Below are 57,671 nucleotides of genomic sequence, written 5' to 3' on the forward strand. Positions count from 1 at the left end.
TATTTGGTGGAATAAAGCCAGGTAAACTTAATAAACCAATTAAGCCAAAACTAAAATTTTTAACATTATTAAAGCCGACAAAAGCACCACCAATGGCACCACCGATACATGCAGCGATAAAAGGTCTTTTTAAAGGTAACGTCATGCCATAAACGGTAGGTTCTGTGATGCCAAACAATGAAGTAATGGTTGAGGAGAGGGCAATCCCTTTTAATTTAATATTCTTAGTTAAGAAAAAGACAGCAAGAGCAGCTCCTCCCTGTGCTAAAACAGCTGGTAATAGCATAGGTGACATAGTATCATAACCTAGCGAATTCAAATTTACCATCATGATAGGTATAAGTCCCCAATGCATCCCAAACATAACAAATACCTGCCATAAACCACCCATTGCTATACCAGCAATAATTGGACTTAAGCGATAAATACTTCCATAGATACTACCTAATCCATCACCAAGTATGGTTCCAATGGGCCCAATAACAATAAAAGTAATTGGCGCCATAATCAGAAAAACAGCTAGAGGAACACAGATAATCTGTAAAAAACTAGGAATAATTTTTTTGAAAAAATTATCTACATATTGTTGTAAATAAACCGCTAAAATAATTGGAATAACAGATGAAGTATAAGCACTTGCACCTATAATCACAGGAATACCAAGGAAGCTTAGATTTTTTCCAGCTAAAGCTGTAATACTCGGATGAACAAGTGCTAGAGCCAGAGAAACAGCTAAATACTGATTTGTCTTAAATTTTTTTGCGGCTGTAAAGGCTAAAATGACGGGTAAATAGGTAAATAAACCATCCGAAATTGCAAATAGCAGTGTATAAACACCAGATTTATCAGTAAACCAATGCAGTGCGACTGCCAAGGTTAAAAATCCTTTTAAAACACCGGCACCAGCTAAGGCACCAAGAAAAGGTGTAAAGATAGAAGAGACAATATCAATCAATTGATTAAAAATATTTCCTTTGTCACTAGTATCTTTTCCATCTACATCTAAATGAACTAAATCAGTTATTTCTCGATAAATATCACCAACATGACTACAAATGACAACTTGATATTGACCGCCACTTCTGACTATTTGAATAATATAGTCATTCTTATTCAGTCTCTCAGTGTCTGCTTTGTTTTCATCTTTTAGTTTAAAACGTAAGCGTGTGGCACAGTGAACCACACTGATGATGTTTTCTCTATTACCAATAGAATCTAAAATAAATAGGGCAGTTTCTTGATTTTTGTTCATTCTTTTTCTCCTTTAATTAAATAATAAAAACCCAGATAGAAAAACGTAGTAAAAAAATTAATTTTTACCTAGGTTTTCTATCTGGGTTTTGCCTGTGAATCAGTAACAATCCCTTATTGATTCATTCTTATTTTTTATCATTAGCAATTCTTTCAATATGAATTGTTAGATAAATTTTTTCAGTCTCACCAACTGATTTTCCATAAGTCTTGATCAAATAATTCGTAATTTGCTGAACAGTTTGAAAAGATTTTGGATATTTGGATTGGATAAGCGCAAATAAAAATTCATCTCTTTCTAAAGATAACTCATCCGTCAAGTAACGTTTTACAAAATAATTTAAGTGAGTGACAATACGTTGATAATTTAAAGAATCAGGATTGAGCGTTTTTCCAAGAAATCGATGAATAATTGATAAAATATCTCGAGCGATTTCAACAGATTGCATGGTTACCTGCATAGTCTGATTTGCTTGTTCACTATTTACAATATGAAAAGCAATGAACCCAATTTCAGATTCAGGCAATTGAATATTAAAGACTTGATGAATTTTTTCAACGGCCTCCTCAGCAACAGCAAATTCCTTTGGATAGAATTTGCGTGTTTCGAATAATAGAGGATTTGGTAATTCAATTCCTTTTCTTGCTCGTAGTAATGCATAATGAATATGATCGGTCAAAGTTAAATAGATAGTTTGTAAAAGTTCTATATGTAGGTTCTTTTCTGCTAGGTCTACAATTTGTTTTATCACCTCGATTTCTTCTGTAGGAACATCAGCAAAGAGTTGTTGAAACTGTCTGGCAGTTACAGAATCTTTTAAAATAAATTCTTTTTCAATTGTCATTGGATCAATGGAATCACCAATTTTTTTCTTAAAGGCTAAACCACAACCCATATAAATGATTTCCTCATTCGCTGCATTCTTTGAAATAACTACATTATTATTTAAAATTTTATCAATAACCATTATTCACCACCTTAATTTACGATAAAATAAAAAAACCTAGAATTTGCCAAAAAATTATGGTAAATCTAGGTTTTGCCTGCCAAGCAGTAACAATCCTTGTAATTGATTTAACAATAACACAGAAAAATTTTTATTGCAACCCTTTTCAAAATAAGGACTTAATTTTTTAAATAAAAACAGATAGAAAGAAAATAAACTTGATGAAGTATGCTTCCTTCCTATCGGTTTTTGTAAAAGTGACCTAATGAAATCATTTTAATACGATTGCTATCTGTTTGTTTATACTCATTCTATGTAATTAAAAAATTTCTATGTAGTTGAATAATTTATAGCCAAATGAATCTATAAAATTAATTAGAATTAGTGACTAAAATTGTTGAAATTCCTTGGAACGCCGTTGAATAAATTGTCTTATCTTATCTGAATTTGTCGTATCTGTCAAAATAACTAAAATATCGCCTAAATGTATGATTGTATCGCCAAGTGTCAATAGTTCGCTCTCTCCTCGATAAATGGAAGTGAGGAGCATACCATCCGGCCACTGGACATCTCTAATCATATTGCCATCTAGATAGGTTTCAACTGTTACTGGAATTTCAATGGTTATCTTTTTTTTGTATACATTATTAAATGAATCATCCTGGATCATTCTTTCTAATAATAATTCATAAATTGGACTACCACCAAGCAAATCAATCGTTATATAGCTGGTTAATACCACGGTACCAACAGACATTAAATTAGAAAAATTTCCTACCATTTCTGTTATCAGCAAAATAGCTGTTAATGGTGCCTTACTTATTGCTGCGAAGTACCCTGCCATTGAAAAAATGATAAAATTTCTTAAAAATTCTGGATTTATAGCTAAATGATTAATAGCAACATTACCAATACACGCGCCAATGATTGCTCCAAGGGTTAAAACAGGCAAGAAAATACCTCCTGGTAAATTGGATCCATAAGATACCATCGAAAAAACAAATCGAACAACAAATAAAAATAAAAGATAGAGCAGTATATGATTATTTTTAGAAATTTCCAAAATAATTTGACTACCACCACCTAACATATTTGTAGACAAATAGCCAATTGGTATTACAAGCAGTAAAGGAATCATTCCATAATAACAAGTAGGAATGAATGAAATTTTTTGATATAGATCGGAAGATAATAGTAAAATCTTTTGATAAATCCAACCTAAAGTTCCTGCAACGACACCTAATAAGGGAAGCAACCAATAATAGGATAAAGGAAAACTCGCTACTTTTCCCATATATAAGACAGGTTTTAAACCAAAAAAGTAAGAAGAGATGAAATCTGCTGTTAGAGCAGATACAAAGGAAGTTGTCCAAATGAGTGGTGAAAATGAATGGTGAATCTCTTCCAAAACGAATAGAATTCCAGCAAGCGGGGCATTGAATGCTGCAGCTAATCCAGCACTTGCGCCACTCGATATTAGAATTTTTTCATCTGTCTTAGAACCCTTTAAAAATGAATTGATTCCCTGACCAACAACTGCACCTAATTGAATCGAAGGACCTTCACGACCTAAAAATAAACCAGATCCAATAGCAAGTATCCCACCTAGAAATTTTTTCCATAAAACAGAAAACCAATTTACTGAAATTTTATCAATGAGCTGACCTTCTACCTGTGGAATGCCACTTCCCTTAATATTAGGATCACTTTTATATAATTTTCCTAAAATTATACCAATAATTATTGAGAATAATAAAATTCCAACTAGATAGAGAAGATGATGATGAGAATAATGATAAAATTTAATGACCCACTGACTGAAAGATTCAACACAAATTCTAAAAAGTGTTACAACACAACCAACGAATATTCCAACCAATATACCTTTAAAAATAAAATCAATTCTAGTAAAATCTAATTTTTTAATTTTTTTAACCATTCAATTCCTCCCAATCATTAATGATAATACAAGTTTATAAAAGTACAGTATATCATAAAAATATCTTTCTTAAGAATGATCATTCTTAAGAAAGAATTAGAAATAGAATATGAATACAATGACTGTATGAATAAAAATACTTATTATTTAGATAAATTAATATCTTTTTCCTATCAAAGATAAACGTAGAATGAATAAACCTAAAAATTGAGGAAAAATAAGCATTTAAATAAATCATTTATGAAAGTAAAAAAGATATCCAGTTTTCTTATATCATTTGGACATCAAGAAGTCGATATAGTTATTAATTTGAAAAATGAGAATAAGAATAAGAATTAAATTACAAGTAAAAAAAGAAAAATATTTATTTAATCTGTATAAGAAAAATAAAAATGATGGATAGATTGACAGATTATTCATTTTCATTTATAGAGAGATAGCGTAAATTTATTTAAAAAATAACCATCCATAATAAAAATGACTATTTCTATCATGGATGGCTTCTAAGTTAACCCGTCTTTGCTACTAAATTTTTTAACATACGATATAATTGATATTTTTGTGTATTTACTACAAGAGTATAAGTACCTACTTGCTCTTCAACAATCCCTTCAAACCCTTTTTTAAAGTTAAGTACACCATCAGAGCCATCATAAATACCAGAAATTCCATAAAAGTTATAACGAGATAACCCTTTTTCAATGGTTTTCTCCATCATTGCATGCTGTAAATAATAAGAAGGAGATAAGAAATTTTTATATCTGTCATACATGCCTCCAAATAAGAAAAGCATTTCCCGTGCATTTTCGATAAAAAGTCCTGCAGCTAAAATTTCTTCTTCCTCTATATCTTCTTTCATAATGTCTTTTATTTCCTCTAAACGAACTTCTAATGCATTAAGTTCTACCTTGGCATTTTCTCTTTGATTTTCTTTAGCCGGTATATCTTTTAGTTGCTCTATTTTTTTATTTAATTTTTCTATTTTTTCGTGTATATCTTTTGCATAAGTGAAAAAATTTAACTCTGTCACCATAAAATGCGCTTTTCCATTAAATGAATCATAGAGTGTTTCATAATAAGCAAGATCTTTATCATGAAAATCTTGTCTATCCGCTGTATGATGCATAACATTTTCAAAAAATGGTAATTCATCTCTAGAAAGTTCTCTAAGTTTTATGCCACTTTTTGCTGTTTTGTTTACTTTCGTCCGTGTAGAACGATTATATGTTTTGGTTAGTTCTTTTGTTGTAATATTTGTTAAATCTTTGGTATAAACTATCCGCGGATTTTCATTAGCATAACCGGTTTTAAATCCATCATGTTGTAATCCACATGCCATTAAGGTGTTATGTATTTTATGATCAGGCTGTCCTATAGCATTTCCATCACTATCTCGATACTGATAAACTAAATTTGGTGTGAAGTTTAAATATAGACCTTTACGTTCTTTTGTGTACTTCTTTAATCCGTTTATAAAGAATTCTACTTCTTCCTGATTCTCATAGTCCATTAATGGACCACCAGCTATATTATAATAATAGCCAAATTTAATTGGTAGACCAGAAAGCATAGCCGCAGCAATGATTTGTTCATCATTCTTTAATCCAACATAATTCACTTTCCAACCGCGTATTTTAAGCAAGTGAGCCATCTCAACTGTTTGTAAATAATTTTCTTTAGGATGATGTGTAGAAAATAGATTAAATTCTGCTTCAGATAATTCTATAAATTGTTTCATCCGTTCATCTCCAACTTGTAAATAATTTGATTTTAAACTATCTAATTCAAAATTTTATAAAATGAATTTAGATTGTTTATATTATATCTATTTAATATGCATTTTACTACTAAACTAAACAGAAGGCAAAGTCTTCTATCAGTTATTGACTAGGAATAAAATAACTTTTTCTTAAACAGATAGGATGATTGAGTGAAATAGTTTAAAATGGGTATTACTAAACAAAGATTTATCAATGATTCATGACTTTTTATGGATAATTTGTTTTTATGTTTTTTATTTTGTCTGCTCTTTAGGTATTTGTGAAAGAAAATTGAAGAACTGTTTTTAATAAATGACCTTAACAATCGAAATTCTTCTTTAATCCCTTATTTTGAATATGAACCGTTTATTCAAGTAGAATTTCTATTAATTATATTCGTCTAGAATAATAGGAGCAATGATCATTTATCAGTAATTTCATTATAATTGCGAATAATATTTGAATATATACGACAAGCTTTTCTATATATTCTCACTGAATTAATCATTGAGATAAGATAATTTTCATTCATTTAAAGTTAAAAAAACAATCTAATCTTTCAAAAAATAGTAAATGGTCTAAAAGTTATTTACAAACTTTTGGACCATTTATTATTTTTAGGTCATCATTTGCTTAGGTTTAGGAAAAGATGGATCGACAGAATGATTATTCAAGTAAGTTTTTGGAAAAGAATTTCGGAATTCAGTTGGCGTAAGTTTGTTGGTTAATTTGAATACTTTCATAAAATATTTTTCACTAGAAAAACCTAATTCCATAGAAATTTCTTTAATGGTTTTGTCGGTAGTTATTAATAATTCGGCTGCTTGGGCGATTTTTTTCTGATTAATATATTGAATGGTACTTATTCCTTTATATTTTTTAAATAACTGACCTAGATAAGTAGGTGTTAATTGGAACTCTTCAGCAATTGTTTGTACAGTTAGATGTTCATGACTGTGTATTCTGATCCATTGTGTAATTAATTCAAACTTTGTTGGTACTTTGTTTTTTTGGGAGCTTAATTGTTTACTATACTGATTTGATAATTCTATTGCAATTGATGTAATGGCAAAATTAGAAGTAAGTAAAGAATTATAGAGATCATTTGCTGAATCCAGCAATTGCTTACTTAGAATGACTATTTTTTCAAATTCATTTAGCTGAAAATATTGAGGAATACAAATTTTATGATAGTTTCTTTCATTTTTTAGTGAAATTGACTCTTGCACCTGACTAAAACTTACTGGTCCGCTTGGAAAAAAATGCATCCAATAATGAGTAGAATTTTTATCTGCTCCTTTATAGCCAAAATGACGTGTATAGGGAGGAATTAGGATACATTCATGTTTTTTTACAGCATATTCTATACCATCAATTGTTAAATAAATACAACCAGAGATAACAACCATAAATTCATAGTCACCTTGATTGACTATATTTTTATGGATCCATCCACCAGTAGTTACAAATTGGCCAGCTTTAAAAAAAGTAAATGCATTTTGAACATCAAAAATATATACTTTTGTCAAGGAAAATTCTACCTCCTGTTTGTATTTGTATACCTAATTATATATTTTTGAGGTTTTACCAACAATAGAAAAGGCTTACAATTTATATTGAAAGGAGAAATCACAATGCAAAAAGTTAAAACAACAAATCAGATTGGAAGTAACAGAAAGAAAAAAAGAGAAGTAAGTATTTTGGAAGGAATTAGTTATGCACAATTGGATACTGCTGGACAATTAATCTTTACGATGATTAGTAGTTATCTACTTTATTTTTATACGGATATTGCTAAGATTCCAGTTGCAGCAGCAGGAACTATTTTGTTGGTTGCTCGTGTTTTTGATAGTTTAGATGCACCTATTTGGGGAATGATTATTGATCGGACAAATTCTAGATGGGGAAGAGCACGACCTTATTTTCTTTGGCTAGCCATCCCATTTTCTGTTTTTGGTATTTTGACATTTTGGGCACCTCAGTTAAGTATGGATGGAAAAATTTGGTATTCTGCTATCACTTATATTGTAACCGGTATCATTTTTACAGGATTAAACACACCATTAACAGCTATTTTACCTTTGATGACTGCCGATTCGTCAGAACGCTTAAAGCTCAATTCCTTTCGAATGGTTGGCTCACAACTCGGTGTATTTATTGTTAATACCTTAACTTTGCCGATGGTTGCCTACTTTGGTCCAAATAATGAAGTAGTAGGATTTCGTTGGACAATTGCTATTTTTGCCACAATTTCCACCATTTTAACATTAATTTCTTTTACGAACATTCGAGAAAGAGTAAAAATGAGTACAGAAACAGTCACAACTAGGCAAGGGTTTAAAGCGATGAATAAGAATTGGCCTTGGATTATTATTGTACTGAGCAATTTCTTTTTTTGGATTGCATTAATTGAAAGAACTTCTACCTTGGTTTATTACTTTACCTATAATATTGGCAATAAATGATTGGTATCTTTATTTAATGGGATGGCTTCTATCCAAATTATCGCCATGATTTCTGTTCCATTTTTAACAAAGCTTATGAGTAAACAAGCTGTTTGGATTGGTGCATTAATCAGTGCTATTTTAGGACAAGCAATTATGATGATGGGTGGACACCATTTGGTAATTCTTATGATTGGCTGGATTATTGCGAATATGGGTTCTAGAATTGCTTGTTCCATGCCTTTTGCTTTACTTGGTTCAGCTGTTGATTATGGTAAGTGGAAAAATGGTGTAGTAGCGGCCGGTCTATTAACTTCTATTGGGAGTTCTTTCTGTTTAAAACTAGGTAGTGGAATTGCTGGAGTAATTCCAACTAAAATTATGGCAAGTTTTGGTTATATTGCCGGCCAGGCACAAACAGAAAAAGCACTAACAGGAATTAATATCAGTTTTAACTGGGTGACAATCATTGCTTTTACGTTGGCTATTCTACCTTTATTATTTTATAAAAAATATGAACAAATGGAAGATACGGTTCAGGAAGCAATACTGAAACAGGGAGAAAGGAAGAGATAGAGAGAATGAACGAAAAAAATAATCCCAATATTCAGATGATTGAAGGGAAAAAGTCAGAAATTATTTTTATGATTACAGAAGCACAACATGTTTGTCTTCTTTATATGGGAGAATTACAAAGGATAGATGAAAATTGGGTAAAGCAGGTTCAAAAGCAGACAACTGCTTTTCTACTTACACAAGTTCAATTAACAGGTGATAATATTCACCATAAAGGAATCAAACTATCTTATAGTGGAACAACGGATCGTTTACACTATCAAGAATATTACGTTGAAGAAAAAGATTTTGGAAAGCAAGTAGTCATTGTAGAAAAAGATGAAAAAACTGGACTAATTATTCATAGCTTCTTTCAACTATTTAATGATAGTTGTGCAATACGTACATTTAAGATAGCTGAAAATACAGGAGATGAAGCTGTAGGCATTGAATGGTTATCTTCGCTAACATTGGCAGGTATCTTACAAATAAATGATTTTCCTAATAATTATGCTGAACATTTGGAATTTTCGGTGGCTCATAATGCTTGGACAGCTGAACTACAATGGGAGACAAGAACATTGAAAGAACATGGTATTAATTTTTATGTAGATGGCGAACATAAACAACCTTCTTCACAACGAATTAATATTACAAATAATTCTTCTTGGTCCTGTTCGGAATTCTCACCTAGTGGCGTATTGTTCAATCGTTTTACGAATCAAAGTGCAGGATGGCAAATTGAACATAATGGTGCGTGGCATTATGAAATTGGAGATACAGGAGTAGGCAATTTACTTTATTTAACTCTTTTTGGTCCAGAAGAATATGACAATCATTGTTGGATTCAATTAAAACCACACGCTACCTTTGAAACTGTTAAAACAGCTTACGTTCAAGTAAATGGCGATCAAGAAAAAGTTCTTGATGAATTGACTATTTATAGACGTCTGATTCGGCGAGTGTCTAAAGATAATCAACAATTACCAATTATTTTTAATGATTATATGAATTGTTTGATGGGAGAACCAACAACAGAAGTCGAATTACCTTTAATTGATGCAGCAGCTAGAGCTGGGTGTGAATATTTTGTCATAGATTGTGGTTGGTATGCAGATGGATATTGGTGGGATAGTGTTGGAGAATGGCTGCCTTCTGAGAAAAGATTTACTAACGGGATCAATGAAGTTATAAAAGCCATTCATAAAAAAGGAATGATTTCTGGATTATGGCTAGAAATTGAAGTCATGGGGATCCATTGTCCATTGGCAGATAAATTACCAGATGATTGGTTTTTTACTCGTCATGGAAAACGTGTTATTGACATCGATCGGTACCACTTAGATTTTCGTAATAAAGAAGTAATCGCTTATGCGGATCAGGTATTGGATCGTTTAATTACCGATTATGGGATTGGTTATATAAAAATGGACTATAACATTACCACAGGTATAGGCACCGATTATTTATCAGATAGCTATGGTGAAGGACTACTCGCTCATAATCGTGCGTATCTAAATTGGTTAGATCACTTGTTTCAACGATATCCAGATCTTGTAATTGAAAATTGTGGGAGCGGTGGTATGCGTCATGATTATGCCATGCTTTCTAGACATAGCCTTCAATCCTTGACCGATCAGACGGACTACCTACGCAATGGCGCTATTGCAGCTGTTGGTGCATCTGCAGTAACACCGGAACAATGTGCTGTTTGGTCCTATCCTTTAGAGGATGGCGATGAAGAAGAAGTAATCTATAATATGATAAATTCATTACTACTTAGAGTTCATCAAAGTGGGTATTTAAATAAATTGTCAGATAATCGTTTTAAGTTGGTAACTGAAGGATTAAACGTATATAAACAAATTCGTCAACAAATTTTAAAATCATTACCAATTTGGCCGACAGGATTAGAAAAATTGGATGATTCAAAATATACTTTTGGTCTAATAGGGGATCGTCAACTTTTATTAGCTGTATGGAATAATAAACAAAAGGAAAATTTGATTGAAGTAGATTTAACAAAGTATGGAAAGGTTGAAACAGTTACCCAAATCTACCCTAAGGCACCTGAATATCAAACAACGATTTTTAATGTTAATAATCAAGTCGCTTTTAAATTTGAAACTGCTCCAAGTGCTCGTTTGTATAAAATCACTTTAGAAAAATAATAGAATAAATCTATTTTTGGAAAAAATTTGTTTATCTCATTTTGATAATTGGTAGTTGGAGAAAAAATGATTGCTTTTTATGGGTAAATAGCAGGTAGATTTGTGAATAATGAATGAAAAAGGAGAATAAAGGATAGTATGATTAATTTTTTATTTATTATGTATAGTATAATTTTATTTTTACCTTTTGCAGATATTGTTTATGCAGATGAAGACAATTCCAGGGCTCATACAGATAAAGTAAGTATAAATAGTGAAGATGAGATAAAAAAGGTGACAACAAATAAAGATAAAAAAATTGAAAAAAACGTCCCAACACTAAACTTTGATGCAGCTTCAAATACAGGAAAGATGCTACATGGATCAACGGGCTTTTTATATGGAGTTAGTGAGATTGATATCCCTTCTGCCAATCTTATTGAAGCAATTCAACCAAAAATGCTTATTCAAAAGGCAGCAGATGGCAAACAGCATCCATCAGGTGATGGTTATCGGTTGAATTCCTATCTTCAAAATCAAGGTATTAAAACAAATCAAATTTATCTACAAGATTATTATCTAGAATGGCCTTATGAGTCCAATGGTATTGAAGATTATCAAGAGAAGGTAAAAACGGTTGTTAGTAAGATGCTAAAAAATCAGTCTGATCAAGAAGTTGAACAGTATAGTTTTGTTATTTTCAATGAACCGGATCAAATCTGGTACTCAGGGAACAATGAAAAAATGTGCCAAGATTGGTCAATCATTTATCAAACAATCAAGACGATTCATCCTAAAGCAAAAATTGCCGGTCCCAATTATGCTAAATACAATCAAAAGGCTTATAAGGCTTTTTTTGAGTATGCCTCTAAACATCATTGTTTGCCAGATTATATAACCTGGCATGAATTACAAAAAGATAAACTACTTTCTTATAAAACCCATTATAATGAAGCCCAAAAATTAATAAAACAATATTATACAGATAAAAACTTAAAAGAACCAATAATTTTTATTAATGAAACTGTCAATTTTGAAGATGTAGGTGCACCAGGGCCACTGGTTAATTGGTTGTCAATTTTTGAAGAAACGAAAACTTATGCTTCTCTGCCTTACTGGGGATTGGCCAACTCACTCAATGAATTGGCAGCAAATACAAATGAACCAAACAGTGCTTGGTGGATTTATAAATGGTATAACGAAATGCATGGACATACAATCAATATGACACAGGAAAATATTGAAAAGCCTGGAAATTTTGGAGCACTGTATGGCTTAACAAGTATAGATGAAGAAAATCAAACAATAAAAACATTGTTTGGTGGTCAGGCAGGAAAACAACAAATAAAAATTAATAATCTACAAGAGCTTCCTGCATTCAATACTGCCGAAAAAGTACACGTAAAGATCTATCAAACACATTATACGGGACACCATGGATTTGCGGATGAAATACCTGTAATTTTTGAAGGTAATATTGATCTGATTGGAAATCAGTTGAATTTTAGTATTGAAGATGCTCAATTGATGGATGCTTTTTTTGCTATCATAACACCAGAATCCAAGATAAAAAAAACAAAACATGCGTCATGGAGAAGAACCTATGAAGCTGAAGATGCAACGATGATTGGTCAAGCAAAACGTTTTGATAAGTTAGACGGTAGCGACCTTGCTCGCTCAAATCGGGCAGAGGTGGGAAATATTAATACAAAGAATGATGGTGTTGAATATACAGTAGATGTTCCCCAAAATGGTCATTATCGATTAGATAGTTTTTATTCTGTTCAAGCACCCCAGGTAGATCCGCTAACTCTACAGTATGTTGAAAGTGGCGGACAAAATCGTGCTATTGGTGCTGTATTAAAACATAAATTATTTATTGATGGTAAAGAGAAAGAAAGTTTGCTCTATGATTCAACCGTCAAATGGGGCTATTATAACTACAAAACAGTTTATGTAAATTTAACAAAAGGCCTTCATAAAATTAAATTGATGCATGATGGAAAAGATCAAAGTGGAAAAGAACAAGGATCTGTTTTGGCCGCTACGTTAGACAAAATGGATCTTTCATTAGTGAGTGAAAACAAGAATACGATCCATGTCTCAGCAGAAGAGTTGACGAGTGCAGACAGTGATTTCTTTTTCGATAATTCTTATGATTATACTAGTGGTTCTGGTTATGCGAAAGGAAAAGGAAAACTAGATTTTTATGTGAATGTTCCAAAAGATGGTTATTATGAATTAAAATTAGCGGCAAGTGGGGGAGCAGCAACGATTTATAAAAAAGAAATGATCTATGCCAAAGATGCAAAAGCAGAAAGTAAAGTGGAATTTGAATGGCTACCAATTTCTAAGTTTGAAGTACCAAAAGACCAACGATTGACAAAAGTAAATGCAAATTCTGTTTATCTGGCTGCTGGAGTCAATCATTTAGAACTTCGAACTAATGAAGAGCTAGCTATTGATTATTTTGACTTTCACTGGAAAGAAAAACATACAGCAAAAAAAGAAATAACTATTCAGGCAGAAGAAGTCTACCTACAAAAAAATGCTGAAAATAAAGATAGCTATCCATATTTACCAGGAAGTACAGCTACACCGCAAATTATTGAGACTCCTTATGCTTCAAATGGAAAAGCTATAGAAGGATTTCAAGGTGGAAAAAATAATTCCCTTTCTTTCAATGTTAAGGTAGAAAATGAAGGTGCCTATATTTTATCTATCTTTTATGCAAATAATGAGCCAGCACCTGTAATGAAAAATCATAACGATCAAAATTATATTCATCCGTATAATACAGACTTAGTTGAACGATATGCACAAATTTCGGTCAATAATCAGACACCCCAAACGATCTATTTTAGAAATACGCTTAGCTGGGATGTTTATAAAAATAGAATTATTAAAGTTAATTTGAAAAAAGGAAACAACAAAATCACTTTATCTAATGACAATTCATATAAATTTAGTTCAATCCAAGATGACTTTACACCAAGATTTGATAAATTTGTTCTAGCTCCATTGGTGTATAAACACTAAGAGGCAATAGCAGTTTGAATCGTTCTCTAAAAGTGGTGTAAAATTGCCAAGCTTTTAGAGAACTTTTGATTATGAAATAACAAAAATAATATAAAAAACTACAAATAAAGATGAATTTTATTGATAATAATTAAAAAATTTAGCTATTTTTCCAGTTTTTAATGATTGTTTTCTGATTTTATGTTTAAAAATTTATTTAATAAATTAAAAAAACACTATCAAATTTCCATAGTATAAAGAGAAGAAATAAACATTTTTATCTAGTTTCATTTTCTATATTTTATTATTAAGATTTTTATAATTGTTATATTTTGTATAAGCAAAATAAAAAACTATTTTTTAACTATTTGTATTGTTTTTATGATAGAATAAAAGCTATAATGATCATTAATTCTTAAATTATAGAGAACAATACTTGAACGTATGCTCTAATATTTAGAAAAGAAAAAGATTAATTTTATAATTTTAAATACGTCAGTTATTTTGTTATATAATTAAATTTGATAAAAAATAAAGAGAAATTAAAGTGATAAAATTAATCAAGAAAACTTATTGTCAATTTACTTATCGATTTATTGGAAAAACTAATTGAAATCGTTTACTTCGCATTTCTATTTTTTGTTTAACTAGGATTATTGAATAGAACGGATATATTGTCATTGTATAGATGGATTAAATCACAAATAATTTTTTGCTAAGTTCATGCTATAAAAAAGTAACTAAATCGCTTTATCAAACAAACGATCAAGTAAATAAGCTATGAAAAACTATATAAATAAAAAATAAAATATTAAGTATCATTTTAATCTTGTTTAAAGTTAAAATAATTTTTATACATTTGATGATTTAAAACCAAACTATAAAGAAAGAAATGAAGAGATTAATCGACTAGAACAACTGATAAATTTTTGAGGATGAAAGAAGATTGAATAAAGAGTTAAAAGAAAATATAACTTGGATTTGTATGCTGATTGGAACGATTATTGGTATATTGGTTGGATCGATATTTAATCTGGATGTATCAGTTACTACTGCTTTTGGTATGATAGTAGGATATCTATTCGGATTAATGATGTTTATGTATTAAAGTAATCTGTTTATGTTCTTTATATAAAGATTTCAATTTTTAAGTCACTTATTACAAAATAGTTAACAGACAAGGGAGTAGACATAGTTGGAATTATCTTATCTTATTTTCTATATCAATTTTCTGTAAAAAAATCAATAGGTTACAAACGAATTTTAGCAATTATTTTAATACGAATTATTAAGCTGGAGGCATGGAAAAATGACAGTCAAGCGCATGATATTAAATGAAACAAGTTATTTTGGAAAAGGAGCTATTGCTGAGATTACAACAGAAGTTAAGAAACGCAACTTCAAGAAAGCTCTAGTTATTACGGACAAAGAATTAATGAAAGTTAATGTCGCTACAAAAGTGATTGCTATTTTAAAAGCTGCTAACTTAAATTATGAAATCTTTGATGGCGTTGTTCCAAATCCAACCATTGAAGATGTACAAGCTGGAGTTGCGGCTTGTAAGCAGGCTAAAGCTGATTATATTGTAGCGATTGGTGGTGGTTCACCGATCGATACTGCTAAAGCAATTGGGATTATTATAGAAAATCCAGAATTTTCTGATGTAATTAGTTTAGAAGGAGAAGTAAAAACACAAAAAGCTAGCTTACCCATTTTAGCAATACCAACTACTTCAGGAACAGCGGCTGAGGTTACGATTAATTATGTAATTACCGATGTAAAAAATCATCGTAAATTTGTTTGTATTGATTCTCATGATATTCCAGTAGTAGCTTTTGTTGATAGTGATATGATGATGGGAATGCCAAAAAATTTATGTGGGGCTACCGGTATGGATGCTTTAACCCATGCCATTGAAGGCTATATCACTAAAGGTGCTTGGGAAATGAGTGATATGTTCCATATTAAAGCCATTGAAATCATTGCAAGATCTTTACGAGATTCCTATGCAGGAAAACAACCGGCTAGAGAAGAAATGGCGTTAGGGCAATATATTGCTGGTATGGGATTTTCGAATGTTGGTTTAGGCTTGGTACATGGCATGGCGCATCCACTTAGCGCCTGGTATGATATTCCTCATGGTGTAGCTTGTGCTACCTTATTGCCATTAATTATGAATTATAATAAGGCATTTACCGGAGAGAAATATCGAGAAATTGCTATTAAATTTAAAGTTAAAGACGCAGAAATCTTACCTCTAGAAGAAGTTCGTGAAAGGGCGGTTGCTGCGGTCAAACAATTAAGCATTGATGTTGGTATTCCACAAAATCTGACAGAGCTTGGTGTTAAGAAAAAAGATATTCCAGAAATTGCTAAAGATGCCTTAAATGATGTTACTACACCCGGAAATCCAAGAGAAACAAATAGAGATGAAATTATTGAGTTATATCAAAAATATTATAAAAAAATTGGCTGATTGGGAATAATCAATCAGCTAATTTTTAGTTTTTTTATATCAAATAGACAATCTTCTGATATCTTATTTTTCTAATTATCCAATTCATGAATTTTAAATTCTTTATTTAAAATAAAAAGATAAAAAGATTTTTGATAGAAGTAATTTAAGATAGGATAAAATGACAAAACAATTATAAAAACGGAAATTAAATAATTTGCTAAAACTCATTAAAAAGCTAACTTAATTAAAATACAGGTAGTTTATTTTAATCAAAATATTTTAACGTACTATTTGTTAAAACAATAATTTGAATAAATAAGATAAATAGCTCGTCCATTTATTTGAAATAACTTGTTTTCTTTTCATTAGGTTGTATGTTTAAAAGATTTAATAATTACCAAGTTCTTGATATAGATATTTTTTCTATAAGGTAAGTAGCATAAATATCAATACTATTGATGTTTTTTAATTGTAAATGGATGCTTAAATGGGTTATTTTCTTTACTTAATAAAAGAGTGAAAACTAAATATATAAGATTTTTCACTCTTTTATTATAAAGTTGTTATTTAGGATGAACGATCTACCTACCTAGTTTTATTTGAATCTTCCTTTATTGTATCAATAATACGGTTTGTCCAAGAAAAATCTGTTTTTGTAATTGTATCATCGCCATATTTTTTCCCATCACGATCTATAGCATAGATAAACATGCCACCTTTTGGACCATCAATAGGTTGCCATTTCGCATATAGATAGGCATTACTTGTTTTAAATGGTTCATAGGCATCATACCAACGATTTTGGTCCTGTTCTTCAGGAAAGGTAATACCAGGTACAAATTTAGTAGCAGAAATTGTATTACGATAGGTTTGCCAGGTTTGATCAAGACTTTTAGTGTCTCTACCGTAAGCCTGTAAAAATAGATAATCAATTTGTGAAGCTATTTCTTTAAATAAATGGTGATTATCTTGATTTGTATCATAAATTAATAATTTTGGATGTGAGGTTTCTTGTTTTAATTTTCTATTGAGCGAATAAATAACATGAATGGCTTTTTCTTCTTGAGATGAAGTCAGATGAGCTTCCATATCAATATCAAGTCCATCTAAATTATAAGGAATAAGGTGTGTTTCAATTAATTTTTGGGCATAATCATCATATTCTTTTTGGGTGGGTGTTTGTTGCTTGCTTGGAACATCGTATATTTCTTCAATACCTAATGTTTTAATGACCTTTGTGCCACGTTTATGCAGAGTAGGCACATAAACATCATGAACAGTTTGCCAGGATTTTTCTTGATTCGTGCCTGGTTTCACGTAGTGAAACAAAGAAACAATATCTAGTCCACTAGGTAGGTCAGTCATTGAAATTACATTTTCATATGGCAAATCAGAATTTGCATTTTTTGGCATAGTGATATCTCGCCATATACGATAATAAGCCATAGTAATAGGTTGATGCCTTGTTTCTGCATGTGTGGTTAAATTAAACATTTCTATAAACATTCCAATAAAAATAAAACTAATAATCAACATTACTTTTTTCATCCAAATCCCTCCCCTATATTAGATAAGTATTATTATAAACCTAGTGAAAGCATGATGAGAACTAATCTGCTACCCAGACATTGATTTTTTGAATGACTAATTATTATTTTAGAAGTAAAAAATTTTTTAAACTTTATTTACAGAACAACAAATCAAGACAAATAATAGCATTTCTGCTATAATGACTACAATTTATAAATTTTAATATTCTGTTTCATTGGAAATTAAAACAATTTAAATAATTAAATTGTTTTAATCTTTTACTTTTAGTAAATATAAGAAAAATAACTATTAATTTTAAAAGTTAGTACATTTTAGCAGTTAAGGTAATAAAATAATTCTTAAGGTGAATTTATTTACCTTGATATGAAGCATATTTAATTTTGAAGCTAATAAAATCATAATTGGCTATTATATATCGACAGATCGAATTTTCTACAAAATTTACTAGAAAATGATTAAATCAAGAAATCATGCATGAACAACAATTTTATTACTTATAATTTTCTAAATGAAATGTAGTAAAAATAATCTTATAGAAATGAGTGTGGATTCATTAAAAAAAACAACGAACAAGATTAGTAGTGTTTGGTATATTAGGATTAATTATTATAATTGTTATTGGATTTATTATAGGCACCTATAATAGTTTGGCTTCTGAAGAAAATCAGGTAGATACCACTTGGTCTCAGGTGGAAAATGTTATGCAGCGAAGAGCAGATCTGGTTCCAAACTTGGTGAATAGTGTAAAAGGCAGTATGAAACAAGAACAGAAAGTTTTCAGTGATATTACTCAAGCTCGGAAAAATTATAATAACGCAAAATCGCCCAATGAAGAAGTGAAAGCAAATAACCAGTTGGATAGTAGTTTAGGACTTATGATCAATGTCATTCATGAAAATTATCCAAAACTAGCATCAAATGATAATGTCAAAACCTTAATGGTTCAGCTAGAAGGCACAGAAAATCGAATCTCTGTTGAAAGACGCAACTATATTCAAGAAGTAAATAATTATAATCAGAATATTGTACGTTTTCCCAAAAATATTGTAGCTCGATTGTTTGGATTTGAGAAAAAATCAAACTTTAAAGCAGACGAAAAAGCAAAAAAAGTTCCTAATGTTAATTTTGATTAGAGGATTATAAGTATGAAAAGTAATCATTCAGCAAACAATCCTATAGATCCTAAGATAGAAAAAATGAATCAATGGGTCAAAGAAAGATTTGATCAATTAGGTCGAATCAATCGGTGGCAGTTTTTATTCTATATCTTTTTTCTATTAATAACCATTTTTTTCCTTGGAATCTCTCTTTTGCCAACGAGTTATAAAAATCATTATCAAAAAGATCAGTTAAATTTAGAGAGACGTATTAGAAAAGCAGAAATTGAGCGGTCTGATATTTTAGCTGGTAAAAAACAACCTACCACAGCTTCCTTTAAAAAAGTATTGGATGATAACTTAGCTAATTTAGGAGACTATCCAAAAATAGAAGAAAATTATACAGTTACAATTAAAGATACCAATGAAAAAATCGTATTAAATCAGAATAATATTTTCATATCTGATAATGCAAATATTCTTAATCAAGCAATAAAAGATAAAGTTTATTATTTAAATAAACAATTAGCAGCTAGTACAAATGGAACACAACTTGAAGTAATTACGATCAATCATTTACCAGAAGGTGAAACGATAGAAAGTTATGCCAATAAACTTTTTAATCAACTTGGCATTGGAAATAAAAAAGAGAATAATGGTATTTTATATTTGATTTCAGTTGGAGATCGTAAATTTCATTTAGAGGTAGGATATGGATTAGAAAGTTTACTACCCGATGCTAAAGTAGATGATATTATTAATAATAGACAGGTCGTTGATGATTTTAAAAATGATAAATATAGTCAGGGAGTAGATCGAGTACTGGATAAGGTGTTTCCAATTATTAATTCAAAGACGGCTTTGGTTGATGCCATGATTGCAAATTTGCATGATGAGAAGCAACAAAAATAATTTAACTACCTAAGTGCTATTTTTATATCGTTTATTCTTTGTTTACTGAGTTTACTTTTTATTTATAAAAATAGGACTGTTCATCGACAATTGATTGATATGTATGGAAATTTTCTTATAACGATCAGGCATTTGAACCATTCTTCTTCACAGGAAGAGAAAATTCATCAAGTAAAACAAACAGCATTTTATCAATTGGCAGCAAGTGGTATTTTATTTCTCTATTCTGTCAAACAATTACAAAATGCTATTAAACGTGGTAAAATTTTTATTCAATTTCCTTCAGCCAAAAAGAAAGCATTTGGCCGTATACTTGTTGGCGATAAACTTTATTCCCATAAAGGAGAGATTCTGACAACCGCCTATCTTATTTCCCTCTATAATTCTGCTAATTGGTTTAACAAAGATAATAACCGAAGAGGCGGTGGTGGTTTTGGTGGCTTTGGAGGAGGTAGCAGTGGTGGTGGCTCATGGGGGGTCATTTGGAGGTGGTTCGTCTGGTGGTGGCGGTGCTTCTGGAGGTTGGTGACAATTTACAGGTCAAAATTTATTCATCATTATAAAGTACAGCTAAAATGATTTCTCTTTAGCTGTACTTTTTTAGCAATTATTAATCAGTATTTATTAAAAATTTTTATTTTTTCATTTGTTAAAAAATAATTAAATAATTCATTTCTACCAGGATTCGCTTTAGGATTTACCTATAAAAGTCACCTGGTCGTTTTATTAAATATGCATAGTAAAAAGCAATATTTAAAATTATTATTCATTTATTATTTGTTATAGAATTATTTTAATTCATTATTTTGCTAGAAAAACAGTCTTTGATATCCTCTTAGGTTATCGTTTTGTTTCTGCTTCCTGTTCAATTTGTTCTAGAGTACGTCCACGGGTTTCTGGTACAAAGAATTGAACAAATAAAACACCTAATAAACAAATAACACCAAAAATGGCAAAAACAATTTCTTGAGACATATGAGCTGTCATAATCGGAAAAAGTAGACCGACTAAAAATGAACCAAGCCAATTAAGAGAAGAAGCTAAGCCAGAAGCTCGTCCTCGAATAGAAAGTGGAAATATTTCTCCAACAATAACCCAAGTTAGTGGTGCCCAAGTAAATGAATAAAAGGCTACATAAAGAAAAAGGAAAAAGACAATTAAAAAATGATTGGTTGCCGATTTTACTAACATACTTATAACGGCTGGCAAAATGAAAGATAGGCACATCACAATACCACCAACTTCTAATAAGGTGCGTCAATTGAATTTATCGGCAATAACTAGAAAAAGCAGTGCACCAATAAGTGAAATGATTCCTTGAATAATTGGCCAAATCAAATCATCACTTGCTGCATGTACTGTAGCTTTTTGAACAATTAGTGGAATATAATAATAAATAGCATTTGCTCCTTGAAATTGCTGAAAAGCAGCTACACCAATTCCAGCAATAACAAGTGGGCGATACTTGTTTGTAAGTAGGGTTCTCCAACTGGTTGTATGTTGTGTTTGTTGTGTTTGTTTTGTGGTTGTCAAAATTTCATTTAATTCATTTGTTACTTCATTTGGCTTGCGAATATAACTTAATACTTGTTTAGCTTCATCTATTTTATTGATTTGTACTAAAAAACGTGGAGATTCAGGCAAGGCTAGAACACCTAAAAATAAGATTAATCCAGGAATTGAAGCGGCACCTAACATAAACCGCCAAGTGAATGTTCCTGGTAAATTTTTCAATAAATAATCAACAATATAAGAAGACAACATACCGATAACAATCATCACTTGGTTGATCCCTGAAAGCCTTCCACGTAAATTGGCAGGAGCCATTTCAGACATATAGGAAGGAACTAAGGCGGAAGCGGCACCAACTGCTAAGCCAAGGCCAATTCTAACAATAATTAAGTAATATTGTCCTTGATTTGGTGCAACAGCAGATAAAAGCGAACCTGCTATAAAAACAATTGAAGAAATTAGAATCATCTTACGACGACCAAACTTATCGGATAATGTACCAGCTAAAGCGCCACCAAAAATGGCACCTAACATAACTGAGGAGGTAATCCAACCGATAATTGCTGCATTGTGCGTCAAATGCCAATCAATTTGCAAAAAAGGAAGGACACCTGTCATAACACCAATATCGTAGCCAAACAATATGCCGCCAAATGCACCAAAAAAATAAATGTAAGTGGCAGAAATTTTTTTCTCTTTTTTCATTTCTTATCACTCCTTACAAGTAATAAAATAGGCTGGTTTCACTTTTTTTGCAAATGATTGCACTTTACTAATATGTACGTACATAAAATGGCTTTTTTGATTAAATTTCTATTTATCTATTGACATGTACGTACAAAAAGTTTACATTTTAAATGTAAGCGCTAATCAAAAAGCAAGCTAAATAGATGATTGACAGAAAGAAGGGATATATTTATATAAATTAAAAAGTCAAAAAAGAGAATTTGTTAATGAATTAAAATGCTTTATTTTGTTTGTTAATAACTCTAGTATTTAGCAATGTATCAATCGAAAAAGCATGAAGAAAACTGTTGATTTGTCAATTGAAAGCAATAATGGCATGATAGATAGGAAGATTGCCTTTGAGTAGATTGGGTAATCTTGGCGACTGATTTAGCTATATTCCAATAAAATTACTTAATGGATAGGTCGATAGGTCAATCATTAAATTTTCATGGGCAGTGGACATAAACAGTATATAGATAATAAATCTAGGAAAGATTAATATGTAATTCTCATGAAATACTATTTTAACCAATAAAAAGGAGTGGGAGAAATGTTGAAAATTGATAAAAAAGAATTTTGGTTTGTTGTAGGATCACAATATCTATATGGAGAAGAAGCACTTGGCTATGTGAAAGATGATGCAGAAAAAATCGTATCAAGCTTGAATGCTTCTGGTAAGCTACCTTATCCGATTGTTTTAAAGGATTTAGCAATAACTTCAGATATGATCACTCATATCATAAAAGAAGTAAATTATCGGGACGAAGTGGCTGGTGTTATCACTTGGATGCATACATTTTCACCCGCAAAAATGTGGATTCGTGGAACAAAACTGTTACAAAAACCTTTACTACATCTAGCAACACAATTTAATGAAAGTATTCCATGGCAAACGATTGATATGGATTTTATGAATTTAAATCAATCTGCCCATGGAGATAGAGAATATGGATTTATTAATGCTCGTCTTAAAAAACAAAATAAAACTGTAGTAGGCTATTGGCAAGACAGTAATGTGCAACAACAAATTGCTGATTGGATGGATGTAGCAGTTGCCTATGATGAAAGCTTTAATATTAAGGTTGCTCGTTTTGGTGATAATATGCGAAATGTAGGTGTAACAGAAGGGGATAAAGTAGAGGCACAAATCCAATTCGGTTGGGTCGTTGATTATTATGGTATTGGAGATCTTGTCAAAGTTATTGATGCCGTTTCTGAGGAAGAAGTCAATGCCTTATTTGATGAATATAAAAAATTATATGATTTTGACTATTGGGATTATGATCACACAATATGGGAAGCACATGTTAAAGTACAGGCACGTCAAGAAATTGGGTTAAGTCGTTTCTTGGAACAAGGTGGATATAATGCATTTACCTCAAACTTTGAAGACCTATATGGGATGCAACAACTACCTGGTTTAGCCGTTCAACGTTTAATGGAAAAAGGTTATGGATTTGCTGGTGAGGGAGACTGGAAAACTGCAGCGATTGATCGTTTATTAAAAGTTATGTCTCATAATCAAAATACCGGTTTCATGGAAGATTATACGTATGAATTGACACCTGGAAAAGAAGCAATTTTAGGTTCACATATGTTGGAAGTAGATCCAACTCTAGCAGTCAATAAACCAAAAATTGTTGTTTCACCACTATCTATGGGAAATCGTGAAGATCCGGCACGTTTAGTCTTTGATGGTAAGGCGGGAAATGGTGTCGTGGTATCGATGGCCGATTTTGGAACACATTATAAGTTATTAGTGAATGAAGTTTCGGCATTTGAACCAACTGAGGCAGCACCTCATCTACCTGTTGCCCGTGTATTATGGAAAGTAAAGCCAAGTTTTCATGAAGGTGTTCAATCTTGGATTGAAACAGGTGGAGGTCACCATACAGTCATCTCATTAAATCTGACAACCGATCAAATTGAAACTTGGGCAAAACTCGTTAATTTGGAAACCGTTATTATTAAATAAATCGTAGTATAAGTTTGATATTTCTTAATATTTTATAAAAAGTTAGGAGTACATGCATGACAAAATATGACTCAAAAGAATATTTGGCAAAATTAGATGCCTTCTGGCGTGCAGCCAATTATATTTCGGTTGGACAACTCTATCTAAAAGATAATCCATTGCTGGATCGACCGATTGAAACAACAGATGTAAAAGTCCATCCAATTGGACATTGGGGAACAATTTCCGGCCAAAATTTTATCTATGCTCATTTGAATCGAGTAATAAATAAATATGATTTAAATATGTTCTATGTTGAAGGGCCCGGTCATGGTGGACAGGTCATGGTGGACAGGTCATGGTATCTAATTCTTATTTAGATGGCAGCTATACAGAAATTTATCCAGAAATCACAGAAGATAAAGAAGGTTTAAAAAAATTATTTAAACAATTTTCTTTTCCAGGCGGAATTGCTTCACATGCTGCACCAGAAACACCTGGTTCTATCCATGAAGGTGGTGAATTAGGGTACAGTATTTCTCATGCTACTGGAGCTATTTTGGATAATCCAGATGTCATTGCCGCAACGGTTGCTGGTGATGGTGAGGCTGAAACAGGTCCCTTATCAGCAGGATGGTTTGCGAATACTTTTATTAATCCAGTTAACGATGGGGCAATTTTACCTATTTTATATTTGAACGGTGGAAAAATTTCTAATCCAACAATTTTAGAACGAAAAAGTGATGAAGAATTGACGAAATATTTTGAAGGAATGGGATGGAAACCTTATTTCGTTGAAGGAACAGTACCTGATGAAGTTCACCCGCTTATGGCTAAAATTTTAGATCATATCATAGAAGAAATTAAAGATATACAAAAAGAAGCACGTAAAGATAAAGCAGAAAATGCGAAAATGCCGCATTGGCCAATGTTGATTATGCGAACACAAAAAGGATGGACTGGCCCAAAAATATGGGATGATGAGAAAATTGAAGGCACTTTCCATGCTCACCAGGTACCAATTCCAGTAGATGCAGAACATATGGAACATATTGATGCTTTGGTAGACTGGTTAAAGAGTTATCATCCAGAAGAACTATTTGATAAAAATGGCACATTAAAACCCGAATTGAAAGAACTTGCACCAAAGGGAGATCGCCGAATGGCGAAAAATCCAATTACAAATGGCGGACTAGATCCCAAGCCTTTGAAAATGAATGGTTGGGAACAACATGCTATTGATACTTCTACTCCTGGAATGGTAACTGCTCAAGATATGATCGTATTTGGCAATTATGTAGAAGATCTTATTAAAGCGAATCCAACAAATTTTCGAATTTTTGGACCAGATGAAACAAAATCAAACCGGTTAAATAAGGTATTTGATAGTACAGATCGTCAATGGATGGAGCCAATATCTAATACTGATGAATGGCAATCTTCTGTTGGACGTGTCATTGATGGTCAACTATCTGAACATCAAGCAGAAGGATTTTTAGAAGGCTATATTTAACCGGACGACACGGATTTTTTGCTAGTTATGAGTCATTTTTGCGAGTTGTTGATTCAATGTTAACACAGCATTTTAAATGGTTACGTAAAGCAAAAGAACAATCCTGGCGTAAAGAGTATCCAGCATTAAATATAATTGCTACTTCTACGGTTTTTCAGCAAGATCATAATGGCTATACCCATCAAGATCCTGGTATTCTAACACATCTAGCTGAAAAGAAAGCCGAATATATTCGTGAATATCTACCTGCTGATGCTAATTGTTTAATGGCTGTTATGGATAAGGCATTTCAAGAAAATGAAGTCATTAATTTGATTGTTTCAAGTAAACATCCACGGCCACAATTTTATTCAGTAACAGAAGCAAAAGAATTAGTTGATAAAGGAGTAAAAGTAATCGACTGGGCAAGTAATGATGAAGGTCAAACACCAGATATTGTTATTGCAGCTTCAGGAACTGAACCAAACCTAGAAGCATTAGCAGCTATAACGTTATTAAATAAAGAATTTATTGATTTAAAGATTCGTTTTGTTAATGTTGTTGATATTTTAAAATTGCGACACCCATCTATTGATCCACGTGGATTAACAGATGAGGAATTTGATGCAATTTTTACGAAAGATAAACCAATTGTTTTTGCTTTCCATGGTTTTGAAGGATTAATTCGTGATATTTTCTTCAGTCGTTCAAATCATCAATTATTTGTTCATGGCTATAGAGAAAAAGGCGATATAACAACTCCTTTTGATATGCGTGTCCTGAGTGAAATGGATCGCTTCCATCTTGCAAAAGACGTAGCCGATAAAGTTTACAACGAACAGGCTGCCGATTTTATGAACCGAATGGATGAGATATTAGCTTTCCATCATCAATATATTCGTAAGAATGGAATTGATATACCTGAAGTAGTCAATTGGAAATGGGAAGATTTAAGGAAAAAAACAATTTGCTTTAATTAAATAGAATAACGGCTTCTTCTAAAATTATTTTAGAAGAAGCCGTTATTCTATTTAATTAAAGTTTAGTATGATTATTATAAAATAAACCTTGATTAGTATAATGATTTTAAAAATTATGTTTTAATACCTAAATAAATAGATAATAGATAAAAAGAAAATAGGTGTTTTGTATTAATTTTAGCTAGAATTGGCCGAACTGCTATTAATAAACCTAGTACAACAATAATTGAAAAGAAAAGTGTTAAATTGTTCCATTCAAATTGTGCCTTTTCAGATAAATCAAAATGTACATTAACTTTCAATAGAAGTGTTGCAATAAACATACAAAATAAAAAAACTATTAAAAAGCAATAAGCTGTTTTTAAAAAAATAAATTATTTTTTTAGTCATCAATCACTTTCATTGCTCCCTTGTTTAATGTCATTTTAATGATAATAAATGACTCTAAAAATAACGAGTTTTTTATGCAATAACTTATTAAATAATGACTCTATTGTTTTGATTTTAAGATCAATATTTTTATTTTGTTTTGAAAAAGAATAAATCATATAAATTAACATAACTTTTTGAATAATAGTTAATAATTAAATATCGTATTATTAATTTAGTTATATTGAGATGATTCATTTTTTATTAATATCTAAAATTTGTTTATTACTCTATCGTAAAGAGATTATCACAATTATTTTTAATAGTATAAATTTTAAGATATTTGAATTTTGAGAATAATTTCAAGTTAAATAAAAAATTTTTACATAAGGTAATTAATTGAAGTGCAGAATTATTTTTTAATTGTAGTTAAATAATTGTTGACAAAAAATTATCTGTATTTTATGATTAAGTCAATTAGAATAATTTAGATGCTGATTGAAACGAAGTAGTGATAAAGCCACTGTCTCAGAAAACTAGTGGAAAATGTGAACTAGTACATGCTTTAAAGCGAATTACATTTCATGAGTTTTGGCAAAATGCCACGTGACAGCGTTAAATGTTTGAGAGATATGTTTTATTTAAACATATAATTTGGGTGGTACCGCGTCTTTTCGTCCCTTGACTTTGTCAAGGGACTTTTTTTATATCATCTTTTAAATGAAATAACTCTTAAACATAATATACTGTTATATAGTATTTTGCTTTCATAAAAAATAGGAGGGTTTAGTATAATGAACATTATTGATGAATTAACTTGGCGTGATGCGATCAATCAACAAACCGATGCACAAGGATTACGAGAGCAAACAGAAGAGGCGAGTATTTCGCTTTATTGTGGTGTCGATCCAACGGGAGATTCCATGCATATTGGACATTTAATTCCTTTCATGATGATGAAAAGATTCCAATTAGCTGGACATCATCCTTATATTTTAATTGGTGGAGGAACCGGAACAATTGGTGATCCAAGTGGTAGAAAGACAGAACGTGTTTTGCAAACAATGGAGCAAGTACAACATAATGTCGATTCATTAACAAAACAAATGCTTAAGCTTTTTGGTAAAGATGCAAATGTTACTTTTGTAAATAACTATGACTGGCTATCAAAAATTTCATTACTAGAATTTTTGAGAGACTATGGTAAAAATTTCAATATTAATACAATGTTGGCAAAAGATATTGTTGCTAGTCGGTTGGAAGTAGGAATTTCATTTACTGAATTTACTTACCAAATTTTACAATCAATCGATTTTTTACACTTATATAAAACTTTTAATGTTCAATTACAAATTGGTGGAGCAGATCAGTGGGGAAATATAACTGCTGGTTTAGACTTAATTCGTAAATTGGAAGGCCCAGAAACAAATGTCTTTGGGTTGACTATCCCATTAATGTTAAAAGCAGATGGAACAAAATTTGGTAAAACGGCTGGTGGTGCTGTTTGGTTGGATGCCAAGAAAACATCACCTTTTGAATTCTACCAATTTTGGTTAAATCAAGATGATCGTGACGTTGTAAAATATCTTAAATTTTTCACCTTCCTTTCACAAGCTGAAATTGAAGAATTAGCTGAAAAAATAAAAACAAACCCAGAAAAACGGGAGGCACAACGACGTTTAGCAGAAGAAGTGACTAGATTTGTGCATAGTCAAGAAGAATTGGCAGAAGCACAAAAAATAACTGCTGCTTTATTCTCAGGAAATATTAAAGAATTAAATGCTCAAGAAATTGAACAAGGATTTGAAAAGATGCCAACTGTTGAAATTTCAAGTAAACCAGAAAATATTGTAGACATGCTTATTTCTACAAAAATTGAACCATCTAAACGTCAAGCGCGTGAAGATATTTCAAATGGTGCAATTAGTATTAATGGTGATAAAGTAACAGATTTGGAAGCCACAGTTGATCCAACTAGTCATTTTGATGGCAAATTTGTTGTTATTCGAAAAGGTAAGAAAAAATATTTTTTAGCTAAAGTCGTTAATTAATATTTATTGCTTATCTTATCATTGAAATTAAAAAGTAAACCATAAATTTCAACTCCTAAAAATAATTTTTTCTTATTTGATACACATAAGTGGGAAAAATAATTTGGTCTCCTAGTGTTTTATTAAGCCATAATTCCATTCTAAAAAAGCGTCTTATTTTACAGAACTTATGGATGAGTATAACCTTGAACTTAATAAATTAAATAATTTTTAGGAGGAATTTTTATGGGAAAATCATTGCCGAAAGATTTGAATTTACATGCATTATTTATTGGAGACAAAGCAGAAAATGGTGATCTTTATAAAAAATTATTAAATGACTTGGTTGATGAACATTTAGGTTGGCGCCAAAATTATATGCCGCAAGATACTCCGGTGATTACACCAGAAGAACAAAGTTCAGAAAATTTCGAAAATACTGTCAATCATATGAAGAATGTATTAGCAGAGATTTCTTCACGCCTTCGTACAGACTCAGTTCCCTGGCATAGTGCAGGTCGTTATTGGGGACATATGAATTCGGAAACCTTGATGCCGGCAATTTTGGCTTATAACTTTGCTATATTATAGAATGGGAATAACGTAGCTTATGAATCATCACCTGCAACTAGCCAAATGGAAGAAGAAGTGGGGCTAGAATTTGCCCAACTTATGAGCTATAAAAATGGTTGGGGTCATATTGTTGCCGATGGTTCTATTGCAAATTTAGAAGGACTCTGGTATGCCCGTAATATTAAATCTTTACCTCTTGCAATGAAAGAAGTTATGCCTGAACTAGTCTCTGATAAAGATGAATGGGCATTAATGAATATGTCAACTGAAGAAATTTTGGATCGACTGGAAAAAGTGCCAGATAAAATTGAAGAAATAAAAACTCATTCGGCACGCAGCGGAAAAAATCTAGAAAAATTAGGCAAATGGCTAGTTCCACAAACAAAGCACTATTCTTGGTTAAAAGCAGCCGATATTATCGGTATTGGATTAGATCAAGTAGTATCTGTTCCGGTCGATCATAATTATCGAATGGACATTAAAGAGCTTGAAAGAATCATCCGTGAACTTGCAGACCAAAAAATTCCAATTCTTGGTGTAGTTGGTGTGGTTGGATCAACTGAGGAAGGCGCAGTTGATGAGATAGATAAAATCGCAATTCATGATATTAACCGTACTGTAAATCTGCGAGAAAAATTAGCAAAAGACAATATTTATTTTTATTTGCATGTGGATGCTGCTTATGGTGGTTATGGTCGTGCAATTTTCTTAGATGAAAATAATAATTTCATTCCTTATAACAACTTAAAAGATGTTTATTATGAAAACGGTGTCTTTACTGATAAGGGAGATCATATTTCTGAGGAAGTTTATTATGACTATAAGGCAATTGAAGAAGCTGAATCTGTAACCATTGACCCACACAAAATGGGTTATATTCCATATTCAGCTGGGGGTATTGTTATTAAAGATATTCGTATGCGTGATGTTATTTCTTATTTTGCAACCTATGTATTTGAGAAGGGAGCAGATATTCCAGCCCTATTAGGTACCTATATCTTAGAAGGATCAAAAGCTGGAGCAACTGCTGCAAGTGTTTGGGCAGCTCATAGGGTATTGCCTTTGAATATTAGTGGGTATGGTAAATTAATTGGTTCAGCTATTGAGGGAGCACAGCGCTTCTATCATTTCTTAGATGATTTATCATTTAATATCAATGGTAAAGAAATTGAAGTTCATCCATTAACATTCCCTGATTTTAACATGGTTGATTATGTGTTTAAAGAAAAAGGGAATGATGACTTAGTTGCAATGAATAAATTAAACCATGATGTTTATGATTATTCTTCTTATGTGAAAGGAAGTATTTACAGTAATGGTTTCCTAACTTCACATACCGATTTTGCTATACCAGACTATGGAAACAGTCCATTAAAATTTGTAAACAATTTAGGTTTTTCAAATGAAGAATGGCAGCGCGCTGGTAAGGTCACTATTTTAAGAGCTAGCGTTATGAGTCCTTATATGAATCAGGAAGAAACATTTAATGAATATAAAGAAAAAATTAAAGTAGCTATCCAAGAAAAATTGGAAAAAATATATTCTGAATAAAAATATGACGATAAAATATCCATCTTTTATCACTTGTTTGAATAAAATATTAGACTATACGATAAAATAAAATAGAAGTTGATGAAAAATATTGGATAGCAAGTGTCTATTGAAGTTTCACTTAATTTTTAGTTAAGTCACTTTTATTTTTAAGTCGCAGGAAAGTTAGAAAAAATTTTCCCTTTAAATTTTTTCTAGCTGGCAAAGAGCAATGCAAAGGGATTATGAACGAATCTTAGAAGATTTCTAAATAAAAATCATTTTTTAGTTACTTCTAAGATTTGTTTTTAAGCAGAGCTTATCTAATATTAAGGAGTGGTTCAAAAGTGAGTAAATCTGAAGTAAATAAAATAAGTCTGGGAACTTTTGTTGGATTGACAATGGCTTTATGTGCAACTGTTCGTAGTATTCCAACATTAGCAGCAGTAGGCTGGACTTTGATTTTTTATTCAATTTTTGCCGTTTTATTTTTTGCTGGTCCTATTTCAATGATATCAGGAGAGTTTGCAACCATGCTGCCACAGGAAGGTGGACCTCAGTTATGGGTTAAAACAGCTCTTGGAGGAAAATGGGGATTTGTTGTTGCCTGGCTGTTATGGGTTCAAATGTTTCCTGGGATGGTGATGGTAGCTTCAACACTAGGCCCATTATTGGGAAATACATTTGGAAATGTGGCTTTGGGGAACAATCACTGGTTTGTGCTTGGTTGTATTTTGATTATTTATTGGATTATCACATTTTTAAATATAAAATTTGATATGGCAAAAGTCGGCGGAAATATTGGTGTTTGGTTAGGCGTTTACATTCCAGTTATCGTAATGTTGGTTTTAGGTTTACTTTCAGCTTTTAAGGTTGGTTTATTGTCGAATGGTTATTTAGGTAATTTTAGTTTGTCGAAAACAATTCCTGATTTGCAACATATCGATTCTTTAAAATATTTAGCAGGAATTACATTTATTTTCGTGGGAATTGAAATGAGTTCTGTTTATATGCCTCGATTAAAAGATGCTACTAAAAATTATACCAAGGGTGTGTTCATTGCCTTGATTGGTTTAGTATTATTAAATGTAATTAATGCATTATTTGTAGAAAATGTAGTACCAGATGGAAAATTAGAGTTAGCAAATATTACACAATCTATTCTAATTTACTGTAATATTTTAGGATTACCAGAAATTATTGGTAATATCTTTAGTTTTATGGTTTTTATTGGAGTATTACTTCAATTGTCTGCTTGGGTAACGGGTCCTTCAAAAACAATTATTCAAGTTGCACGTGAAGGTTTCTTACCACCAAAATTTGGTTTCTATAGAGAAAATAAATTTGGTGTTTCTAGAAATGTTGTTTTAACACAATCTGTCGTTATTTCACTATTTGCATTATTGTATGGTGTCATGGATGATGTCAGTACCGTATTTTTAATTTTAACAAATGCAACAACAATTATTTATTGTATTGTCTATATCTTAATCGCTATTTCCATCATTGTTATGAGAAAAAATCAACCAGATAGGGAGCGTCCTTATCGAATAGGTAAATCAGGCAATGGGCTTGTTTGGTTAGTAAGCTGTATGCTGATTTTATCTATCGTTATAGTAATTGCTGCTACATTAATTACAGGAACGCTTGTGAATGGTTTGTTGGTTGGAATTATTACATTAGTGATGTTTGTAATTCCTTTGATTATTAATTCTTATAAGAAAGACTGGTGGAAAACAACAATAGATAAGGATTTAGATAGATAATTAATAATAGAAGTATTTTGTTGTATTTTAATGAAGAACTTCCTGTCAAAAATAATATATTATTGGCAGGATGTTCTGAATTTTATGATGAGGATGAGGGATGAAATGAATAAAAAAATCTCATTAAAAGAATGTATTAGTGTTTTGATTATTATGTTGGCTATTTTAGGAATACTTATTATTGGTTTCCATTTAACGCCACATATTCCAATCTTGGTTGTCTTTACATTGCTATTATTTTATGGACGCTTTCGGTCATTTACTTGGGATGAAATTCATGATGGGATTGTAAACGGTATAACACTAGGAATTATTCCAATTATTATATTTTTATTAATTGGTGTTTTGGTAGCTTCTTGGATCTTGTCTGGTACAATTCCAACCATTATGGTTTATGGATTCAAAATTATTTCTGTTCGATTTTTCTTACCAACAGTTTTTCTTGTATGTGCTATTGTTGGTGTGACTGTGGGTAGTTCATTTACAACTATTTCAACAGTTGGCATTGCATTTTTAGGCATTGGCTATATTTTAGGTTTTAATGATGCTATGACTGCTGGTGCGGTCGTTTCTGGGGCATTTTTAGGCAATAATATTTCACCGTTGTCTGACACAACAAATTTAGCTGCAGGTATTGGTAATATAAATTTATTTGAACATATTGAGAATATGGTATTTACTGATTTACCTGCATTTGTTATATCACTGGTTGGTTATTTCTTTTTGGGAAATAGTAATAAAACGGCTAACCTATCAAGCATTGATTCAATGGTAAAAAACATGCAGCTTAATTTTTGGGTTTCATTTTGGACATTAATTCCATTAATCATTTTGTTTGCAATGGCCATTAAACGAATTCCGGCTATCCCTACCTTATTAGTTGGTTCGCTTTCAGCGATTATCTTAGCGTTTATTCATGATCCAAAACTAACAATTCCCAAAGTAGCTGATACATTGATGAACGGTTATGTAGCCCACACTTCAGACCAAAAATTAAATGTCCTACTTTCACGTGGTGGCATTGTTAGTATGTTAAATTCTGCTAGTCTAATTATCTTGGCCTTGGCATTAGGTGGATTACTTATTAAGTTTGAAATTGTTGGAACTATCGTTCAAGAATTAAAAGAAAAAATGAATCGTTCTTCTCGTTTAATTGGTTTTACGGCATTAAGTAGTATTGGAATTAACTTAATTGTTGGTGAACAGTATTTATCTATCATTTTACCGGGTGAAACTTTCAAAAAATCTTTTGACCAAGCTTGTTTAGATAAAAAATACTTAACCAGAACACTTGCTGATTCTGGCGTCGCTGTGAATGCATTAATTCCTTGGGGAGTAAGTGGTACATTTATTATGGGAACCTTAAAGGTTGGTGCTTTATCGTATGGACCCTTTGCCTTTTTCCCAATACTTGCACCAATTTTAACCATCTTGGTTGGATTTACGTTGAATAATAAACAAACAAAAAAAGCTAAATAAAAAAGTAAAAGATGAGATAAAAATCAATCTCATACTTTTACTTTTTTTATTTACCAAGATAGTTCCATTGAATGATTAAGATGATAAAAATCTTTTTAATTATTTTTGTTAAAAGAAACAGAAGTAGCTAGAGGTAAAGATAACCTACTTAACTCTTCAGCCACCAATTTGGCAACGATGGTTGCACCATAATTATTAAGATGAGTATCATCAATGATCCCATTTGGATAGTTTTGATTTTGACCAGGTAATAGATGCATGAAAAATTTCTTTGTTTCTTCAACTGAGAATAATTGAAAAAATTCCTGTGTTCTTTTAAACATATCTAAAAGCAAAATGTTATTTTTCTTTGCAAATTTGCGTATTGCTTCTGGATAATCGCCTAAGGTATTAGGATCGAGCTGATTAGAATGATTTAAATAAGCTCTTCGGGTAATCGATGTTAATAAAATGGGTATGGCGTTTACTTTTTGAGCACTTTCAACAAAAATTGCTAAATTTTCTTGATAATCGCCATAAGGTTGTGTTCCACGATCCTCATCTTTTTTTTGATCATTATGACCAAACTGAATGAATAGATAATCATTAGCTTCAATTTCATTATCAATTTCAGCTAATAATCCTTCATTAATAAAAGATTTAGTTGATCTTCCATTTTTGGCCTTATTAACGATTTCAAAATTAGAAATATAAAGAGCCAATTTTTCTCCCCAGCCAGTTTCCGGACGTTTGTTGCTTTGTTTTATGGCTGCAGTAGAATCACCAGCAATAAAAATTTTGCTTGTTTTAGTCATTATTTTTTTCCTCTTTTCTTTTTAATAATCTATTAATCCATGATTCAGCGAGAAAAATCCATTGTTGAATAAAAGGGTCTTGATTTGTCATTGCTAATCCATGTTTTCCCTTTGGAAAGAAATGTAACTCAACCATACCTTTTTTTTCTGTTAATGCCTCTGCTAGAGCTTGACTATTTTCGATAGGAACAGATTGATCACCATAGGTATGCCAAATAAAGCAAGGTGGAGGAGAAATTGGCAGCCCATTTATCGAGGGAAAAAAATTTGCTTGTTTTTCTGAATAGGTGGTACCAAAAAAATGTTGTGCACTTCCTTGATGTGCATAAGGACCCTCTATTTGGTAGGCAAATAAGGCCGCATGTAAATGATTGCTATGTGCCCATTGCTGAATAGCTATTTCTTCTTTAAAAATAGCTAGGTGTTCATAGCCTCCGCCAGGTAAAATTAATAAACAAGAACGTGGCGTATTATCATAATAAAGCATATGAAGAGAACTTTCTGCTGGTCGTGTAAATTGTTGATAATCAGTCAACATGTGCTCAATTGTTTGCATTGATTCACTCCTAGAAGGTAATGGTATTCAATAGAATGTTATTAAATGAATTAGTCAAGTTTATCTAAAAGTAGTTGAGAAACCCACATAGGTTATAAAAATTGATCAGTCAATAAAAATAACTTCAATCTTTGTTAATTACTATAATTTTTCTTTTAGATAATCATTTAATTTATTTTATTGATGTGTAAATTTTTTAAGCTATCTTGTTTTAGAAATTTATGTTAAAATATGATAAGTATTAAAATTTAATTTATAGGAAGTATCTTATGTTATGATTATTCATCGTAAATTTTCTATTTTTAAAATAAAATGTAAGCGTTATAGTTTGTTTTATACAATTTTTATACCGATCAGTTTAATTGGGATTCTTTTGATTGGTGGTTATACGTGTTATATTTATCAAAAGACCTATCATAATATCCAAAAAAACTTGGTGAATCAACAGAGTAATTATGTGGGTCAGGTAAAAAATAATCTAGAACAAAAAATTCAAACGATTGAATATACTTTTTCAACGTATAGTATGACAAATCAATTCAAACAAATGCTTAACCAACCACTTAATCCACATAATTTTGAAGAAGTACGCAAAATCCGTTCAGAACTTGCCTATATTAGTGTGATGGGGATCGATAATACTACGAATTATCATCTTATTAGCTTAAAACAAGGTTGGGATATTTCGCATAATTCACTCAAGCAATTATCAAAAAATGAATTATTACAAAAAAAATTATTAGCTGAAAAGACGTCAGATTATATCTTTTGGAAAAAGAAAGATAATCATTTAGAAATGCGAATTTTGCTGCCGATTTTTCAGACGGAACGCTCTGCTATTGGAACTGCAACCATTCCACAAACGACTATTGATCAATTATTAGGAAAAAAATCAACCAATTTTTTTGGTATTTACGATAAAAATTATCATTCGCTTTATCAACATAACCAACCACTTACTCCTAACTTGCAAAAAAAATTGACAAATTCAACGAAAAAACAAGGAACTATGATAGACGATCAGAAAAATATTTATTTTTATTTAAAATCTGATTATAATCATTGGACATATGTTGCTTGTTTGCCAAACAAAGAAATTCATTCATCTGTATTAAGTTTGGAATTAGGACTTACCTTACTAGCCAGTTGTTTTATTATCCTTTTTCTAATTATTGCTTATTTAATTGCTAGTTTTGCTGAGCGACCTATACGTGAAATTGGTGATCTATTGGCGGTTGATTCAATAAAAGGTGGATGGAAATCTGAAACAAAGAAAATTTTATCAGGCATCGATCTGCTTCTAACCGAAAATGCAGGAATGATTAGCAAAATAAATAAACAGAAACCAGAATTAGAAAAACTATTTTTGTTAAATTTGTTCTACGATCAGCTTACCGATATAGAAATAGCCAGAAAATTTGCTCAATTTGGCTATTTAATGAATCAAGAGGAGCATTATGCTATTATATTAATCCAAATTGATGATCTTGGTGGTCGACCAGAAGAAGCTAAAGATTTATTTTTAGTTTCCCTTGAAAATATAGTTTCTGAGTTAATTCCAAAAAACATGCGTTTTCAACCAATTATTTTAAAACAAGAAATACAAGCTACTTTGTTATATATGAAACCTTGCATAGATAAGAAAAAATTGATTGATTATTGTACAGCTATTCAACAAGCTGCACAAAATTTTTTAAATATAAAAATAAATTTTGGTATTTCAAATGACTATACAGAAATAAAGGATAGTAAAACAGCAGTCATCAATGCAAAAGAAGCGTTATCCTTTCGAATAAATTTTGAACAGGATACTATGATTTTCTTTGATGACATTCATCCATATCATCAGAAATACCCAGCCGCTAAATATCCTAAAAAAGAAGAACAGGAATTATTGGATGCCATGCGTATCGGTGAAAAAGAGGCGACTCAACAGTATTTTATCCAGGTTTTTTCTTTCATTTTAAATGAAAATAAACATCCAATTATCCTAGAAAATATGATTTTACAACTCGTTAATAATCTTGTTCAATTTGGACAGCTCTTAGGCGCTGACATGGAATTGCTTGAAAATAGTCAGAATATCTACCTAGAAGTATTAAATAAAAAAAATCCATTTAAAGTTAAAGAAAAAATTTATACTCTGCTCATTCTACCGATTGTTCAAATGACTCAAGAAAAAACAGACTATGAAATGCGATCCTTATCTGAACAAATGCTTGTTTTACTACATAAACAATATGATCAAGATATCTCACTAGAAATGATTGGTGAACAATTGAATTATAATCCAAATTATTTAAGCAGTGTGTTTAAAAAAGAAATCGGTGTAAACTTTGGTGATTATCTACAAAACTATCGTTTATCTATTTCAAAACATTGGCTTATAGAGACAGACCTAACGATTAAAGATATCTCCACTCGTTTACAATATACAAATCCACAAAATTTTATTCGTTTCTTCAAAAAGAAAATTGGAACAACACCTGGTGAATATCGAAAACAAAATAAGATTTATCAATAATTGCTATTTAATAACATATGAAGAAATTCACAAAAGTATTAAATTAACTATTTGATGAAGTTCTTCATATGTTTAATATTCTGTTACATTGAAAAGAAATAATAATTTCTGATCTAAAAGTAAGAAGGGTAATTTTGATCAACAATATAAAAATTGTGCTTATTAATCACCAACCAATAATTTTTTACTTATCCTTTCACCGATCCTACTATTGCTCCTTTTACAAAGTATTTTTGAATAAATGGATAGATAATTAACATAGGTAAAGTAGCAATAATAATAACGGCCATTTTTACAGATTGTGCTGGTGGAACAATATCAACAGTAGAAGCATCCGCATTCATTCCACTAGAAACAATTACGATTTGTCTTAATAGTACTTGAATTGGCCACTTGCTTGAATCATTAATATACAATAGAGCTGGTTGGTAGGTATTCCAGTATTCTACTGCATAGAATAATGAAATGGTTGCAATTGAAGGAAGAGATAAAGGTAAAATAAATCGTAAAAAGACTCCCCAATCCGTACAACCATCCATTTTTGCTGATTCCTCTAAGCTATCTGGAATTCCTTGGAAAAAATTACGCATAATAATCATATTGTAAGCACTAACAATACTAGGTAAAATAGGTGCCCATAAGGAATCAATTAGACCTAAGCTTTTAATTAAAATAAATGAAGGAATCATTCCACCGCTAAACAACATGGTAAATACAATAATAAAATTAAAAAATTTTCGACCATGCAGATATTTTCTTGAAAGTGCATAAGCCATAAACGAAGTAGCAACCATACTAATAAATGTCCCTACAGTTGTTACAAACAATGAAATGCCAATTGCCTTAAAGATCGTTTGTGTTGATAAAATATAGCGATAGGCATCTAATGTGAACGTCTTAGGAATTAAAATAAAAGGTCGGGTAGAAAGCTCCCCAGAAGTTGCAAATGAACTAGCTAAAATATTGATAAAAGGAAGTAAACATAAGAGTGTAAACAAAAGTAAAAGTACAATGATGATGCCATGGACTATTGCTTCACTTTTCGATATATTCCGTTTTTTCTTTGCTTTGTTTTTTGTTAACTGCATCTTTTTCCTCCTCATGTAATATATTCTTTAACAAAACTTTAACATGAAGAGAGGATTACGTATACAATCAATTTTTAAGCTGATCTATTTTTTGATTCTTTCAATTAAAATCGAAAGAAAGAATGAATATTTTGTATACGCTTTCTTTAGTGTAGAAATGATTATATACGTAATGTTTTTTTCCTAGTATGATGAAAACAATTCATTAGGAAAGAGAGGAATCATTAATGGAAGCAACAATCAAAACAAAAATAAATCAAGAAAACAATGAAAATCCCAAAAAAACAAAAAAAATAATTCGTAAAAAACGTTGGGCACAAATTAAAAAAAATAGAGCACTTTATTTAATGTTAGTACCTGGATTAGCTTATTTTCTTATTTTTAAATATGTACCCATGGGGGGATTGGTAATTGCATTTCAAGATTATCAACCATTTTTAGGAATTTTAGGTAGTCCATTTGTTGGTCTAAAGCATTTTATCCGATTGTTTACAGAGGATACTTTTATATTGCTGATTAAAAATACCTTCCTTATTTTTGGATTGGAAATTGTTATTTCTTTCCTATTTCCAATTATTTTAGCTTTAATGCTTAATGAATTACATCACGTAAAACTAAAGAAATCTATACAAACGATTATTTATTTACCTCATTTTATGTCATGGGTAATTGTTGTTTCAATCTTTTATGTTTTATTAACGACTGAAGGCGGCGTAGTTAATAATATTATTACCCACCTTGGTGGACAAAAAATCTCTTTTCTAACCGATCCGTTTTGGTTGCGACCAATGTATATTCTTCAAGAAATATGGAAAGGTTCTGGATGGGGAACAATTGTCTATCTAGCGGCCATGACAAACGTCGATGAACAGCTTTATGAAGCAGCAGATATGGATGGGGCAGGAAAACTAAGTAAAATGTGGCATATTACATTACCATGTATTCGTCCAACGATTATTACGTTGTTGATTTTAAAGATAGGAAAGGTGCTTGATTTAGGTTTTGAACATATGTTTTTAGTAATGAATTCAATGAATAAAACAGTCGGACAAATTTTTGATACGTATGTTTATACAGCTGGTATACAAAATGGACAGTTAAGTTATTCAACTGCCGTTGGTTTATTCAAAGGACTAATTGGACTTGTACTTGTAATTGGTGTAAACAAACTAGCGAAGAAGATTGGTGAAGATGGTATTTATTAGTCAATGTCTTCCAGATAAATAAAAGTAAGGAGAAAGCAAATGTCATTAGAAAAAATTGAAAAGATAAATGATAGATTAATTAAGGTACTCACAATTATTTATCTAAATTTTTTATGGATCATTTTTACTCTTTGCGGATTCGTCATTTTTGGAATTGGACCTGCTACCTATGCAGTGATGAAATATTATGACCGCTGGTTGAGATTAGATGATCGACTGCCAATTACTCAAACTTTCTTTGCCTATTTTAAGGAACGTTACCGTCAATCAATGGTGATTAGTTGGATTGGTTTAGGTAGTATGGTTATTCTGATTGTTAATTTGTTTGTAGTAAAAGAGTGGTACCTGCAGGTAGCAAATCTCTTATTTTTATTCGGTATTGTTATTTCTTTCACATATGTTTATACTATTATGGCAGCAACTATTTTTGCAAGCTACCTTGAAATATTTAAGGGAGCTATCTTATTAGGATTTGGTTATCTTCATTATACTATCATTGCTTGGACACTAATTATTAGCAGTTACTTTGTAGCTTTGAAGATTCTACCAAGTATCGTCTTTTTATTTGGCATCGGATACATAGGATTAATCATCGGCTATGCAGGCAAAAAGATATTAATAGAGTTTACACCAAAAACTTCACAAAAAATAATCAATGAATGATGTAAAGGGAGAAAAATAATGACAAAATTATCAAATGAAGTGCTTCAAACAGTTATGGAACGTTATCCAATTTTAGCAAAAGAAAAAGATTATCAAAATAAATGGTCTTATGATGTTGGTGTTGTTTTGCAAGGGATTAAAGAAGCCTATCGTCAAACGGGCGAAAGTAAGTATTTTAATTACATAAAAGAAAATATTGACTATTATATTGATGAAGATAACTCTCCTAGAGGTTATCATTATGAAGATATGAATTTGGATAATATTAACAATGGCAAGCTATTATTTTTGTTGTTCCAAGAAACAAAGGAAACCAAATATAAAGTAATTATGGATAGACTATTCGATCAATTACAACAGATGCCTAGAACGCCTGAAGGTGGCTTCTGGCATAAAAAGATCTATCCTAACCAAATGTGGTTAGATGGTTTATACATGGCCGAACCATTTTATGCTGAATATCTGTTAACTTTTAAAAATGGTGAAGGATTGGAAGATGTTATCAAGCAATTTAGGCTCTGTTATGAACATACTTTAGATAAACAGACGGGTCTTTTATACCATGCTTGGGATTCAGCAAAAAAACAAAACTGGGCAGACTCCGAAACTGGGCAGTCACCTCATTTTTGGGGACGGGCAATGGGATGGTATTTAATGGCATTGGTAGATACAATGGAAATTTTTCAAGACCATGAAAACAAAACCTATGTTGAAGAATTGAAAAAGATATTCTCTAACTGTTGCCAAGCATTAGCCAATGTTCGTGATAAACAAAAGCATGTTTGGTTTCAAATACTTGATTTAGGTGATAGAACAGGTAATTATTTGGAAGCCTCAGCTTCAAGTATGATTATAGCAGCAATGGCTAAAGCTCAAAGATTGAATATTTTATCATCAGATTGGGATGCTTTCATTAAAGAAAGCTATCAAGGATTACAAGATACTTTTGTCACTTATACGCAAGAAGGTTGGGTAGATTTGAATTATACTTGTGAAGTCGCTGGACTTGGTGGAGAAAGTAGACGAGATGGAACATTTGCTTACTACATTAGTGAGCCAATTGTGACAAATGATTTTAAAGGATATGGCGCATTTTTACAAGCAACGTTAGCTATGGAACCCATTGGTGCAAAGAACATCTTAAAAGTATAAAATTTTGATTGCTAGGATGATAACAGGTGGAATGTATCGTCAATTTGAATGGATCACTCCAATACATTTCCACCCATCTTAACTTAGACAGATGGGTTGAAAAATCCCACTTTTAAAATGCGAATGGTAGATAGGGAGATAGAGAATGTCTTTAAGAGAAGAATTAAAACGTTTATTAGGAAAAACTTGGGCAAGTGACACAATTCATGCAGAATTACTAGAAAAAAAAATAAAAGAGACATATACAATAGAAACTTTGATGTTGACATTAAATACACAGGAAATGGTACCTGCCTATTTTGCTTATCCAAATAATAAAAAGAAACATCCACTTGTTTTATATAATCATTCACATGGTGGTAATTATGAAGTTGGTAAAGAAGAAATATTACAAGATAGCTCTTATTTGCAAACGCCTTCATTTTTAGATGTGTTTATTAAAAACGGTTATGCGGTTGGTTGCATTGACATGTGGGGCTTTGGTGAAAGACAAGGAAAAAAAGAAAGTGAGCTATTTAAAGAATTTTTATTATTAGGGCATACGTTATGGGGCGAAAGAATTAGTGATAATCAGCAGTTTTTAACCTATTTAGTAGATCGGCCTGAAATTGACGCGAACAAAATTGCAACGTTAGGTATGTCAATGGGTGGCATGATGAGTTGGTGGTTAGCTGCTCTTGACGAGCGTATCTCCTTAGTTGTTGATATTGCTGGTCAGGCAGAATATGAATCGTTGATCGAAACTGCCCGATTAGATTGTCATGGTTTTTATTATTATATTCCAGGACTATTAGCAAATTATAAAACAATCGATATTCAATCGTTGATTACACCTAGACCACGACTAAGTCTTGTTGGTAAAAATGATCGAATGTGTCCACTATCTGGTGTAAAAAAACTAGATACCTATTTAACAAAAAGTTATACAGAAAAAGGTGCTCCACAAAACTGGCAGTGTCAACTGTTAACAGGCGTACATCAAGAAACAAAGGAGATGCGTACGATATGGCAAAGATTTATGAAAGAACACCTATAAAAAAATTTTCAGTTGGAAAGGGCAAGTTATATGATTTTACTACAATTCAAGCCGCTATTGATGAAGCAACAAACTGGGATGAGAAAATACAGATTCTCATTTTTCCTGGCGACTATCAAGAAAATGTAAGAATCTATGGTGAAGATATTGAATTAATTGGCATTGGTGAAGTGGTTATTACTAGTAATTTAGCTGCTTATCAAATAAATTATCAAGGTGAGGAGAGAGGTACATTTCAGACAGCCACCGTTTTTATCAATGGCCAAACGATTTTATTAAAGAATTTATCGATCGTTAATACTGCTGGACCTGGTGAAATTGTTGGCCAAGCTGTAGCTCTTTATATTGAAGGAACAGATATCCATATTGATTCTTGTAAACTTGATGGCTATCAAGATACCTTATGCTTAGGACCACTTCCTAAGTTTCAGAAGGACGGAAAACAGCTAATGGTTAGTCCATGGCTAAAGATCCCTTATACTGAACAGATCGTTGATTTTCACTATTGCCAGATTAGTGGAACTGTTGATTTTATTTTTGGTGGTGGTCAAGCTAGTTCTTATCATTGTCAGCTGTATGTAAAAAGAATACGCATACAAATTATATTACAGCTGCATCTACTCCGAAAAATCAAAAAGGATTTTATTTTGTTTCATGCATGGTAACTGGTGATTCTCCCTATTATTTAGGTAGACCTTGGCGTCAATATGCAGCTGTTACTTTTGTTAATAGTTATTTTGATCAACAACTATATTCAACGGGGTGGCATGATTGGGATAAACCAAAAAATCGACAAACAGTGAACTATCAAGAAATCAATTGCCTTTATCTAGGTGAAAAATCATCGACTCGATGGGCAACGAAAGAAATGAGTGAACAAAAATGAAACGTCGCTTAGAATGTTGGCTTGGGTTTATAGGAGTCGGGCTTACCCTTCTATTCCTAGGTGGTATTGCACTCAGTGTGAAACAATTAACGATTGCGGAATATGAAAAAACGTTCAAGCCGGTTTTTGCAAGTAGTTTAGGTCACTTAGATTCAGAAAAATGAGTTGAGTTATTTCGTACGTTAGGTGCTTGGTTTGGTTTTACAATTTTATTCGTTTTAATTTTTGTTACTTTGGCAACACTATTTATTATGAAAAATTCTGCACCTGTAAAGGCTGGAATCTTTTATATGCTTGCTGGTCTGACTACATTAATTGGTAGTCAACTAATTGCCTTTTTTATAGCCTTTTTGTTTTTTATAGCTGCGTTATGTTGTTTTTTTAGAGGGGAGAAATTAAATGAAAGAAGTAGTCATCAAAAATCCAATCTTAAGAGGATTTAATCCAGATCCTGTTATTTTAAGAGTAGATAATCATTATTATTTAGCAGTATCTTCATTTGAATGGTTACCAGGAATTCGTGTATATCATTCTGATAATTTAGTAAATTGGGAACATGCAACAGATATTCTAACCAATTATAATCAGGTAGATCTTAAAAGCAATCCTAAAAATGGTAGTATTTGGGCACCAGAGCTTAGTTTTTTTAATGGAAAATTTTATTGTATTTATACAGATGTAAAAAGCACAGACCGACCTTTTAAAGATTGCCATAATTACTTAATCACAGCTAGTCAGATTGAAGGACCTTGGAGTACACCCATTTATCTAAATAGTAGTGGTTTTGATCCATCTCTATTTCATGATCAAGATGGCAGAAAGTGGCTATTAAATGAACAATGGGATTATCGAAAAACAACTGGAAATAAATCTGCCGGCATTGTCATGCAAGAATTTGATGAAAAGCAAGCTAAATTAATCGGTCCTATTTATAAAATATTTGATGGTACACCCTTAGCTAAAACTGAAGCACCTCATCTTTATCTTCATGATGATTATTATTACCTATTAACAGCTGAGGGAGGTACAGGAAAAGGACATAGTGTAACTGTTTGCCGATCAAAAAATTTGTTTGGTCCTTATGAAGTAGATCCAAATTATCCAATGTTAACAGCAAAAGATCATCCGAATTCACCGATTCAATGTGCAGGTCATGGCAGTATTGTTCAAGGAAGAACTGGCAAATGGTATATGGCTTATTTAATGACACGTCCAATAAATCAGGAAGCGGCCATTCTTGGTAGAGAAACAGCAATTCAAGAAATTGTTTGGACAAAAGATCATTGGCTTCATTTGGCTTCAGAAAATACTTTACCCGCCTCGGAAACAGTAATAGAAACAATAGATGCCACACAACAAGAAAAAAATACTAATTTTAATGATGACTTTACAAATAGCTGTTTAGCAAAAGAGTGGAATAGCCGACGAATTTTTCCTAATTCTTCTTGGTGTGATTTAAAAACAAAACCTGGATATCTGCGTCTCATTTCTGGTGAATCACTCCAATCACATTTTGAACAACATCTGCTAGCTATTCGCCAAAAAGATTTCCATTTTAATGCTTATACTCGATTTAGCTTCGATCCAAAAACATTTAACCAAATGGCAGTCCTGACACTTTATTTAAATGAAAATAATTATCTTTATCTATTTATGACTTTTGATGAAAAAAAGGGAAATGTTTACGAAAGTTACATTGCCAAAATGGAGAATCTAAATTAGAGGAAGAACGGATTACGATTGAAACTAACACTATTTCATTGAAAGTATAGGTAGATGAGTTAAGGGGGACATTTTATTATCGAGAGTCAGAATCTAGTGCATGGCAACCTTTTGGCTCCTCGTATAATCTTAAATTTTTATCTGGAGGATTTACAGGAAATTTTGTAGGAATTTGTGTTCAGGATTTAGGAAATAAAGCCGGTTGTTTTGCAGATTTTTCTTATTTTAACTATGAAGGAAAAGATGCATGAAAATAAAATTGAATTGGATGAATGTCATGAAAAGAAATCAGAAAATTAAAAGAATATTAATTAGTTCGATGATGATTTTTGGTATTTTTAGTATTTTATCTGGTTGTAGTACTGAAAAAAAGGTGGCAAGTGATCATAATGGAAAAAAAGATACCATTTCCTGGATGACAATGCTGCATACACCTACACCTCCTGCAGGAGATATTCAAAAGCAGTTAGAAAAATATACAGGAAAAAAGATTGAATTTAACTGGGTGCCAGATGCTTCAAAAAATGAACGAATTAGTGCTGCTCTATCTTCAAAGTCTTTAACGGATATTATTAGTTTAACAGATATTCGAAATACAACTGTTCGTAATGCTTTAGCTTTAGGAATGTTTTGGGATGTAGAACCTTATTTAAAAGACTATCCAAATTTAGCCAAAATATCAAAAGAAAGATTAGACGCTGCCCGAATTAAAGGAAAAATTTATGGTGTTCCATTCCAGGAGCCCGTTGCTCGTTATGGAATTTTAATCAGACAAGATTGGTTGGACAATTTAGGCTTAAAAGTTCCTCATACATTAGATGAATTAGAAAAAGTTGCACAGGCTTTTACAGAAGGTGATCCAAATAAAGATGGTAAAAAACATAAGACGGTTGGCTTTGTTGAAAATCAGGAATCCTTCAAATATGGATTTCGATCATTGACAGGTTATTTTGGTGCAGGGAATTGGTTCACCATTACTAAAGATGAAAATGTAAAACCAGCTTTTATGCAACCTGAATATAAAAAAGCAATGAAATGGTTTCATAATATTTATAAAAAAGGTTGGATGAATTCAGATTTCTCTGTTATGACAAAAAATGATCAGAAAGATTATATTGTTCAGGGAAAAGGTAGTATTGTACTCACCATATTATCAGAAGGTAGAAATTATATAAATAGCGCTAAAGGAACGGATCAAGAAGGCATGAAATGGACAATGATTAATGATATGACAGATAATCAAGGAAAACCACGTCAATTATCAGATACGAACAATGGTATGGGGGGCTGGATGGCGATCTCAAAACAAAATGTGAAAACAGAAAAAGATTTAAAAGTTGTTTTAAAATTTATTAACGATCTCATGAACGAAGAACCTTACAAATTAATGTCATTTGGTGAGAAAGACATTCATTACAAGGTAAATAAAGGCAATATTTATGAGAAAATTAAAAGTTCAAATTGGCAACAAGAGGTGCAGCCATTTGCAAGTTCAAGGCCTTCAGCTCTAGTTGGAGATTTTAAGACAACTGATGCGTATTCAAATCTTGTGAACGAAAAGGTTAAAGAAAATGAAAAGTATGCAGTATTAGATCCAACTCAATCTTTAACCTCTGAAACCTATGATAGTCAATGATCTACCTTGATTGAAGGAGTGTCTGATGCTTATTATAAATATATGATGGGTGAAATGGATATGAAAGGTTATGATGAAGCTATTAAAAACTTCTTAGATAATGGGGGAAGTATAATCATTCAAGAATTTACCGATAGCTATAAGGCATCTCAAAGTAAACAACATTAAAAACAAGAGAAGATGTTATCTTAGTTTTAAGAGATATACTGTCATTTATTGAGCAAAAATATAAGAGACACTATGAGGCGGTAGTTCTTACAATGACGAATTGGTTTTCACTGAAAAAACTTTTTGGCAAAAAATAAATCAAAAAAATGAATCATTAGTTTTTATATTGAGTATACAAATCATTACAGAATTATCTATAGAGTGGGAAAGAATGCTGATGATTCATTTTTATTTATATCTTTAGAAATATCAATTCAAATAAATGGAAAGTGAGTGAGGAAAATTGAAAAATAATAAGAGAATCAAAAAAACTCTAATTAGTTTATTGGTAACGGTTAGTGCCATTGGTGCTTTAGCTGGTTGTGGTAGTGAGAAAAAAGGAAGTACAAATGCTGGCGGAGAAAAAAAGACCATTTCCTGGATGGCCATGTTGCATACACCAACTGCTCCTTCTGGTGATATACAAGAGAAATTGGAAAAATATACGGAAAAAAAGATTGATTTTAGTTGGGTACCAGATGCTTCAAAAAATGAACGGATTAATGCGGCACTTTCTTCAAAGTCTTTAGCTGATATTGTCAGTTTAACAGATATAAAAAATACGACTGTCCGAAGTGCGTTAGCTTCTGGAATGTTTTGGGATGTAGAACCCTATCTAAAAGACTATCCAAATCTAGCAAAAATATCAAAAGATCGATTGAATTTAGCACGAATTAAAGGAAAAATTTATGGTGTTCCCTTTCAAAAACCAGTTGCTCGTTATGGCATTCTAATTAGACAAGATTGGTTAGATAATCTTGGACTAAAAGTTCCCCATACAACAAAAGAACTAGAAAAAGTGGCACAAGCATTTACAGAAGTAGACCCAAATAAAGATGGTAAAAAACATAAAACAGTTGGTTTTGTTGAAAGAAATGAATCATTTAATGTAGGATTTCGCGCTTTAAGTGGTTATTTTGGTGCAGGCAATTGGTTTGCTGTTACAAAAAAACATAAGATCGAGCCTTCCTTTATGCAGCCAGAATACAAAGATGCAATGCGATGGTTCCGTAACATTTATAAAAAAGGTTGGATGAATTCAGATTTTTCGGTGATGACAAAAAATGATCAAAAAGATTATATTGTTCAAGGAAAGGGTGGAATTGTTCTAACCATTCTATCAGATGCCAAAAATTATGTTAATGCAGCAAAAGGAACCGACCAAGCAGGAATGAAGTGGGCACTAGTTAATGACTTGACAGATGAAAAAGGCAAACGTCGTGTTTTATCAGATACAAATAATGGAATGGGCGGCTGGATGGCAATCTCAAAACAAAATGTAAAAACCGAGAAAGACTTGAAAGTTGTTTTAAAATTTATTAATGATTTGATGGATCAAAAGCCATATAAATTAATGACATTAGGCGAAGAAGGAATACATTACAAGAAAAAAGCTGACAATGTCTATGAGCAAATCAACACAACGAAATGGCAGCAAGAAGTTCAGCCATTTTCAAGTACTAGGCCTTCTGAGTTGGTGGCAAATTATAAAACAACAGATCATTATTCCAATTTAGCAAATGAAAAAATCAAAGAAAATGAAAAATATGCGGTTTTAGATCCTACCCAATCGCTAACCTCAGAGACCTATAATACCCAATGGTCAACATTAATTGAATGAATATCGGATGCTTATTACAAATACATGATGGGTGAAATTAGTATGAAAGACTATGATACAGCCATCAAAAATTTCCGAAATAATGGTGGAGATAAAGTTATCGAAGAGTTTACAGATAGTTATAAAGAAGCAAATAAGAAATAATGATAAAATCAAAATAAGATTGTTAAAAAACTTAGATTTTAGTCATTAGATATAAAATAAATTAGAGAGGAAACCTTATCTATATTCTAGGTTCCTCTCTGATTTATTTTATATAGACGAAAGATAGCTTATTCAATACTAACCGTCTAAGTATTGGAAGTATTGGAAGTATTGGAACAACCTATCAAAAATACAATTCAAAACAAAAAAATAGTCATGAATGAATTTAATGTAAAAAATTAACATGTAAGATAGCTATACTCTTACAAAAATAAGACATTGAATGCCTTGTTTTTATGAAGGCATTCAATGTCTTATTTTCAGTTATATGGAATAAGTTGTTTTTCAGTCTTTTGATAACAATTTGATTTTAGAAGAAGTTGGTTGTTTTCTTCCTTAAACACAGGTCCCTTAATATTTTCAACTATTACTTGTTGAAATTGAACCAATTCGGTATTACCAAGGAAAAAACCGGCAGCTTGCATTTTATCAATACCAGTCATCATGGCTGGAACACCGGGTAAGCCATTTTTGTCCATTTCAATTTGAATATTTGTAAAAGAAACATCCTGAACGGGCATTTCTGGTAATCCGTAGATAAATCCCTCTGCTGCTCGTACCTTCTTAGCAACGATATTAGAAAAGTGAATCGAACGGAAACAAGGTGTTTCTTTTGTAATGGGATAGGGATTTTTATCCCACACATATTTTTCTTTTCCTTTAGGGCCACAAAAATAATAAGCATTAATAACAAATGGACAAAGGACATCTTCCATGACAATCGTTGATACGGTAATATTTTCAACAACTCCGCCACGTCCTCTTCTGGTTTTCATACGAATACCACGATCGGTTTGCTGAAATACACAATTAGAAATGGTGACATTTCGGATATTTCTGCTCATTTCACTACCTAAAACAACGGCACCATGTCCATGAACCATTGTACAATTTGAAATGGTAATATTCTCACATGCACTTTTAGAAGTCGTCGTCTGCTCTGTACCTGATTTAATAGCAATACAATCATCACCAACATCAATGTTACAGTTTAGGATACGAAGATTCTTGCAAGATTCTGGATCAATGCCATCTGTATTCGGAGAATCTGCTGGATTTAAGATTGAAATATTTTGAATGGTAACATCATAACATTCCATCGGATGTACCGTCCAACTAGGTGACATGGTTAAATTTAAATCAGAAATAGTGATTCGGCTTGAATAATCAAAGCCAATTAAATAGGGTCTTGGATAAGCTAATTTTTCTGGTGTTTCCCTATGAAGCTTCCACCAATTTGTACCTTGACCATCTAATGTTCCGGAACCTGTTAATATTACATTGGTTAAATTTTTTCCATAGATGCACGGCATATAGGCTTTTGATTTAACTCCTTCCAAACGTGAATCTACTATAGGAAATTGTTCAACATCATCCGTAAATAGTAGCGTTGCTCCTGCCTGAATTTCAAAAACTAAATTACTAATTAGACGAATAGGACCAGTCAAATAAGTACCTGGAGGAGCAACAATATGACCACCGCCTTGTCTTTCAGCAACCTTTATAGCTGCTTCAAATGCTTTTGTATCCAGAGAAATACCATCTGCAATTGGTGAAAAATCTTGTAATGAAATAAGTGATTGGGTCATCATAAACTCCTTTTTATTTTTTAATATAATTCCTATCTCATAATATTATCAATAAATCGTGGATAAATACTATTTTAATTAGACCATGTGTTGTGGTTCTATAGGTGAATTTTTTTCTGTTGCATGATAACCAATAGTATTGTTTCCAAAACATTTTTCATAAGGTATGCCTGTTAATTCTTCTAAAATAACTTTTATCTCAGGCTGAATATCTTCAGCTTTACCACCATTATGAATACGTTCTAATTCATCAATAACAAGTTGATGAGTATCTTTATCTAATTTCATACGTTTTGAGAAAAAGGGCAATAAGAGCAAACCCACAGACTCCAAAGAATAATACTCCAATAATGGCATGTTGGGCTGAGAGCGGTTGTGTTGAGGTGCCATCTTTAAAGCCGAATAAGGATAGTATAATACCAAGTAAAAAAACAATAGAGGCACGAACCAATTTTCCTGACATAGTCATTGCACCAGCATAAACACCTTCTCTTCTTCGATTGGTTACAATTTCATCCACATCAGCTAAAAAAGTATAGACTGTCCATGGTACATAATAAACACCGCCAGTTCCTAAACCAAACATAAACGTAATGGTGATTACCAACCAAGTAAGATGAGGAAGATGGAAAATAGCAATACTAATATAACCCATAGTTGCTGTAATAACTACAATTAATGCTAAGATAAAAGGTTTGGTAAATCCTTTTTTTACACAAATGCCAATAAATAAGGCAGTTGAAATCAGTTGTAAAATACTATTCATTGAATTTAATTCAGAAACAAAGGTAGACGGTTTTTGTAAAACAAAGACAATAAAGTAAGTAAATGTAGCTGTAAATAACCATTCTGCTCCTGAGCTGAATAAATACATGCCTAAATGATTGCGAAATGTTTTAATTTTAAAAGTGGAGAAGATATCAACAAATAATTTTTTAAAACTTTGAAAGACATTTGGAGTTTTTTCACTCGTAACTTCTGTATAAGGTTTTTCCCAAGAATTAAAATATAAAAATGATAAGGCAACAACTAATATTGCAGCATACACAACGCCTGTATAAAAGAAAGGAGTTGGTGAATTTTTCCCAAAAATATTAATAAAAACACCTGGAATCGATGCAGCTAAAAAGTTTGCTACTTTTCCAAACATCGCTTTTGAGCCAGTTATTGTTGTTCGTTGGGTAAAATCATTTGTCATTTCAATAGGTAAAGTTTCATATGGAATCATCACTGCTGTATAGGTCATTTCAAATAAAATATATGTACTTAAATAATAAATAAAATTCATGTTCTTAACCCATAACATAGGATAAATGAGCATTAGCGGAATACCAATTAAAATGAAAAACCGTCTACGTCCAAATTTACGGCCGAGCTTTGTAGCATAAAAATTATCTGTAATAAATCCCATAAGTGGATTCATAACGACGTCTAAATAGGTTGAACTAGAAAAAATTATTGTGGCTTGAAAAATTGATAATCCACAAAATGTCGTGTAAAAATATAAGAGCCAGGCGCCACTAATAGCTAAAGCGCCACTACCTAGAAGATTTCCTGCCCCATAGGAAAGTTGTGTAAGGAGGGTGATTTTTTTAGCGTTTGATTTCATTGTTTAAGATCCTTTCTAAATAGATGTTAACGTTAACAATTTGATTCTTAAAATATTATAACATATTATTCACAAATGTAAATATAAAAATAAACGCTATAATTCTATTTAATGTTTAATTATTTTTATAATATATAAAATAAATAGAATTTAATTTTTTTATCGTTTAAAATATAGTGAAAAATTGATCAATTGATTTGGAAAATAATCAGTACTAAATTTAGTTATTTTGCTTATATATAGATGGGTCATTGTATCTTTATGATAGCTCATCGTACTATTACCAAAACATTTGACATAAAAAATACCTGTTAATGTCTTTAAAGTTGATTGAACTTCAGGTGAAATATCAGCCATTTTTCTACCATGATGAATACGTGTCAGCTTATTAATAATAACTTTATGTGATTCTTGATCTGATTTCATTTTCTAGAGAAATAGATTCCAATCAAAGAAAAACCATTAATTGTCATTGTATTACCACCATTCTAGACTATAGGAAAGCTGTGTAAGGGATCATTTTTTTAATTTTACTTTCATTATTTAAAATTCTTCCAAGAGTAAAATTTTTGTTAACGTTAACATTTAAGTTTAAAATTAGTATAGCATAAGATTTTAAAAAATAAATAGTAAAGATAAGCGCTTTATTAATTGATTCTAATCAATCAAAAAAATTTAAATATTAAAGTAAAAATTAATTTTTTACTCAAGTTTGCTGAAAATAAAAAACAATCATAAAAAAATCAAATTAAAAAATTAACGTGAACATTTTTGATAAATGCATTGACAATTATTTATAACTATCATAAAATTTAATCGTCTGAAGGAAATGAGGCTAACGAATGGTTACCATTAAAGATATTGCAAAAATAGCAGGCGTATCTCATACAACTGTTTCACGTGCTTTAAATAATAATGCTAAGATTAAGCCACAAACAAGACAAAGAATCATGAAGATTGCTGAGGATTTGAAGTACGTACCCAACTTGAATGCTAAAAGTTTAGTTACCAATAAAAACTATACTGTTGGATTATTTTTTTCTAGTATTGAATCGGGAACATCATCAAGTTTTTTAGCAAATACCTTGAAAGTGATTTATGAAGGATTAGATGAAAATTATCTTTTATCTGTAGGTGCTATTGAAAATATTACTAATATTGATACAGCCTTACGTAACCGATTTGATGGTATCTTGGTTTTAAGCCAATCCGATAAAGATGATGATTTTATTTATCAGGCAAAAAATTTGAAGATTCCATTGGTTGTTTTGAATCGTCATGTAGAGGATGATTCTATCATTAATATTATCGGTGATGATAGGCAGGGAGTAAAAAAAGCATTACAAATGGCTTATCAGGCAGGTCATAGAAAGTTTGGACTTATTGAGGGCATTCCTAATTTCAAGTCAACTTCTGAGAGAAGACAAGGATTTTTTGATGTTCTTTCCCAGACAGATGCCAAATTAAGCACACAAACGGTTAAAACTGGTGACTATAGTACTGAAAGTGGTAAAAAAGCAATGTTAGAGATCTTGTCACTTAAGGAACGCCCTGACTTGGTTTTCTGTTCAAATGACGATATGGCAATTGGTGCATTAAAAGCTTGCTATGAGCAAGGTATTAAGGTTCCTGATGAGATTTCCTTGATTGGTTTTGATAATATTCATTATTCTCAATACACGAATCCAAGTTTGACAACGATTGAGCGTCCAATTAATAAAATGAGCCGTTTAGGATTGTCGTATCTTGTTCAATTAATGAATGGCGAATCTTTTGATCAACAAAAACAGATTCAATTAGAAACACAAGTAGTTATTCGAGAAACAGTGAAAGGTTTAAATTGAATAGTAGACTTTTCACTTTTTGATAAAATGTTAACGTGTGCATTAAAATGAAAAATAAAAATTAAAGGAGAGAAAAACAAATGAAACAATTAAAAAAAGAAGCATTTAAAGAATTAACCCAATATCCATCAAGAGTTATTCAATTCGGTGAAGGAAACTTTTTACGTGCCTTTGTGGATTGGCAATTACAACAGTTAAATAATCATCAACTATTTAAGGGTAGTGCAACAGTTATTCAACCACTAAGTAAAGGATTAAAAGAATTGTTAGATGAACAGAATGATTATTATACGGTTATTTTAGAAGGTTTGCTTAATGGCCAAGTAGTCAATTCACATGAAATTATGACAACAATCCATGAAGTCATAAATCCTTATCAAGATTATCAAGCCTACCTAGCTTTGGCTGAAGATGATAATTATCGTTTTATTTTTTCAAATACGACTGAAGCAGGTATTGCATTTAATGAAAAAGATCAAAATACTGAGGATGCAGAAAAGACTTATCCAGCAAAATTAACACAATTACTTTATCGTAGATTCACATTAAAAAAGAAAGGTTTTATTATTATTCCATGTGAACTAATTGATAAAAATGGTTTAGTTTTAAAGGAGTATGTATTAAAATATGCTGATTTATGGCAATTGGGTGAAGCATTTAAACAATGGGTTCTAACTGAAAATATTTTTTGTGGTAGCTTGGTTGATCGTATTGTTCCTGGTTATCCAAAAGAACGAGCTTCTAAACTTTGGGAAGAATTTAGTTATAAAGACAATGCAATGATAGTTGCTGAACCTTTCTTACTATGGGTCATAGAAGGACCAAAAGAAGTAGCAGCTGAATTACCAATTGATAAAATAGGTCTGCAAGTTATTTTCACAGACGATCAAACGCCTTATCGTAAAGGAAAGTTCATTTACTTAATGGACCACATACGGCGATGACTTCCCTAGCTTTATTAGCAGGAATTCAAACAGTCAGTGAAGTGATGAAAGATCAAGATTTCTCTGTTTATGTTGATCACCTAATGAAAAAAGAAATTATTCCAGCATTAGATTTACCAAAAGAAGAATTACTTCAGTATGCTGAACAAGTACAAGAACGCTTTAAGAACCCATTTGTAAAACATGAATTAAGCAGTATTTCTTTAAATAGTATTTCAAAATTCAAAACACGTTTACTACTTGTTTTAAAATCTTATTTAGAAAAAGAGAAGAAATTACCTCTAAGAGAAGTTGCTTCTCTAGCCGGTTATTTGTTTATTTATCAAGGAACAAGAATTCAACCCATTGACAATCCTGAAGTCATTGATTTTTGTAAAAAAGCTTGGGAAACACCAGCTACAGCAGTAAAAACAATTTTAGGAAATGCAGATTTTTGGGGAGAAGATTTGAATCAGTTAACCGGGTTAACTGAACAAGTACAACTGTATGTTGAACGTTTAGGTAAAAATGAAGTACGTACCATCATTCAAGAATTAAACTAGGAGAGATAATAATGCAAGATTTAATTAAATTACATGAAACAGATGATGTTGCGGTAGCCTTGCACCCATTAACAAAGGGAGAAGTTGTTAAAATTGATGGTACTTCCATTACTATAAATGAAGCAATTGAGCAAGGTCATAAATTGGCTCTTCATGATATAGTGGAAGGTTCAAATGTAATCAAATACGGATTTCCAATTGGACATACAACAAAATCAATTAAACAAGTTGACTGGGTACATACACATAATATGGCGACTAATCTTTCTGGAGAATTGAAATATACCTATACACCACATTTAAACGTTAAAAAATATCAAAAAGAAAATCGGACATTTAAAGGTTACAGACGAAAAAATAGTCAGATTGGTGTAAGAAATGATTTATATATAGTACCAACAGTTGGTTGTATTAGCGGTATCGCCAATATAGTAAGAGAGCAATTTGTAGAAAAATATCCTGATCTTGGTCCATTCAGTAATATTTCTATCTTATCTCATCCTTACGGTTGTTCACAACTAGGCGATGACTTTGAAAATACTAGAACGATTTTAATGGATGCAGTCAAGCATCCAAATGCAGGTGGTGTTTTAGTATTTGGATTAGGCTGTGAAAATAACATTGTTGATGAATTTAAAGAACAATTAGGAGAGTTTGATAACGATCGAGTAAAATTTTTGGTGGCTCAGAAAGTGATAGATGAAGTAGATACTGCACTTGATTTACTGGATCAATTAGTAGAAGCAGCCAAAGAAGATAAAAGAGAGCCGATACCTATTAGTGAATTAAACATTGGCTTAAAATGTGGCGGCTCAGATGGATTTTCTGGTATTACAGCAAATCCATTATTAGGAGCCTTCTCTGACTATTTAGTTTCACAAGGTGGTTCTACAGTTTTAACAGAAGTACCTGAAATGTTTGGTGCAGAAACTGTATTGATGGGAAGAGCCAAAAATGAAGAAATTTTCAACAAAATTGTTCATTTAATTAATGATTTTAAAGACTATTTTTTACAGTTTAATCAGCCAGTCTACGAAAATCCTTCACCTGGCAATAAAGCTGGAGGCATTACGACACTTGAAGATAAATCATTAGGTTGTACACAAAAATCTGGTACCTCAGTAGTCAATGATGTCCTGCTTTATGGAGAAAAATTACGGACATCTGGTTTAAATCTTTTAGAAGGGCCAGGAAATGACTTAGTTGCAACCTCTGCTCTTGCTTCAGCGGATTGCCATATTATTTTATTTACTACAGGAAGAGGAACTCCTTTTGGTAATTATGTGCCAACGATTAAAGTAGCGACAAATAACCAATTGTTTGAAAAGAAAAAACACTGGATGGATTTTAATG

At 31.5% G+C, this 57,671-nt stretch carries 38 protein-coding genes, 6 pseudogenes and 1 other annotated feature (2 of these 45 cut by a window edge); of the genes and pseudogenes, 29 read left to right on the forward strand and 15 right to left on the reverse strand.

Going from position 1 to position 57,671, the window contains the following annotated elements:
* The 5 genes from MPTP_RS01985 to MPTP_RS02005 all read right to left on the reverse strand — a co-directional run.
* Window positions 1-1,252: the 5' portion of a beta-glucoside-specific PTS transporter subunit IIABC gene (locus tag MPTP_RS01985; RefSeq protein WP_013773359.1), read on the reverse strand. 623 nt of this gene lie to the left of the window's left edge; 1,252 of the gene's 1,875 nt are visible here — the first part of the coding sequence; the start codon lies at window positions 1,250-1,252; the stop codon falls past the left edge of the window.
* 127 nt (window positions 1,253-1,379) lie between these two features.
* Window positions 1,380-2,219 (reverse strand): BglG family transcription antiterminator LicT, encoded by an 840-nt coding sequence (gene licT / locus MPTP_RS01990; protein WP_013773360.1) that lies wholly within the window; start codon window positions 2,217-2,219, stop codon window positions 1,380-1,382.
* Window positions 2,220-2,586: 367 nt separating this feature from the next.
* Window positions 2,587-4,137, reverse strand: coding sequence for a ClC family H(+)/Cl(-) exchange transporter (locus tag MPTP_RS01995; RefSeq protein ID WP_013773361.1), 1,551 nt, complete (start codon window positions 4,135-4,137; stop codon window positions 2,587-2,589).
* A 508-nt stretch (window positions 4,138-4,645) separates the two neighbouring features.
* Window positions 4,646-5,875: an aminoacyltransferase gene (locus MPTP_RS02000; protein ID WP_013773362.1), complete on the reverse strand. Its 1,230-nt coding sequence runs from the start codon at window positions 5,873-5,875 to the stop codon at window positions 4,646-4,648.
* Window positions 5,876-6,514: 639 nt separating this feature from the next.
* Window positions 6,515-7,426 (reverse strand): AraC family transcriptional regulator, encoded by a 912-nt coding sequence (locus MPTP_RS02005; RefSeq protein WP_013773363.1) that lies wholly within the window; start codon window positions 7,424-7,426, stop codon window positions 6,515-6,517.
* Window positions 7,427-7,531: 105 nt separating this feature from the next.
* Here MPTP_RS02005 and MPTP_RS02010 point away from each other — a divergent pair.
* The 5 genes and pseudogenes from MPTP_RS02010 to fucO all read left to right on the forward strand — a co-directional run bounded on the left by MPTP_RS02010 (window position 7,532) and on the right by fucO (window position 16,540).
* Window positions 7,532-8,917: pseudogene (locus tag MPTP_RS02010) on the forward strand (MFS transporter).
* Between the two features lie 5 nt (window positions 8,918-8,922).
* Window positions 8,923-11,067, forward strand: coding sequence for a glycoside hydrolase family 36 protein (locus MPTP_RS09850; protein WP_013773366.1), 2,145 nt, complete (start codon window positions 8,923-8,925; stop codon window positions 11,065-11,067).
* A gap of 138 nt (window positions 11,068-11,205) precedes the next feature.
* Window positions 11,206-14,085 (forward strand): carbohydrate-binding protein, encoded by a 2,880-nt coding sequence (locus MPTP_RS02020; protein WP_013773367.1) that lies wholly within the window; start codon window positions 11,206-11,208, stop codon window positions 14,083-14,085.
* Between the two features lie 925 nt (window positions 14,086-15,010).
* Window positions 15,011-15,172: a hypothetical protein gene (locus MPTP_RS09690; RefSeq protein ID WP_013773368.1), complete on the forward strand. Its 162-nt coding sequence runs from the start codon at window positions 15,011-15,013 to the stop codon at window positions 15,170-15,172.
* A gap of 201 nt (window positions 15,173-15,373) precedes the next feature.
* Window positions 15,374-16,540, forward strand: a complete 1,167-nt coding sequence (gene fucO, locus MPTP_RS02025) for a lactaldehyde reductase (RefSeq protein ID WP_013773369.1) — start codon at window positions 15,374-15,376, stop codon at window positions 16,538-16,540.
* A gap of 567 nt (window positions 16,541-17,107) precedes the next feature.
* On the opposite strand, the gene MPTP_RS02030 is transcribed toward fucO, so the two are convergent.
* On the reverse strand, window positions 17,108-18,070 hold the full coding sequence (locus tag MPTP_RS02030) for an EndoS/ChiA family endoglycosidase (protein ID WP_013773370.1): 963 nt from the start codon (window positions 18,068-18,070) through the stop codon (window positions 17,108-17,110).
* 584 nt (window positions 18,071-18,654) lie between these two features.
* Between MPTP_RS02030 and MPTP_RS02035 the strand changes: the two genes are divergently transcribed.
* The 3 genes from MPTP_RS02035 (at window position 18,655) to MPTP_RS09860 (ending at window position 20,661) form a co-directional block, all read left to right on the forward strand.
* Complete coding sequence (locus MPTP_RS02035; RefSeq protein WP_013773371.1) at window positions 18,655-19,206, forward strand: LemA family protein; 552 nt, start codon at window positions 18,655-18,657, stop codon at window positions 19,204-19,206.
* 12 nt (window positions 19,207-19,218) lie between these two features.
* Window positions 19,219-20,082 carry a TPM domain-containing protein gene (locus MPTP_RS09855; protein ID WP_013773372.1) on the forward strand — a complete coding sequence of 288 codons (864 nt, stop codon included), beginning with the start codon at window positions 19,219-19,221 and terminating at the stop codon, window positions 20,080-20,082.
* Between the two features lie 99 nt (window positions 20,083-20,181).
* Window positions 20,182-20,661: a hypothetical protein gene (locus MPTP_RS09860; protein WP_013773373.1), complete on the forward strand. Its 480-nt coding sequence runs from the start codon at window positions 20,182-20,184 to the stop codon at window positions 20,659-20,661.
* A gap of 261 nt (window positions 20,662-20,922) precedes the next feature.
* Here the strand turns inward: MPTP_RS09860 and MPTP_RS02045 are convergent.
* Window positions 20,923-22,299, reverse strand: a pseudogene (locus MPTP_RS02045) (sugar porter family MFS transporter).
* A 574-nt stretch (window positions 22,300-22,873) separates the two neighbouring features.
* Between MPTP_RS02045 and araA the strand changes: the two are divergent.
* Both araA and MPTP_RS02055 read left to right on the forward strand, forming a co-directional pair.
* Window positions 22,874-24,298, forward strand: a complete 1,425-nt coding sequence (gene araA / locus MPTP_RS02050) for an L-arabinose isomerase (RefSeq protein ID WP_041363467.1) — start codon at window positions 22,874-22,876, stop codon at window positions 24,296-24,298.
* Window positions 24,299-24,354: 56 nt separating this feature from the next.
* Window positions 24,355-26,749, forward strand: a pseudogene (locus tag MPTP_RS02055) (phosphoketolase family protein).
* Between the two features lie 113 nt (window positions 26,750-26,862).
* Here MPTP_RS02055 and MPTP_RS02060 read toward each other — a convergent pair.
* Window positions 26,863-27,072: a hypothetical protein gene (locus MPTP_RS02060; protein WP_013773380.1), complete on the reverse strand. Its 210-nt coding sequence runs from the start codon at window positions 27,070-27,072 to the stop codon at window positions 26,863-26,865.
* A 531-nt stretch (window positions 27,073-27,603) separates the two neighbouring features.
* Window positions 27,604-27,803: a binding site (T-box leader), on the forward strand.
* 109 nt (window positions 27,804-27,912) lie between these two features.
* On the opposite strand from MPTP_RS02060, the gene tyrS reads away from it, so the two are divergent.
* The 4 genes and pseudogenes from tyrS to nhaC all read left to right on the forward strand — a co-directional run bounded on the left by tyrS (window position 27,913) and on the right by nhaC (window position 34,496).
* On the forward strand, window positions 27,913-29,169 hold the full coding sequence (gene tyrS / locus MPTP_RS02065; RefSeq protein ID WP_013773381.1) for a tyrosine--tRNA ligase: 1,257 nt from the start codon (window positions 27,913-27,915) through the stop codon (window positions 29,167-29,169).
* A gap of 225 nt (window positions 29,170-29,394) precedes the next feature.
* A pseudogene (gene tdc / locus MPTP_RS02070) lies at window positions 29,395-31,272 on the forward strand (tyrosine decarboxylase).
* A gap of 326 nt (window positions 31,273-31,598) precedes the next feature.
* Window positions 31,599-33,017 carry a tyrosine-tyramine antiporter gene (gene tyrP, locus MPTP_RS02075; RefSeq protein WP_013773382.1) on the forward strand — a complete coding sequence of 473 codons (1,419 nt, stop codon included), beginning with the start codon at window positions 31,599-31,601 and terminating at the stop codon, window positions 33,015-33,017.
* Window positions 33,018-33,122: 105 nt separating this feature from the next.
* Window positions 33,123-34,496: a Na+/H+ antiporter NhaC gene (nhaC, locus tag MPTP_RS02080; protein ID WP_013773383.1), complete on the forward strand. Its 1,374-nt coding sequence runs from the start codon at window positions 33,123-33,125 to the stop codon at window positions 34,494-34,496.
* Between the two features lie 95 nt (window positions 34,497-34,591).
* Here nhaC and MPTP_RS02085 read toward each other — a convergent pair whose 3' ends face one another.
* Together MPTP_RS02085 and MPTP_RS02090 are read right to left on the reverse strand one after the other, a co-directional pair.
* A complete protein-coding gene (locus tag MPTP_RS02085; RefSeq protein ID WP_013773384.1) occupies window positions 34,592-35,290 on the reverse strand; it encodes a rhamnogalacturonan acetylesterase in 699 nt (232 codons plus the stop codon).
* Window positions 35,283-35,846, reverse strand: a complete 564-nt coding sequence (locus MPTP_RS02090) for an alpha/beta hydrolase (protein ID WP_013773385.1) — start codon at window positions 35,844-35,846, stop codon at window positions 35,283-35,285. Before MPTP_RS02090 ends, MPTP_RS02085 begins: the two co-directional genes overlap by 8 nt.
* A gap of 274 nt (window positions 35,847-36,120) precedes the next feature.
* Between MPTP_RS02090 and MPTP_RS02095 the strand changes: the two genes are divergently transcribed.
* Window positions 36,121-38,370, forward strand: a complete 2,250-nt coding sequence (locus MPTP_RS02095; protein WP_013773386.1) for a helix-turn-helix domain-containing protein — start codon at window positions 36,121-36,123, stop codon at window positions 38,368-38,370.
* A 188-nt stretch (window positions 38,371-38,558) separates the two neighbouring features.
* Here MPTP_RS02095 and MPTP_RS02100 read toward each other — a convergent pair whose 3' ends face one another.
* On the reverse strand, window positions 38,559-39,458 hold the full coding sequence (locus MPTP_RS02100) for a carbohydrate ABC transporter permease (protein WP_013773387.1): 900 nt from the start codon (window positions 39,456-39,458) through the stop codon (window positions 38,559-38,561).
* 227 nt (window positions 39,459-39,685) lie between these two features.
* Between MPTP_RS02100 and MPTP_RS02105 the strand changes: the two genes are divergently transcribed.
* From MPTP_RS02105 to MPTP_RS02145, 11 genes and pseudogenes are all read left to right on the forward strand, one after another.
* Entirely contained in the window at window positions 39,686-40,663 is a 978-nt protein-coding gene (locus MPTP_RS02105) for an ABC transporter permease (protein ID WP_013773388.1), read from the forward strand.
* Between the two features lie 39 nt (window positions 40,664-40,702).
* The gene (locus tag MPTP_RS02110) at window positions 40,703-41,326 is read left to right on the forward strand and encodes a YesL family protein (protein ID WP_013773389.1); all 624 of its coding nucleotides are present in this window, start codon (window positions 40,703-40,705) and stop codon (window positions 41,324-41,326) included.
* 18 nt (window positions 41,327-41,344) lie between these two features.
* Window positions 41,345-42,478, forward strand: coding sequence for a glycoside hydrolase family 88/105 protein (locus MPTP_RS02115; RefSeq protein ID WP_013773390.1), 1,134 nt, complete (start codon window positions 41,345-41,347; stop codon window positions 42,476-42,478).
* Between the two features lie 145 nt (window positions 42,479-42,623).
* Window positions 42,624-43,514 carry an alpha/beta hydrolase family protein gene (locus tag MPTP_RS02120; RefSeq protein ID WP_013773391.1) on the forward strand — a complete coding sequence of 297 codons (891 nt, stop codon included), beginning with the start codon at window positions 42,624-42,626 and terminating at the stop codon, window positions 43,512-43,514.
* On the forward strand, window positions 43,484-44,179 hold the full coding sequence (locus MPTP_RS02125; RefSeq protein WP_013773392.1) for a pectinesterase family protein: 696 nt from the start codon (window positions 43,484-43,486) through the stop codon (window positions 44,177-44,179). Before MPTP_RS02120 ends, MPTP_RS02125 begins: the two co-directional genes overlap by 31 nt.
* A complete protein-coding gene (locus MPTP_RS09555) occupies window positions 44,080-44,400 on the forward strand; it encodes a pectinesterase family protein (RefSeq protein WP_099046195.1) in 321 nt (106 codons plus the stop codon). Before MPTP_RS02125 ends, MPTP_RS09555 begins: the two co-directional genes overlap by 100 nt.
* Entirely contained in the window at window positions 44,397-44,564 is a 168-nt protein-coding gene (locus MPTP_RS09650) for a hypothetical protein (RefSeq protein WP_013773394.1), read from the forward strand. The genes MPTP_RS09555 and MPTP_RS09650 overlap by 4 nt, the downstream gene beginning before the upstream one ends.
* A 235-nt stretch (window positions 44,565-44,799) precedes the next feature.
* Window positions 44,800-46,373: pseudogene (locus MPTP_RS02135) on the forward strand (glycoside hydrolase family 43 protein).
* Window positions 46,370-47,758, forward strand: coding sequence for an extracellular solute-binding protein (locus tag MPTP_RS02140; RefSeq protein ID WP_013773396.1), 1,389 nt, complete (start codon window positions 46,370-46,372; stop codon window positions 47,756-47,758). Before MPTP_RS02135 ends, MPTP_RS02140 begins: the two are co-directional and overlap by 4 nt.
* An 18-nt stretch (window positions 47,759-47,776) precedes the next feature.
* Window positions 47,777-47,926, forward strand: a complete 150-nt coding sequence (locus tag MPTP_RS09865; protein WP_231849655.1) for a hypothetical protein — start codon at window positions 47,777-47,779, stop codon at window positions 47,924-47,926.
* 283 nt (window positions 47,927-48,209) lie between these two features.
* Entirely contained in the window at window positions 48,210-49,586 is a 1,377-nt protein-coding gene (locus tag MPTP_RS02145; protein ID WP_013773398.1) for a type 2 periplasmic-binding domain-containing protein, read from the forward strand.
* Between the two features lie 464 nt (window positions 49,587-50,050).
* On the opposite strand, the gene MPTP_RS02150 is transcribed toward MPTP_RS02145, so the two are convergent.
* The 4 genes from MPTP_RS02150 to MPTP_RS02165 form a co-directional block, all read right to left on the reverse strand.
* A complete protein-coding gene (locus MPTP_RS02150) occupies window positions 50,051-51,379 on the reverse strand; it encodes a glycoside hydrolase family 28 protein (RefSeq protein ID WP_013773400.1) in 1,329 nt (442 codons plus the stop codon).
* A 78-nt stretch (window positions 51,380-51,457) separates the two neighbouring features.
* On the reverse strand, window positions 51,458-51,667 hold the full coding sequence (locus MPTP_RS09870; RefSeq protein WP_041363468.1) for a hypothetical protein: 210 nt from the start codon (window positions 51,665-51,667) through the stop codon (window positions 51,458-51,460).
* Window positions 51,654-52,988: an MFS transporter gene (locus MPTP_RS02160; protein ID WP_013773402.1), complete on the reverse strand. Its 1,335-nt coding sequence runs from the start codon at window positions 52,986-52,988 to the stop codon at window positions 51,654-51,656. Before MPTP_RS02160 ends, MPTP_RS09870 begins: the two co-directional genes overlap by 14 nt.
* A 159-nt stretch (window positions 52,989-53,147) precedes the next feature.
* The gene (locus MPTP_RS02165) at window positions 53,148-53,414 is read right to left on the reverse strand and encodes a hypothetical protein (RefSeq protein ID WP_013773403.1); all 267 of its coding nucleotides are present in this window, start codon (window positions 53,412-53,414) and stop codon (window positions 53,148-53,150) included.
* Between the two features lie 416 nt (window positions 53,415-53,830).
* Between MPTP_RS02165 and MPTP_RS02170 the strand changes: the two genes are divergently transcribed.
* The 3 genes and pseudogenes from MPTP_RS02170 to MPTP_RS02180 form a co-directional block, all read left to right on the forward strand.
* Window positions 53,831-54,832: a LacI family DNA-binding transcriptional regulator gene (locus MPTP_RS02170; protein ID WP_013773404.1), complete on the forward strand. Its 1,002-nt coding sequence runs from the start codon at window positions 53,831-53,833 to the stop codon at window positions 54,830-54,832.
* A gap of 80 nt (window positions 54,833-54,912) precedes the next feature.
* Window positions 54,913-56,318: pseudogene (locus MPTP_RS02175) on the forward strand (tagaturonate reductase).
* An 11-nt stretch (window positions 56,319-56,329) separates the two neighbouring features.
* A protein-coding gene (locus MPTP_RS02180) for a UxaA family hydrolase (RefSeq protein WP_013773407.1) crosses the window boundary here: on the forward strand, window positions 56,330-57,671 show its 5' portion. It continues 146 nt past the right edge of the window; only the first 1,342 of its 1,488 coding nucleotides appear in the window; it begins with the start codon at window positions 56,330-56,332; its stop codon lies off the right edge, out of view.

This window comes from Melissococcus plutonius ATCC 35311, from assembly GCF_000270185.1.
Lineage (GTDB): Bacteria > Bacillota > Bacilli > Lactobacillales > Enterococcaceae > Melissococcus > Melissococcus plutonius.

Coding starts and splice junctions, on each gene's coding strand:
- MPTP_RS02120 (WP_013773391.1), top strand. CDS start 42,624: ATGTCTTTAAGAGAAGAATTAAAACGTTTATTAGGAAAAACTTGGGCA.
- MPTP_RS02165 (WP_013773403.1), bottom strand. CDS start 53,414: ATGAAATCAGATCAAGAATCACATAAAGTTATTATTAATAAGCTGACA.
- MPTP_RS09870 (WP_041363468.1), bottom strand. CDS start 51,667: ATGAAATTAGATAAAGATACTCATCAACTTGTTATTGATGAATTAGAA.
- MPTP_RS02140 (WP_013773396.1), top strand. CDS start 46,370: ATGAAAATAAAATTGAATTGGATGAATGTCATGAAAAGAAATCAGAAA.
- MPTP_RS02160 (WP_013773402.1), bottom strand. CDS start 52,988: ATGAAATCAAACGCTAAAAAAATCACCCTCCTTACACAACTTTCCTAT.
- MPTP_RS02060 (WP_013773380.1), bottom strand. CDS start 27,072: ATGTTTATTGCAACACTTCTATTGAAAGTTAATGTACATTTTGATTTA.
- nhaC (WP_013773383.1), top strand. CDS start 33,123: ATGAATAAAAAAATCTCATTAAAAGAATGTATTAGTGTTTTGATTATT.
- MPTP_RS01995 (WP_013773361.1), bottom strand. CDS start 4,137: ATGGTTAAAAAAATTAAAAAATTAGATTTTACTAGAATTGATTTTATT.
- MPTP_RS02170 (WP_013773404.1), top strand. CDS start 53,831: ATGGTTACCATTAAAGATATTGCAAAAATAGCAGGCGTATCTCATACA.
- fucO (WP_013773369.1), top strand. CDS start 15,374: ATGACAGTCAAGCGCATGATATTAAATGAAACAAGTTATTTTGGAAAA.
- MPTP_RS02085 (WP_013773384.1), bottom strand. CDS start 35,290: ATGACTAAAACAAGCAAAATTTTTATTGCTGGTGATTCTACTGCAGCC.
- MPTP_RS02090 (WP_013773385.1), bottom strand. CDS start 35,846: ATGCAAACAATTGAGCACATGTTGACTGATTATCAACAATTTACACGA.
- MPTP_RS02100 (WP_013773387.1), bottom strand. CDS start 39,458: ATGCAGTTAACAAAAAACAAAGCAAAGAAAAAACGGAATATATCGAAA.
- MPTP_RS02000 (WP_013773362.1), bottom strand. CDS start 5,875: ATGAAACAATTTATAGAATTATCTGAAGCAGAATTTAATCTATTTTCT.
- MPTP_RS09860 (WP_013773373.1), top strand. CDS start 20,182: ATGTATGGAAATTTTCTTATAACGATCAGGCATTTGAACCATTCTTCT.
- tyrS (WP_013773381.1), top strand. CDS start 27,913: ATGAACATTATTGATGAATTAACTTGGCGTGATGCGATCAATCAACAA.
- MPTP_RS02030 (WP_013773370.1), bottom strand. CDS start 18,070: ATGAAAAAAGTAATGTTGATTATTAGTTTTATTTTTATTGGAATGTTT.
- MPTP_RS02125 (WP_013773392.1), top strand. CDS start 43,484: ATGGCAAAGATTTATGAAAGAACACCTATAAAAAAATTTTCAGTTGGA.
- MPTP_RS09650 (WP_013773394.1), top strand. CDS start 44,397: ATGAAACGTCGCTTAGAATGTTGGCTTGGGTTTATAGGAGTCGGGCTT.
- MPTP_RS02020 (WP_013773367.1), top strand. CDS start 11,206: ATGATTAATTTTTTATTTATTATGTATAGTATAATTTTATTTTTACCT.
- MPTP_RS02115 (WP_013773390.1), top strand. CDS start 41,345: ATGACAAAATTATCAAATGAAGTGCTTCAAACAGTTATGGAACGTTAT.
- MPTP_RS02095 (WP_013773386.1), top strand. CDS start 36,121: ATGATTATTCATCGTAAATTTTCTATTTTTAAAATAAAATGTAAGCGT.
- MPTP_RS02110 (WP_013773389.1), top strand. CDS start 40,703: ATGTCATTAGAAAAAATTGAAAAGATAAATGATAGATTAATTAAGGTA.
- araA (WP_041363467.1), top strand. CDS start 22,874: ATGTTGAAAATTGATAAAAAAGAATTTTGGTTTGTTGTAGGATCACAA.
- MPTP_RS09855 (WP_013773372.1), top strand. CDS start 19,219: ATGAAAAGTAATCATTCAGCAAACAATCCTATAGATCCTAAGATAGAA.
- MPTP_RS09850 (WP_013773366.1), top strand. CDS start 8,923: ATGAACGAAAAAAATAATCCCAATATTCAGATGATTGAAGGGAAAAAG.
- MPTP_RS02150 (WP_013773400.1), bottom strand. CDS start 51,379: ATGACCCAATCACTTATTTCATTACAAGATTTTTCACCAATTGCAGAT.
- licT (WP_013773360.1), bottom strand. CDS start 2,219: ATGGTTATTGATAAAATTTTAAATAATAATGTAGTTATTTCAAAGAAT.
- MPTP_RS02105 (WP_013773388.1), top strand. CDS start 39,686: ATGGAAGCAACAATCAAAACAAAAATAAATCAAGAAAACAATGAAAAT.